Source organism: Enterobacter sp. AN-K1 (assembly GCF_020971765.1).
GTDB classification, from domain to species: domain Bacteria; phylum Pseudomonadota; class Gammaproteobacteria; order Enterobacterales; family Enterobacteriaceae; genus Enterobacter; species Enterobacter hormaechei_C.
Window position 1 is genome coordinate 4523444 of the sequence record NZ_CP087390.1, and the last position, 57108, is coordinate 4580551.

53 protein-coding genes (2 of these 53 only partly in view) are annotated in these 57108 nt (G+C 56.6%); 29 read left to right on the top strand and 24 right to left on the bottom strand.

What is annotated here, in order from left to right; all coding sequences use genetic code 11:
- From LOC22_RS21455 to LOC22_RS21475, 5 genes are all read right to left on the bottom strand, one after another.
- On the bottom strand, positions 1-1323 hold the 5' portion of the coding sequence (locus tag LOC22_RS21455; protein ID WP_017382323.1) for a sucrose-specific PTS transporter subunit IIBC. It extends 48 nt beyond the left edge of the window; the window shows 1323 of its 1371 coding nt (coding positions 1-1323); the start codon lies at positions 1321-1323; its stop codon lies beyond the left edge, outside the window.
- A 66-nt stretch (positions 1324-1389) separates the two neighbouring features.
- Complete coding sequence (locus LOC22_RS21460) at positions 1390-2907, bottom strand: carbohydrate porin (RefSeq protein ID WP_230239193.1); 1518 nt, start codon at positions 2905-2907, stop codon at positions 1390-1392.
- 171 nt (positions 2908-3078) lie between these two features.
- On the bottom strand, positions 3079-3975 hold the full coding sequence (locus tag LOC22_RS21465) for an aminoimidazole riboside kinase (RefSeq protein ID WP_126804940.1): 897 nt from the start codon (positions 3973-3975) through the stop codon (positions 3079-3081).
- A gap of 88 nt (positions 3976-4063) precedes the next feature.
- A complete protein-coding gene (locus tag LOC22_RS21470) occupies positions 4064-5275 on the bottom strand; it encodes a diguanylate phosphodiesterase (RefSeq protein WP_047062848.1) in 1212 nt (403 codons plus the stop codon).
- An 87-nt stretch (positions 5276-5362) separates the two neighbouring features.
- Positions 5363-6838, bottom strand: a complete 1476-nt coding sequence (locus LOC22_RS21475; protein WP_047056816.1) for an alpha/beta hydrolase — start codon at positions 6836-6838, stop codon at positions 5363-5365.
- Positions 6839-7105: 267 nt separating this feature from the next.
- Between LOC22_RS21475 and LOC22_RS21480 the strand changes: the two genes are divergently transcribed.
- From LOC22_RS21480 to LOC22_RS21510, 7 genes are read left to right on the top strand one after another with little or no spacing between them, the layout of a single operon-like run.
- Positions 7106-7960: a MurR/RpiR family transcriptional regulator gene (locus LOC22_RS21480; protein ID WP_047719541.1), complete on the top strand. Its 855-nt coding sequence runs from the start codon at positions 7106-7108 to the stop codon at positions 7958-7960.
- Positions 7961-7972: 12 nt separating this feature from the next.
- Positions 7973-8545, top strand: coding sequence for a D-alanyl-D-alanine dipeptidase (gene ddpX / locus LOC22_RS21485; protein WP_017382319.1), 573 nt, complete (start codon positions 7973-7975; stop codon positions 8543-8545).
- Between the two features lie 15 nt (positions 8546-8560).
- A complete protein-coding gene (locus LOC22_RS21490) occupies positions 8561-10093 on the top strand; it encodes an ABC transporter substrate-binding protein (protein WP_104879897.1) in 1533 nt (510 codons plus the stop codon).
- 23 nt (positions 10094-10116) lie between these two features.
- The gene (locus tag LOC22_RS21495) at positions 10117-11139 is read left to right on the top strand and encodes an ABC transporter permease (protein WP_047726573.1); all 1023 of its coding nucleotides are present in this window, start codon (positions 10117-10119) and stop codon (positions 11137-11139) included.
- Positions 11136-12032: a D,D-dipeptide ABC transporter permease gene (gene ddpC / locus LOC22_RS21500; RefSeq protein WP_230239194.1), complete on the top strand. Its 897-nt coding sequence runs from the start codon at positions 11136-11138 to the stop codon at positions 12030-12032. The genes LOC22_RS21495 and ddpC overlap by 4 nt, the downstream gene beginning before the upstream one ends.
- The gene (locus tag LOC22_RS21505) at positions 12029-13015 is read left to right on the top strand and encodes an ABC transporter ATP-binding protein (protein WP_230239195.1); all 987 of its coding nucleotides are present in this window, start codon (positions 12029-12031) and stop codon (positions 13013-13015) included. The genes ddpC and LOC22_RS21505 overlap by 4 nt, the downstream gene beginning before the upstream one ends.
- Positions 13008-13934: an ABC transporter ATP-binding protein gene (locus LOC22_RS21510; RefSeq protein ID WP_045345153.1), complete on the top strand. Its 927-nt coding sequence runs from the start codon at positions 13008-13010 to the stop codon at positions 13932-13934. The genes LOC22_RS21505 and LOC22_RS21510 overlap by 8 nt, the downstream gene beginning before the upstream one ends.
- On the opposite strand, the gene LOC22_RS21515 is transcribed toward LOC22_RS21510, so the two are convergent.
- Positions 13931-14680 carry an SDR family oxidoreductase gene (locus LOC22_RS21515; RefSeq protein ID WP_003857073.1) on the bottom strand — a complete coding sequence of 250 codons (750 nt, stop codon included), beginning with the start codon at positions 14678-14680 and terminating at the stop codon, positions 13931-13933. The genes LOC22_RS21510 and LOC22_RS21515 overlap by 4 nt on opposite strands.
- 137 nt (positions 14681-14817) lie before the next feature.
- On the opposite strand from LOC22_RS21515, the gene LOC22_RS21520 reads away from it, so the two are divergent.
- Positions 14818-15723, top strand: coding sequence for a LysR family transcriptional regulator (locus LOC22_RS21520; protein ID WP_017382315.1), 906 nt, complete (start codon positions 14818-14820; stop codon positions 15721-15723).
- 23 nt (positions 15724-15746) lie between these two features.
- On the opposite strand, the gene LOC22_RS21525 is transcribed toward LOC22_RS21520, so the two are convergent.
- Together LOC22_RS21525 and LOC22_RS21530 are read right to left on the bottom strand one after the other, a co-directional pair.
- A complete protein-coding gene (locus LOC22_RS21525) occupies positions 15747-16175 on the bottom strand; it encodes an OsmC family protein (protein ID WP_003857069.1) in 429 nt (142 codons plus the stop codon).
- Between the two features lie 69 nt (positions 16176-16244).
- Complete coding sequence (locus LOC22_RS21530) at positions 16245-17132, bottom strand: LysR family transcriptional regulator (protein WP_023303768.1); 888 nt, start codon at positions 17130-17132, stop codon at positions 16245-16247.
- 111 nt (positions 17133-17243) lie between these two features.
- Between LOC22_RS21530 and LOC22_RS21535 the strand changes: the two genes are divergently transcribed.
- The 7 genes from LOC22_RS21535 (at position 17244) to adhP (ending at position 24437) form a co-directional block, all read left to right on the top strand.
- Entirely contained in the window at positions 17244-18095 is an 852-nt protein-coding gene (locus LOC22_RS21535) for a Vmh family MBL fold metallo-hydrolase (protein ID WP_058700716.1), read from the top strand.
- Between the two features lie 51 nt (positions 18096-18146).
- Positions 18147-18668 carry a VOC family protein gene (locus LOC22_RS21540; protein WP_017693390.1) on the top strand — a complete coding sequence of 174 codons (522 nt, stop codon included), beginning with the start codon at positions 18147-18149 and terminating at the stop codon, positions 18666-18668.
- A gap of 141 nt (positions 18669-18809) precedes the next feature.
- Entirely contained in the window at positions 18810-19025 is a 216-nt protein-coding gene (gene bdm, locus LOC22_RS21545; protein ID WP_015570485.1) for a biofilm-dependent modulation protein, read from the top strand.
- A 95-nt stretch (positions 19026-19120) separates the two neighbouring features.
- Entirely contained in the window at positions 19121-19258 is a 138-nt protein-coding gene (sra, locus tag LOC22_RS21550) for a stationary-phase-induced ribosome-associated protein (protein ID WP_000841561.1), read from the top strand.
- 176 nt (positions 19259-19434) lie between these two features.
- A complete protein-coding gene (locus LOC22_RS21555; protein WP_006810704.1) occupies positions 19435-21132 on the top strand; it encodes an NAD-dependent malic enzyme in 1698 nt (565 codons plus the stop codon).
- 388 nt (positions 21133-21520) lie between these two features.
- Positions 21521-23230, top strand: coding sequence for an ABC-F family ATP-binding cassette domain-containing protein (locus LOC22_RS21560; RefSeq protein WP_154123009.1), 1710 nt, complete (start codon positions 21521-21523; stop codon positions 23228-23230).
- Between the two features lie 196 nt (positions 23231-23426).
- A complete protein-coding gene (gene adhP, locus LOC22_RS21565) occupies positions 23427-24437 on the top strand; it encodes an alcohol dehydrogenase AdhP (RefSeq protein ID WP_006810706.1) in 1011 nt (336 codons plus the stop codon).
- A gap of 39 nt (positions 24438-24476) precedes the next feature.
- Here the strand turns inward: adhP and LOC22_RS21570 are convergent, their stop codons facing one another.
- Positions 24477-24986, bottom strand: a complete 510-nt coding sequence (locus tag LOC22_RS21570) for an RrF2 family transcriptional regulator (RefSeq protein ID WP_017382310.1) — start codon at positions 24984-24986, stop codon at positions 24477-24479.
- Between the two features lie 130 nt (positions 24987-25116).
- On the opposite strand from LOC22_RS21570, the gene LOC22_RS21575 reads away from it, so the two are divergent.
- Positions 25117-26319 carry an NAD(P)/FAD-dependent oxidoreductase gene (locus tag LOC22_RS21575; RefSeq protein ID WP_230239196.1) on the top strand — a complete coding sequence of 401 codons (1203 nt, stop codon included), beginning with the start codon at positions 25117-25119 and terminating at the stop codon, positions 26317-26319.
- A gap of 39 nt (positions 26320-26358) precedes the next feature.
- On the opposite strand, the gene araJ is transcribed toward LOC22_RS21575, so the two are convergent.
- Positions 26359-27534, bottom strand: a complete 1176-nt coding sequence (araJ, locus tag LOC22_RS21580; protein ID WP_017693387.1) for an MFS transporter AraJ — start codon at positions 27532-27534, stop codon at positions 26359-26361.
- A gap of 161 nt (positions 27535-27695) precedes the next feature.
- Here araJ and ppk2 point away from each other — a divergent pair, with 161 nt between their 5' ends.
- The 3 genes from ppk2 to LOC22_RS21595 all read left to right on the top strand — a co-directional run bounded on the left by ppk2 (position 27696) and on the right by LOC22_RS21595 (position 29127).
- Positions 27696-28514 carry a polyphosphate kinase 2 gene (ppk2, locus tag LOC22_RS21585; protein ID WP_033487797.1) on the top strand — a complete coding sequence of 273 codons (819 nt, stop codon included), beginning with the start codon at positions 27696-27698 and terminating at the stop codon, positions 28512-28514.
- A 101-nt stretch (positions 28515-28615) separates the two neighbouring features.
- Entirely contained in the window at positions 28616-28804 is a 189-nt protein-coding gene (locus LOC22_RS21590; protein WP_017382306.1) for a hypothetical protein, read from the top strand.
- Between the two features lie 65 nt (positions 28805-28869).
- A complete protein-coding gene (locus LOC22_RS21595; RefSeq protein WP_229233219.1) occupies positions 28870-29127 on the top strand; it encodes a CcdB family protein in 258 nt (85 codons plus the stop codon).
- Between the two features lie 51 nt (positions 29128-29178).
- Here LOC22_RS21595 and fdnI read toward each other — a convergent pair whose 3' ends face one another.
- From fdnI to fdnG, 3 genes are read right to left on the bottom strand one after another with little or no spacing between them, the layout of a single operon-like run.
- Positions 29179-29835, bottom strand: a complete 657-nt coding sequence (gene fdnI, locus LOC22_RS21600; protein ID WP_015570477.1) for a formate dehydrogenase-N subunit gamma — start codon at positions 29833-29835, stop codon at positions 29179-29181.
- Positions 29828-30712 (bottom strand): formate dehydrogenase subunit beta, encoded by an 885-nt coding sequence (gene fdxH / locus LOC22_RS21605; RefSeq protein WP_015570476.1) that lies wholly within the window; start codon positions 30710-30712, stop codon positions 29828-29830. Before fdxH ends, fdnI begins: the two co-directional genes overlap by 8 nt.
- An 11-nt stretch (positions 30713-30723) precedes the next feature.
- Positions 30724-33771 (bottom strand): formate dehydrogenase-N subunit alpha, encoded by a 3048-nt coding sequence (gene fdnG, locus LOC22_RS21610; protein ID WP_100244796.1) that lies wholly within the window; start codon positions 33769-33771, stop codon positions 30724-30726.
- A gap of 220 nt (positions 33772-33991) precedes the next feature.
- On the opposite strand from fdnG, the gene yddG reads away from it, so the two are divergent.
- Entirely contained in the window at positions 33992-34870 is an 879-nt protein-coding gene (gene yddG / locus LOC22_RS21615) for an aromatic amino acid DMT transporter YddG (RefSeq protein ID WP_032102980.1), read from the top strand.
- 626 nt (positions 34871-35496) lie between these two features.
- Positions 35497-36570 carry a porin OmpC gene (ompC, locus tag LOC22_RS21620; protein WP_017382300.1) on the top strand — a complete coding sequence of 358 codons (1074 nt, stop codon included), beginning with the start codon at positions 35497-35499 and terminating at the stop codon, positions 36568-36570.
- A 45-nt stretch (positions 36571-36615) separates the two neighbouring features.
- On the opposite strand, the gene LOC22_RS21625 is transcribed toward ompC, so the two are convergent.
- Positions 36616-38106, bottom strand: coding sequence for an MFS transporter (locus tag LOC22_RS21625; RefSeq protein WP_032648391.1), 1491 nt, complete (start codon positions 38104-38106; stop codon positions 36616-36618).
- A gap of 116 nt (positions 38107-38222) precedes the next feature.
- On the opposite strand from LOC22_RS21625, the gene LOC22_RS21630 reads away from it, so the two are divergent.
- From LOC22_RS21630 to narI, 6 genes are all read left to right on the top strand, one after another.
- The gene (locus LOC22_RS21630; RefSeq protein WP_015570471.1) at positions 38223-38798 is read left to right on the top strand and encodes a TetR family transcriptional regulator; all 576 of its coding nucleotides are present in this window, start codon (positions 38223-38225) and stop codon (positions 38796-38798) included.
- Positions 38799-39008: 210 nt separating this feature from the next.
- Positions 39009-40394 (top strand): NarK family nitrate/nitrite MFS transporter, encoded by a 1386-nt coding sequence (locus LOC22_RS21635; RefSeq protein ID WP_032620334.1) that lies wholly within the window; start codon positions 39009-39011, stop codon positions 40392-40394.
- Between the two features lie 67 nt (positions 40395-40461).
- Complete coding sequence (locus tag LOC22_RS21640; protein WP_230239197.1) at positions 40462-44202, top strand: nitrate reductase subunit alpha; 3741 nt, start codon at positions 40462-40464, stop codon at positions 44200-44202.
- Positions 44199-45743 carry a nitrate reductase subunit beta gene (gene narH, locus LOC22_RS21645; protein WP_032648393.1) on the top strand — a complete coding sequence of 515 codons (1545 nt, stop codon included), beginning with the start codon at positions 44199-44201 and terminating at the stop codon, positions 45741-45743. The genes LOC22_RS21640 and narH overlap by 4 nt, the downstream gene beginning before the upstream one ends.
- The gene (gene narW / locus LOC22_RS21650) at positions 45743-46438 is read left to right on the top strand and encodes a nitrate reductase molybdenum cofactor assembly chaperone (RefSeq protein ID WP_032102973.1); all 696 of its coding nucleotides are present in this window, start codon (positions 45743-45745) and stop codon (positions 46436-46438) included. Before narH ends, narW begins: the two co-directional genes overlap by 1 nt.
- Complete coding sequence (gene narI, locus LOC22_RS21655) at positions 46435-47115, top strand: respiratory nitrate reductase subunit gamma (protein ID WP_015570467.1); 681 nt, start codon at positions 46435-46437, stop codon at positions 47113-47115. Before narW ends, narI begins: the two co-directional genes overlap by 4 nt.
- Before the next feature lie 80 nt (positions 47116-47195).
- Here the strand turns inward: narI and nhoA are convergent, their stop codons facing one another.
- Positions 47196-48041 carry an N-hydroxyarylamine O-acetyltransferase gene (gene nhoA / locus LOC22_RS21660; RefSeq protein ID WP_017382294.1) on the bottom strand — a complete coding sequence of 282 codons (846 nt, stop codon included), beginning with the start codon at positions 48039-48041 and terminating at the stop codon, positions 47196-47198.
- 105 nt (positions 48042-48146) lie between these two features.
- Between nhoA and LOC22_RS21665 the strand changes: the two genes are divergently transcribed.
- Entirely contained in the window at positions 48147-48719 is a 573-nt protein-coding gene (locus tag LOC22_RS21665; RefSeq protein ID WP_230239198.1) for a flavin reductase family protein, read from the top strand.
- 48 nt (positions 48720-48767) lie between these two features.
- Here LOC22_RS21665 and fusA read toward each other — a convergent pair whose 3' ends face one another.
- The gene (gene fusA, locus LOC22_RS21670; protein ID WP_023296668.1) at positions 48768-50867 is read right to left on the bottom strand and encodes an elongation factor G; all 2100 of its coding nucleotides are present in this window, start codon (positions 50865-50867) and stop codon (positions 48768-48770) included.
- Between the two features lie 161 nt (positions 50868-51028).
- Between fusA and LOC22_RS21675 the strand changes: the two genes are divergently transcribed.
- Positions 51029-51328 (top strand): ArsR/SmtB family transcription factor, encoded by a 300-nt coding sequence (locus tag LOC22_RS21675; RefSeq protein ID WP_047051070.1) that lies wholly within the window; start codon positions 51029-51031, stop codon positions 51326-51328.
- Here LOC22_RS21675 and LOC22_RS21680 read toward each other — a convergent pair.
- The 8 genes from LOC22_RS21680 to LOC22_RS21715 form a co-directional block, all read right to left on the bottom strand.
- Positions 51321-51962 carry a DNA-binding protein gene (locus tag LOC22_RS21680; protein WP_230239199.1) on the bottom strand — a complete coding sequence of 214 codons (642 nt, stop codon included), beginning with the start codon at positions 51960-51962 and terminating at the stop codon, positions 51321-51323. The genes LOC22_RS21675 and LOC22_RS21680 overlap by 8 nt on opposite strands.
- A gap of 91 nt (positions 51963-52053) precedes the next feature.
- Entirely contained in the window at positions 52054-53055 is a 1002-nt protein-coding gene (locus tag LOC22_RS21685) for a Kdo(2)-lipid IV(A) acyltransferase (protein WP_032653673.1), read from the bottom strand.
- Between the two features lie 186 nt (positions 53056-53241).
- Positions 53242-53472, bottom strand: a complete 231-nt coding sequence (pptA, locus tag LOC22_RS21690) for a tautomerase PptA (protein ID WP_003857012.1) — start codon at positions 53470-53472, stop codon at positions 53242-53244.
- A 37-nt stretch (positions 53473-53509) separates the two neighbouring features.
- Positions 53510-54127, bottom strand: a complete 618-nt coding sequence (locus tag LOC22_RS21695) for a glutathione S-transferase family protein (protein WP_006810732.1) — start codon at positions 54125-54127, stop codon at positions 53510-53512.
- Between the two features lie 41 nt (positions 54128-54168).
- Entirely contained in the window at positions 54169-55056 is an 888-nt protein-coding gene (locus LOC22_RS21700) for a transporter substrate-binding domain-containing protein (protein ID WP_017382289.1), read from the bottom strand.
- Between the two features lie 9 nt (positions 55057-55065).
- A complete protein-coding gene (locus tag LOC22_RS21705; protein ID WP_017693375.1) occupies positions 55066-55839 on the bottom strand; it encodes an amino acid ABC transporter ATP-binding protein in 774 nt (257 codons plus the stop codon).
- Positions 55823-56749, bottom strand: a complete 927-nt coding sequence (locus tag LOC22_RS21710; protein WP_032648401.1) for an amino acid ABC transporter permease — start codon at positions 56747-56749, stop codon at positions 55823-55825. Before LOC22_RS21710 ends, LOC22_RS21705 begins: the two co-directional genes overlap by 17 nt.
- A 9-nt stretch (positions 56750-56758) precedes the next feature.
- Positions 56759-57108: the 3' portion of a GNAT family N-acetyltransferase gene (locus tag LOC22_RS21715; protein ID WP_015570459.1), read on the bottom strand. The gene runs 160 nt beyond the window's last position; only the last 350 of its 510 coding nucleotides appear in the window; its start codon lies beyond the right edge, outside the window; it ends in the stop codon at positions 56759-56761.

The following is a 57108-nucleotide window of genomic DNA, read 5'->3' on the forward strand; positions in this document are numbered from 1 at the left end:
CACGCCAAAGGCAATCACCATGCCGATAATATAGTTGAGCAGCGAGCTGGCCTGGACAATCGCCATGCCGGGAAGCGCCGTCAGGCCAACGGCGGTCATGTAGACATGCACCGACACCACCCAGGCACCGCCCGCCGCACCACCGATCAGCGCCGCGATAAACGGCTTCACAAAACGCAGGTTGATGCCAAAAATTGCCGCTTCGGTGATGCCCAGCATCGCGGAAAACGCCGACGGTAAGGTAATGGCTTTGATTTTGGCATCGCGGGTTTTGAACCACACCGCCAGACACGCCCCGCCCTGCGCCACGTTCGCCATCGCCCAGATCGGCAGCAGGAAGTTAACGCCAATCGACGGATTACCCAGCAGCCCGGCCTCAATGGCGTGGAAGCTGTGGTGAATGCCGGTAATGACAATCACCGAATAGAGCCCACCAAACAGCAGCCCGGCCAGCCAGCCCGCGTGGGCAATCAGAGTGCTAAGAATGAAGGAGATTCCGTCGCCCAGCGCGCGTCCCGCCGGGCCAATAATCAACAGCGCAATGAAGCCGGAGATAATGACGGTCAGGAACGGCGTCAGGATCAGATCTAACGCATCCGGGATGGCCCGGCGCAGCTGTTTTTCCACAATGCTCATAAACCACACCGCCAGCAGCACCGGGAAGACGGTTCCCTGATAGCCAATCATGGCGATTTCAAGACCGAAGAAGTTCATGGTGTGGAAGCCGGACGCTACGCCCCAGGCGTTGGTCAGCGCCGGATGAGTCAGGATGCCGCCGAGCGTTGCCCCCAGATACGGGTTGCCGCCAAACTCCCGCGCGGCGGTGAAGCCAATCAGGATCGGCAGAATAATAAACGCCGCCGAGCTGCACATATCCAGCATGATATAGAGCGCGTTATCCGGATTAACCCAGCCGTAGGTTTTAACCATCCCCAGCAGGCCCATCAGCAGACCCGAGGCCACGATCGCCGGGATAATCGGCACGAAGATGTTGGAGAGCAGACGCGCGATACGCTGGAACGGGTTCAGCTTGCGGGCCGCAATATCCGCCGCTTCCGATTTACTGGACTCGCTAATCTCTGCCGCCTGAATAAACGCGGCGTAAACCTTATTCACCACCCCGGTGCCGAAGATTACCTGCATCTGCCCGGCGTTTCGAAAACAGCCTTTCACGCCTTCAACCTTGCCGATAGCCTGTTGGTCGGCAAGCGCATCATCGACCAGCACCAGACGAAGGCGCGTGGCGCAATGTGCCGCGCTGGCAATGTTCTCTTTGCCACCGAGCAGCGGAATAAGCTCGCGCGCAATATGATTAAAATCCATAGATACCTCTTCCTGACCTCTTTTTATGGTGTTCGAAACGCCCCCGCGATGCGGGAGCGTGAAGGGTTAAAACCAGGTTTCCATCTGCACCCCAAAGTTCCATTCCCCGCCCGCGTTGAAGCCGCTGCTGCCAAAGGCGTCATCGCTGGCGTAGTTATCCAGCTTGCTGCTCCAGTCCATCCAGGTGGCGAACAGGCGCAGCTCCGGACGGCTGAAGAAATCGCCAATTTTGCCCGCCTTTAACGTCGGGGCGAAGGTCAGCTTGTAGAAGCTACCGTTAACCGCATTGCGATCCTTGTAGCCTTCCGGGCTTAAATCCATGTACTGATAGCTGCCTTCGAACGCGAGGGCGAAATTCTGGGTCACCTCTTTGATCAGACGCGTATTGAGCGTGACCCACTCATAGCTGTCGCCCTTCACGTAGCGGTCCTTACTGCTTTGCGCCAGCACGGCGGGCGCAATGTGCCAGCCACCGCCCAGCGGCGTGACACCGTAACTTGCAAAACGCCAGGTATCGGCTTCTGACAGCAGCGCGCCGTCTGAACCAATGCTTTTCACCTCGGCGCCCAGACCGTGGCCGTAAAGCAGCGCCGTTTTGGCGGAACCTTCCCGCAGGCCGTAGAAGCTCTCGTTATGCAGACCAACCAGCGCATGTACCCCGTTATTGGCCGCGTCGGTTTTAATCGGATCGCCGTTGCTGTCCTTACGGTCGTCATTATCTTTTGCCCGTAAGCCGCTGACCATCATCTGCACCGGCCCGGCGAAGTGATTCATGCTGAGGATGTAGTTCTGAACGTTGTTGTCGATCTCCTCTTCGCTGCCGAAGTTACGGCCATAAAGGGAGAAGTTACTGCGCAGCGTATCGTTCCACTTCACGTCGTAGACGCCGCCGCCGGTCCCGGCGAGAAACACCACGTCGGAATCCAGCCAGTGAATGTCGAAGTTGTCGCGGTCAAAACGCTTACCCGCCCAGAAGGTACTGCCCTTCAGCGCACCGGTAAAGTCTGGCAAATTGCCCAGCTCGGCAAAGGCCTGACGAATGTTCAGGTCGCTGCTGTCTGCCGACCAGTCGTTATAGGTTTTCTGGCCGTCGGCCAGCATCGCCTTAAAGCGCGTCGTCGCACCATTCTCCAGCGTCTGTTTGTGCTCAACATTCAGCTCAACGTAGGTATCCGCTTCGTTCCCCAGACGCCCGATGGCGCCGCCCGTTTCCCCGGCGGGCGTCAGATAAGGGCCGCTTTTGCTGCTGGAGGCCGCGTCGTTCATCAGCAGGCCGGAACGGGCGTAACCGTGAAATTCAAAACCGCCTGTCCGGTCGGCTTTTTCTTCCAGCACCGTGGTACGTTGCGCCACCGCCTGTGTGGAGGTTTGCGCTTCCTGCTGCGCAGCCACCAGCTGCTGTGTTTTCTGTTCCGCTGCCGTGGCGCGCTTTTCAGCAACCTGCGCGCGGGTTTCCGCCTCCTGCAAACGCTGCTCCAGCGCCGCCAGGCGCGCTTCGATAGGTGTCATATTCGTCTGGGCAAAAACAGAGGTACTCCCGGCCAGCATGCCTATCATCACGGCAAGTCTGCGTTTTTTATACATTTTGTCGCATCCCTAATAACTATCGGTGAAAGTGCTAAATTGCTAAACCGGTTTAGGCTGATGATACTAAACCGTTGAATTTTGGATCGGCAACGTTTTTTGCTAAACCGTTTTAGTAAGTGTGATCGAGGCGACAATTCAGGCCGCCGACCGGTGGCCTGGAGAGGTGAATTACAGTTCGTGATGATAAGGCAGCGCGGTCATTGCCCCTTTTGCGGTTGTCGCCAGCGCCCCACAGCGCTGCGCCAGCGTGATGACCTCTGAAAGACGGGCCTGGCCATCACGAGCCAGACCGAACAGCAGCCCGGCGACGAAAGCATCCCCCGCGCCGGTGGTATCAATGCATTCCACGGGTGATGCAGGATAGTGCGTCAACGCGCCTTTCTGCCAGGCGGTTACGCCCTCTTTTCCCTGCGTCACCAGCACCAGCCTGGCCGGACAGGTGCGCATCAGCGCCGCCAGCCCCTCATGGACCTGCGCATTTCCGGTTAAGAACGCCAGCTCTTCCACCGAGATTTTCACCACATCTGCACAGGCTAATGCCCGCTCAAGACACTGACGCAGCTCGACTTCATCGTGCCAGAGATCGGCGCGGATATTGGGGTCAAAGCTGACGAATCCCCTCGCCTGTTTGATCGCGGACATCGCCTGAAACGTCGCGGAACGGCTGGGTTCGGCGCTGAGCGCGATAGAGCAGACGTGCAGCCACTCCCCGGCGCGGAATGGCGGGAGATCGGCAGAGTCGAGGAACAGATCAGCGCTCGGGCGAACCATAAAGGTAAAGGAACGTTCACCGTCGTCATCGAGATCCACCACCACTGTGGAGGTGCGATGCTGCGGGTCGAGCCGCAGCCATTCTGTATTAACCTGCTCATCCGCAAGCGTTTTTTGCATAAAGCGCCCGAAGGGGTCGTCGCCCACCCGGCCTATAAAGGCGCTTCTGCCGCCCAGACGCGCAATCCCTACCGCGACATTGGCCGGTGCGCCGCCCGGACATTGCAGCAGTTTGCCCTCTCCGTCGGGCAACAGATCCACCACGGCATCGCCAAGTACCCAGATCGTCTCCATATCACCTTCTTAGCTAAATCATGTTAAACCGGTTTAGCTATTTAAGCACAGGCAGGGTGTCGGGGAAATATGGCGAGGGAAAATTTGCTTAACCCACCCGATGGGGCCAGTGGATATCACCTACGCCATTGAGCTGCGGGCGGGCGAACAAAAAGCCCTGGAAGCGGCGAATACCGGCGGATTCAAGCCAGCACCACTCTTCTATCTTCTCAATGCCTTCTGCGACCAGCGTAATCTCCAGATCGGTGCAGCAGCTGATTATCGACTTCACAATCGCCTGCTTGGGCCCGCTCAGGTGGATATCGCTGACGATCTCTCTGTCGATTTTGAGCTTATCCGGCTGGAACCGCGTGAGCAGTGAAAGACCAGCATAGCCGGAACCAAAATCATCTATCGCCAGCCCAACCCCTTCCGCGCGCAGCTGTTTAATGGCGCTGTTAAACTGGTTGAAGCCAGAGATCATCTCGCTCTCAGTGACTTCAATGATCACCTGCTCTGGCTGTAGATTGTGCTTTTTGATCTGCGTTACCAGGAACTCTACCGCGCCCGGCACGTTAACCAGCGACATTGGCAGCAGGTTCACCGCCAGTTTGTGGCTGCCGATGCCGAGCTTTTGCGCCAGCGCAAAGGTCCAGGCTTTGGTTTGCAGGTCGACTTCGTAAATCTGTTCACGCTCGAGACTACGGAAGAAATGCTCCGGACTGCCGCCGTCGTTTCCGCGTATAAGCGCTTCGAGAGAACTGATTTTGCCTTCGGACGGCTCGACAATGGGTTGCAGCGCAAACTGGCAGGGCTGTCCCGCCAGCAGACCTAACCCTTTACCAAACGGCGCGCGCTCTCGCGAAAGCGTCCATTTATCAGGCTCATAGTCCGAAGCGGGTGGGATAGCGGTTTTGCCGGTGATAAAGGTCTGAATAAATTTGAAGACCCGATCCTCAGAAGTCAGATAGCTTTCCAGCTTGCTGTAATGCAGAACCGACGCCAGAACCGCTTTCGGGGTCTGAACATCCAGGTCAAACAGCAGCATTCCCACGTCTTCGAAACGTCTGCGCGGGCCGTAATCGCGCATCAGCTCCACCACGCCGGTATGCCGGTCATCCGCACGGATGGTGTTAAAAAGCGCGACGACGCTCTGTTCCGTGCCTTCGAGAATTTGCAGAACGTCACGTCCACGGGAGAGAAGAATGCCTGAGATGCCCTGCTCCGTATTACGGATCCTGGCCTGTTCAACCAGCGCGCTTAACGCTGCGGAGGTGCAGGTTAAGCTCAGCTGGCTTCGATAAATAAGAGTTGTCAGCACAGAAACGGGGTCCGGTATGGGGTATACGCCTGAACGGTACTGTTTAACACAGTTCCCCGGTGTGACCTAATCTATTCCACGTCGGGCTTAATTCTCCCCGATACGGCTGTCGATCCGCGTCTGCATATAATCGTAGAACGGATTCGACGTCACGCGCATCAGCGCATCTTTGCCAACGCTCAGAACCGATGTTTCTCCCCACAGGGCTATCGTCCCCAGGCTGATACCGTAGTGGTTTTTCACCTCAGGATGGCGGCCATACAGATCGTCATCAGGCGGGAACGGAATAGCAACATGCGACAGGGAATAAACCTCCTGCGGATACGCGACAGACAGCGGCATCACCGTTTCCCGGGTGCTACCCGCTGGCGTTGTCTTTGCCACCATATCAAACCTGTCGGGGCTGGCATTGGTCACAATTGTGACACTGTAACGCCTTTTTGCCCCGGGCAGCAGGTCAGCCACCGCCGTCCAGGACGATGGCCTGAACAGTGGACGGAAACTCCCGGCCTGGTTGATATCAAAAACTACCAGTTCGCTGCCGTTTGCCGGAAGCTGGTCAAACAGCCCGCTGACCACGGCGCGGGTACTGACCGTTGAATCCATGACCGACTGAAACGCCAGCACCGGCGGAAGCTGCGCCAGTTTGTGATCATGAACATCGCGGTTTATCTGCTCATGCAGCGCCTGGGTAAGCAGCCAGGACTGACGTGCTGCATTCACCGGGAACGAATTGTATTTATAAGGATTATATTCCGGCGAAATATTGAGCCACGCGGCTTTGGCAAACGCCGGTAACATGGCCGGTAGCCCGGCGAACCCGGCAAAGCGCGCAAACGCCGTGACGCCAATCATCGGTGAGAGCAAAACGATCTGCTGAGGTTTACGCAGTTCAGGCGCATCAAGAGCGTCGAGGGCGTATTTCATCGCCAGCGCCCCGCCGTTGGAGTAGCCCACCAGATGCAGGGGGAGATCGTTCCCCGTCAGGCGTGTCGCTTCACGAACCGCAAGGCGCGATGCGGCCAGCCAAGCCTCCCAGTCAACGTCTGTCAGCGCGCCCGGCGCCGTGCCGTGTCCGGGCAAACGAGGCACTACGGCCACAAAGCCGTGCTGTTGATAATTCACAGCCAGATGCCTGACGCTGTAGGGCGAATCCGTCAGACCGTGTAGCAATACCACCGCCCCGCGCGGCTTTCCGGCAGGCATCAGCACGAACGACCGGTTTGCATCCGGGGAAAAGTGTCCTGGCCACACCAGGCTCTGGCGGTAATAACGGTTCAGCGGCGTGCGCTCTGCGGGTGTGACATTCGCCGTCACCTCAGCGTCGAGAGCGGTGAAGATGGCGTTTTCCCGCGCGACATACGCTGCGAAGGTCGCGTTATCCATCTCCTGCACGGACATTTCGTCAGCCCGCCAGGTGTGCCAGTGATGCAGGGCCGGCCCCTGCTGCGAAAGATAAACCCGCACCGCCAGCAGCACGAGCACAATGATCCCGATGACCATCGCTATTTTTTTTGCGAGAGCCATCAGGCGCACGCTGACCCGCCAGGGCAAATTCGCCATGTTAGGCTCCCTCCCTTATCCACAGAGCGTTCATCTTACCAAAAAATGTGAAGAGGCTGACGTATTCACCAAATAGATACCGCTCAGGCCGGACACTGCACCAAAAGTGAACTACGCTGCACAAATGTTGAGCATCTGTTAAACAAATATTGCATTAACTTTGCTGCACAGCGCGTTTTCGCCGCAATGTGAACATGGCACGCGTCCTGCATTGTTAATCCGGTAACAGAAACCCGGCCTTTGACAGCCAGTTAACAGCGAGGCGGTATGACGACCAAACCTGAGGTGTTGAGCCGTATCGAAGCGACCTTTAGCCAGCTCACCCCGAGCGAAAAACGGGTGGCAAGCTGGATGCTGGCGCACGTCGGGCAGATCCCCTTTGAAACGGCAGAGAGCGTGGCGCTGGCCACGGCAACCAGCGGGATCACCGTCGGACGCTTTCTGCGCAAGCTGGGCTATCGCAACCTGGACGACGCCAAAAAAAGCCTGCGCAATCCCCACCAGCCCTGGGGCATTAACGAGCGTCTCGACTCCTGGAAGCAGCAACAGCCGCTGTCGGATCGCCTTCAGCACTCCCTGTCGCTGGAGGTGGACGCCATTGCCCATGTTTACCAGCTGGCGCAAAGCGAAACGTTCAGGCAGGTGGTCCAGCAACTTACCCATGCCGACGCCGTTTTCGTGCTGGGGATCCAGTCCACGCGCGGGATCGCCAATGCATTCTTCAGCCATCTGGAGTATCTGCGCCCGCGGGTGAGCTATTCCGAAGGGCTCTCCGGTAGCTGGGTGGAGTCGCTTAACTCCGGCTTTGCGAACCCGTATATCGTGCTGACGGATACCCGCGCCTACTCCGCCATTGCCCGTCAGTACTGCCGCGTGGCGAGCGAAAAAGGCCTGGCGATGGCGCTGATCACCGATATCTGGTGCCCGTGGGCGCGGGATTACCCGATTGATTTGCTCCAGGTGAAGACCGATACCGGCCATTTCTGGGATTCGCTGGCGCCGGTGAGCTGTCTCTTCAACCTGCTGCTGTCGGGCGTTGTCGAGGCGCTGGGCGATGCGCTGCCGGAACGTCTGGCAATCAACCGACAACTACAGCAAGAGTTTGGTCAATTTGAACGCTAAAGGAGCGGAGCTATGCCTGAAGAGAGTCAACTGATTGATGTGGCGAAAACCTTTCCCACGCTGCATATCGATCTGAAATACGCGACCGCCGATAACATCACTGGCCGCCCGATCTACCAGCACGCCGCGTGCCTGTTGCATACGGATGCCGCCACCGCGCTGGCGAAAGCGATCAGCATCGCCGCGCTGGCCGGTCTGAAGCTGGTGGTTTACGACGCCTACCGCCCCCAGCAGGCGCAGTCGCAACTCTGGGATGCCTGCCCCAATCCGGAATACGTGGTGGATGTCGCAATTGGCTCTAACCACAGCCGGGGCACCGCCATTGACGTCACGCTGATGGATGAACACGACAACGTGCTGGATATGGGCGCCGGGTTTGACGAAATGCACGACCGTTCTCATGCCTGGCACCCTTCCGTTCCGCCCGAGGCGCAGCGAAATCGTCTGCTCCTGAACGCCGTGATGTACGGCGGCGGTTTTGTGGGCATCAGCAGCGAGTGGTGGCATTTCGAACTGCCGAACGCCGCCAGCTACCCGCTGTTAGATGACCAGTTCGCCTGTTATCCGACCACACACTCACTCTAATTCTGGAGCCCGGCCATGAAAACTACGCTGCTTACAACCCTGATTGCCGCTACGCTCGCCCTGAGCGCCCCTCTCGCGCTGGCGGCGGTGCCAAAAGATATGCTGGTGATTGGGAAAGCTGCCGATCCGCAAACGCTGGATCCGGCGGTCACTATCGATAACAACGACTGGACGGTGACCTACCCCTCGTACCAGCGTCTGGTGAAATACAAGCCTGGCACCACGGAGGTGGAAGGCGATCTGTCGACGGGCTGGAAGGCGTCTGACGACCAGAAAGAGTGGACGTTCACCCTGGCAGATAATGCAAAATTCTCCGACGGCACGCCGGTGACCGCCGAAGCGGTCAAGCTGTCGTTTGAACGTCTGCTGAAAATTAATCAGGGACCTTCCGAAGCGTTCCCGAAAGATTTGAAAGTGGACGCGGTGGATGAGCATACGGTGAAATTCACCCTCAGCCAGCCGTTCGCCCCGTTCCTCTACACGCTGGCCAATGACGGCGCGTCGATCGTCAACCCGGCGGTGCTGAAAGCCAATGCCGCCGACGATGCGCGCGGTTTCCTGGCGCAAAACACCGCGGGTTCCGGACCGTTTATGCTGAAAAGCTGGCGGAAAGGTCAGCAGCTGGTGATGGTGCCCAACCCACACTGGCCGGGTGAAAAGCCGCACTTCAAGCGCGTCTCGGTGAAGATTATCGGTGAAAGCGCCTCGCGTCGCCTGCAACTTTCCCGTGGCGATCTGGATATCGCCGACGCCCTGCCGGTGGATCAGCTTGCTGCCCTGAAGCAGGAAGGCAAAGTGGCCGTGGCGGAATACCCGTCCCTGCGGGTGACCTACCTCTATCTGAACAACAGTAAGCCTCCGATGAATCAGGTGGATTTGCGCCGTGCGGTCTCCTGGGCCACCGATTATCAGGGGATGGTGAAAGGCATTCTCAGCGGGAACGGCAAGCAGATGCGCGGCCCGATCCCGGAGGGCATGTGGGGCTTCGATGCGAACGCCATGCAGTACAGCTTTGACGAGGCTAAGGCCAAAGCGGCGCTGGAGAAAGTCAACGATAAACCGGCCAGCCTGACGTTCCTCTACTCCGATAACGACCCGAACTGGGAGCCTATCGCCCTCTCCACGCAGGCGAGCCTGGGCAAGCTGGGGATTAACGTCAAGCTTGAGAAACTGGCGAACGCCACCATGCGCGACCGCGTCGGCAAAGGTGATTATGACATTGCGATTGGTAACTGGAGCCCGGACTTCGCTGACCCGTACATGTTCATGAACTACTGGTTCGAATCGGACAAAAAAGGGCTGCCGGGTAACCGCTCATTCTATGAGAACAAAGAGGTCGATGCATTGTTGCAGGCGGCACTGAAAACCACCGATCAGGCGGAACGCACCAAAAATTACCAGCAGGCGCAGAAAGTGGTGATTGACGAGGCGGCTTACGTTTATCTGTTCCAGAAGAACTATCAGCTGGCGATGAACAAAGAGGTCAAAGGCTTCACCTTTAATCCGATGCTTGAGCAGGTCTTTAACATCGCCACCATGAGTAAGTAACGGCCCACGCCGGGGGGAAGTGTATGACGTTCTGGAGCATCGTGCGCCAGCGCTGCTGGGGGTTAATCCTGGTGGTGGCCGGTGTCTGTATTATTACTTTTATTATTTCACACCTGATCCCCGGCGATCCGGCCCGCCTGCTGGCCGGTGACCGCGCCAGCGATGAAATCGTGCAGGGCATCCGCCAGCAGCTGGGGCTGGATCAACCGCTCTATATTCAGTTTGGCCGCTATGTAGAGGCGCTGGCGCACGGCGATCTGGGCACCTCCATTCGCACCGGTCGCCCCGTTGCGGAAGATTTGAAATCCTTTTTCCCCGCCACGCTGGAGCTGGCCTTCTGCTCTTTGCTGCTGGCGCTGGTGATTGGCGTACCGCTGGGCATTTTATCGGCGGTGTACCGTAACCGCTGGCTGGATCACCTGGTGCGACTGATGGCGATGACGGGCATCTCGACGCCTGCCTTCTGGCTGGGACTGGGGGTAATCGTTCTGTTCTACGGGCAACTGCAAATTCTGCCTGGCGGCGGCAGGCTGGACGACTGGCTCGATCCGCCTGCCCACGTTACCGGCTTTTATCTGCTGGACGCCCTGCTGGAAGGCAACGGCGAGGTGTTTTTCAACGCCCTACAGCACCTGATTCTACCCTCCCTGACCCTGGCCTTTGTGCATCTGGGTATTGTGGCGCGTCAGGTGCGTTCCGCGATGCTGGAGCAGCTGAGCGAGGATTATATTCGTACCGCCCGCGCGAGCGGGTTGCCGGGCTGGTACATCGTGCTGCGCTACGCCTTACCCAACGCCATGATCCCCTCCATTACCGTGCTCGGGCTGGCGCTGGGCGATCTGCTGTATGGGGCAGTCCTTACCGAAACCGTGTTTGCCTGGCCGGGAATGGGAGCCTGGGTGGTGACCTCCATTCAGGCGCTGGACTTCCCTGCCGTCATGGGCTTCGCGGTCGTGGTATCGCTGGCCTATGTCTTCGTCAATCTGGTGGTGGATCTGCTGTATCTGTGGATCGACCCGCGAATCGGGCGCGGAGGTGCCGAATGATGTTAACTCAGGAAACGCCCGTCCCTGTCAGCACCGCCAAACAGCGCATCAACTGGGCAAAGCTGTTCTGGATGCTACGCAAAAGCCCGCTCACGCTGATCGGCGGGGTCATTATGATCGTGATGCTGCTGATGATGGTGGTCTCGCCGTGGATAGTCCCGCACGATCCGAACGCGCTGGATCTGACCGCGCGATTGCAGGCGCCTTCAGCCCAGCACTGGTTTGGCACCGATGAGGTAGGCCGGGATCTGTTCAGTCGCGTGCTGGTAGGCAGCCAGCAGTCCATCACGGCGGGGCTGGCGGTGGTGGTGATTGCGGGCGGCATCGGTTCTCTGCTCGGCTGTTTGTCCGGCGTACTCGGCGGGCGCGGCGACGCCATCATTATGCGTATCATGGACATTATGCTCTCCATCCCCTCGCTGGTGCTGACGATGGCGCTAGCCGCCGCGCTCGGCCCAAGCCTGTTTAACGCAATGCTGGCGATTGCGATTGTACGCATTCCGTTTTACGTGCGGCTGGCACGCGGGCAAACGCTGGTGGTGCGCCAGTTTACCTACGTACAGGCCGCCCGCACCTTTGGCGCATCGCGCTGGCACCTGATCAGCTGGCATATCCTGCGTAACGCCCTGCCGCCGCTGATCGTTCAGGCATCGCTGGATATCGGCAGCGCCATTCTGATGGCCGCCACGCTGGGCTTTATTGGATTAGGCGCGCAGCAACCCACCGCCGAATGGGGCGCGATGGTGGCCGTGGGGCGTAACTACGTGCTTGACCAGTGGTGGTACTGCGCGTTTCCGGGGGCGGCAATTCTGATCACGGCAATTGGGTTTAATCTGTTTGGCGATGGTCTTCGCGACCTGCTGGATCCCAAATCAGGAGGGAAGCAGTCATGAGTGATTCCGTATTATCAATTGAAGATTTGCACCTGAGCTTCCCCATTTTTCGCGGTGACGTCCACGCGCTAAATCACGTTTCGCTGGAGATTGGCCGGGGTGAAATTGTCGGCGTGGTGGGCGAATCTGGCTCGGGAAAATCGGTCACTGCAATGCTGGCGATGCGCCTGCTGTCGGAAGGCAGTTACCATGTTCACCATGGCCGGGTCACGCTGCTCGGGGAAGATGTCCTGAATGCGTCGGAAAAACAGCTTCGTCAGTGGCGCGGCGCCAGGGTGGCGATGATTTTTCAGGAGCCGATGACGGCGCTCAACCCCACGCGCCGGATTGGCAGGCAAATGGTGGAGGTGATCCGCCAGCATCAGTCGCTTTCCCGCCGCGACGCGCAGCAGAAGGCGATCGCCCTACTGGGCGAGATGCAAATCCCGGATGCGGCACAGGTGCTGGATCGCTATCCGTTTGAGCTTTCCGGCGGCATGCGCCAGCGGGTGATGATCGCCCTTGCCTTCTCCTGCGAGCCGGAGCTGATCATTGCCGATGAGCCGACCACCGCGCTGGACGTGACCGTTCAGCGTCAGGTGCTGCGTCTGCTGAAACACAAAGCGCGCGCCAGCGGGACGTCGGTGCTGTTTATCAGTCACGATATGGCGGTGGTATCGCAGCTTTGTGACCGGATGTACGTTATGTACGCGGGCAGCGTGATCGAAAGCGGCAGCACGCAGACTTTGATCCACCATCCTGTACACCCCTATTCGATTGGCCTGCTGCGGTGTGCCCCGGAAAATGGTGAACCGCGCGAGATCCTTCCGGCCATTCCCGGCACGGTGCCTAACCTCAGCCACCTCCCGCGCGGATGTGCTTTTCGCGAGCGCTGTTTTGCTGCCGGAGCGAAATGCAGCGAAACGCCGCGCTTAATTTCCACGGGCGCAGAAGGCCAGCAGGCTGCCTGCTGGTACCCACAACAGGAGACACGCCATGTCTGAGGTACTGCTGGAACTGGATAGCGTGCATGTGAATTTTCCTGCGCGCAAAAACTGGCTGGGGCGCGTGACGGAGCAGGTACACGCCCTCAACGGCATGGATCTCCGGATCCATCGCGGCGAAACGCTGGGCGTTGTAGGGGAATCCGGCTGTGGAAAGAGCACGCTGGCGCAGCTGCTGATGGGCATGCTCAAACCGAGTACCGGTGCCTGTCAGCGCGCGAATGCGGCAGGCGGTATGCAGATGGTATTTCAGGACCCGCTCTCGTCCCTCGACCCGCGTTTACCCGTCTGGCGCATCATTACCGAGCCGGTGTGGATACAGCAACGCCGCAGCGAACGGGAGCGTCGTCAGCTGGCTGAGACGCTGGCGCAGCAGGTGGGCATTCGGGCGGAATATCTTGACCGCCTGCCGCATGCGTTTTCGGGTGGACAGCGCCAGCGCATCGCTATTGCCCGGGCGCTCTCTTCGGATCCGGACATCATCGTGCTGGATGAACCCACCAGCGCGCTGGATATTTCCGTCCAGGCGCAGATCCTCAATTTGCTGGTTGCCCTGCAACAGCAGCGAAATCTGACCTACGTGCTGATCTCGCACAACGTCTCGGTGGTCCGGCACATGAGCGACCGGGTGGCGGTAATGTATCTGGGGCAGATCGTGGAGCTGGGTCCGGCGGACCAGGTGCTGGGCAAGCCACGGCATCCGTATACGCAGCTGCTGCTTGACTCCGTTCCCCGTACCGGAGAACCGCTGGACGAAGATCTGGCATTACGCAAAACCGATCTCCCCGGTAATCGCCGCCTGCCCGATGGCTGCTACTTCCGCGACCGCTGCCCGCTGGCAGTTGAAGGATGCGAACGGCCGCAGCCGCTTCAGCCCGCAGCCGGAGACCGAAGCGTACGCTGCTGGCGTAACCGCTAGATTTGCGCCATCCCGCCATCGACAAACAGCTCCGTGGCGTTTATAAAGCTGGCGGCATCGGACGCCAGAAACGCCACGGCTTTTCCGACTTCGCCCGGCGCGCCCAGGCGACCCAGCGGCACCTGGGCCGCCAGCGCATCGTATAATCCCTGACGCTGTTCTTCGGGAACCAGATCGCCAAGACCGGGCGTTTTCACGGGGCCAGGGCTGACGACGTTGACGCGTATCCCGCGGCCCTGTAAGTCCAGCGCCCAGGAGCGGGCAAAGTTACGCACGGCGGCTTTACTGGCGCTGTAGACGCTAAAATTCGCCGTCCCCTTAATTGAAACCGTCGATCCGGTGAGGATAATGGATGAACCAGAGGAGAGCAGCGGCAGCGCTTTCTGGACGGTAAACAGCACGCCGCGCACGTTGGTGGCAAAAATCCGGTCAAACTGCTCCTCGGTGATGGCGCCCAGCGGCAGCATGTCGCCGCCCCCGGCGTTGGCGAACAGAATATCGAGCCGTCCTTCTTCTTTAGCAATCTGCGCGTAAACCGCATCCAGATCGGCCATTCTGGAGACGTCCGCGCGGATAGCTACCGCCGCGGCGCCAATGTCTGCCCGCGCAGCATCCAGTTCGGCCTGACGACGTCCGGTGATATAGACCTTCGCTCCCTGCGCCGCCAGCTCCTGTGCCGTTGCGAGACCAATACCGGTGCTGCCGCCGGTCACCAGAGCGATTTTTCCTGCAAGCGTTGTATTCATACTCATAACCTTCTGTTGTGATGTAAAAGAGGAGCGTTTGCCCGCGTCAGGCAGACTTTAGATCTTGCGGGATTCGTGATAAACGGGCAAAAATGAAAATGAATTTTCACAGCAGGAAATAATCAGAGGAGATCTGTGTGGATCAGCTAATGGCAATGCGCGCCTTTACGCGGGTGGTTGAATCCGGAAGCTTTACCCGAGCGGCAGACTCCCTGAACATGCCGATAGCTACGCTGAGTAAGCTGGTAAAATCACTTGAAGCGCACCTGGAAACACGGCTGCTGCATCGTACTACGCGCCGGGTGGTCACGACGGCAGAAGGCATGGAATACTACGAGAAAGCGCTGCGGGTATTAATCGATATAGAGGACATTGATACCGCCTTTCGCGCATCGTGCTGCACGCCTAAAGGCCATTTGCGTATCGACGTGGGGGGGTCAACCGCCCGGGACGTGTTGATCCCCCTGCTGCCGGATTTTTTTCAGCGCTACCCGGACCTGCGCATCAACCTGGGGGTAGCCGACCGTCCGGTAGACTTAATCAGTGGAAACGTAGACTGCGTGATCCGCGGCGGCCCGCTGGATGACTCTTCGCTTATCGCCCGGCATATCGGTGACGCCCGGATGCTAGCCTGCGCGACGCCGGGCTATCTTAAGACTCACGGCATCCCTGCCTATCCGCAGGAGCTGCGCAACGGCCATAAGCTGATTAGCTACCTTTCCCCCGTTACCGGACGCGCATTCCCGTTTCGGTTCCTCGATCGGGGTGAACCGCTGGAGATCAGCGTTCCGCACCATCTTGGAGTCAATGAAAGCAACGCACACCTGGCCGCGGCGCTGGCGGGTTTAGGGATTATTCAGACGTTTGGCTATGCTGCGAGAGCGCATCTGGAAACGGGCGCGCTGGTAGAGATCCTGAGCGACTGGCGTCCTAAGGCGTATCCTTTTCACGTGGTCTATCCACAGAGTCGGCATTTAACACATCGCCTGAGAGTGTTTATTGCGTGGCTTGCCGAGGTCTTCCCTGCGGCGGTGAAAGGTTAGCCGGGCATTTGCCCGGCCAGATATCAGTTCAGTTTGTAATCCAGCGTGATTTCGGCTTTCAACAGCTGCGACACCGGACAACCCGCCTTCGCTTTCTGAATAATGCCGTCGAACTGCTGCGGATCGATACCCGGTACCGTCACCTTGCTTTGCAGCGCCACTTTGCTGATGGCAAAACCACTGTCGGTTTTATCCAGCGAGACATCCGCCGTGGTATCGATGGAATCGGCGGTATAACCCGCTTCGCCCAACATTAGCGACAGGGCCATAGAGAAACAGGCCGCGTGCGCTGCGCCAATCAGCTCTTCCGGGTTGGTCCCTTTTTCGCCCTCGAAGCGGGTGTTAAAGCCGTAAGGTTGCTGGTTAAGGACGCCACTCTCTGTTGAGACCGTCCCTTTGCCGCGTTTGATGTCGCCAGACCAGTGTGCTGAACCGTGCTTATGAATCGTCATTCTTGCTCTCCTTTTGGCTTACAAAGGGATAAGTATAGGACGCATAATCCATTTTGCAGGGAAGACAGACTAGTCCGAGCGCGTGGCAAGGTGGTTTGCCAGCGCGTCGAGGAACACACGCTGCGCCGCAGGCTGATAGTCTCGCGACTGATAAATACCAAAAATACCGATTGGTTTTGGCGTAAAGGCGCTGAGCACCGGCACCAGGCTGCCCTGCCTTAGCGCCGCGTCGGCCTCGCGCTCGGGCAGCATGGCAATACCACAGTGGTTTATCGCCGCCTCCATCAGCAGTGACGAGATGCTGGCGCTGAGATTGCCGCTGACCGCCGTCGTGATCGGCTCCCCTTCGGGCGTCAAAAAACGCCACGACTGACCGGCAAAAAAGCTGTAATGCAGGCAGTTGTGCCGTGCTAAGTCCTCCAGCTGCTCTGGAACGCCCCGGCTGGCAAGGTAGTGCGGCGAAGCGCAAAGTACGGACCGACACTCTCCCAGTCGGCGGGCGATCATGCCCGGTTCGGGGTTATCGGTGATGCGGATCGCCACGTCAATTCGCTCGCCCACCAGGCTTACCGGATGGTTATTAACATCCAGCTCAATGCGCAGCTGAGGGTAACGCTGCAACAGATCGGGCAGCACCGGAGCGATAATCTGCATCGCGGTGAAATGCGCGCAGGCGACGCGAAGCGTACCTGAGGGTAAATCCTTCACTGACTGATCTTCAATTTCCTGAGAAATTTGCGAGAGCGTACGCGTCTTTTGCAGGACCTTCTCTCCCGCCGCCGTCAGCGTCAGCTTGCGGGTGGAGCGGTTCACCAGCCGCGCCCCGGCCCACTTCTCCATCTGCTCCAGATAACGGCTCACCATCGGACGGGAGATCCCCAGCGCCCGCGCCGCCGCGCTTAAACTCCCCAGCTCACAGATGCGGTTGTACACCTGGGCGGCAATAACGCGATCCATTCTGACCTCCATTTGCTCGATTTATGAAACTAAGCATCTCCTGTTTCAGGAATTCTGGCAAATGAAGAGATCCGTACAATAGAGACTTTCCTGAAGAACAGAGAGATGACCATGACCATCGCCCGCCTTGCTTTGCTGACAACCCTTTTCACTCCGGCCGTCTTTGCCGCGCCGTTGACCGTTGATACGTACAACCCGCAGGAAAAAGGCATTTTTGCCGTTTCTTCCACCCTGGTGTCTGGCCCAAAAGAGGCGGTACTGTTTGACGCCCAGTTCAGCGTGAAAGATGGCGAAGCGCTGGTAGAAAAAATTCGCCACAGCGGTAAAACGCTGAATAAAATCGTGATCACCTCCGGCGATCCGGATTTCTATTTCGGCCTGCAACCGCTGGTGAAAGCCTTCCCTAATGCCAAAGTTGTCGCCACGCAACAGGTGGTGGACCATATCAAGGCCACAAAAGACGCGAAGCTCGCCTTCTGGGGGCCACAGATGAAAGACGGCGCGCCGACGCAGCTCTACGTGCCGCAAGTGCTTGCCTCAACCACCTTTATGATTGACGGTGAAAGAGTGAATATTGAAGAGCCTGAGAGCTATGCGGCGTATGTCTGGATCCCATCCGCAAAAACCATCCTCGGCGGCACGGGCGTCTCATGGGGCATTCACGTCTGGACGGCAGATACCCAAACGCCGGAAAGCCGCAAACAGTGGCAGCATACGCTGGATAGCATGGCAGCCCTTAAGCCCGAACACGTTATTCCGGGCCACTACCTGGGGACACCGCCAGCAGGTACCGGCGCTATCGACTTTACCCGTCGCTATCTACAGCAGTTTGAACAGGCCCTCACGGCAGATAAAGCGTCAACCGGCGTCATCAACACAATGAAAAAACAGTGGCCGAATCTGGCGGAAGCCAGTTCGCTGGAACTGAGTGCCAAAGTGAATACCGGCGAAATGAAGTGGTAATAGCCTGATTATCTCCTGCTATATTTAAATTTTTTATAGCAGGAGTTAACTATGCCATCGTCAGTAAGGGGCATCGACCATATTGGTATTACGGTGCCCGACATTGAAAAAGCCACCCTATTTTTTGAACGCGCTTTCGACGCTCAGGTTTTATATCATTCTGTCGATGCGCAAACCGATAATATTGATCAGCCCGCCCAGCAGCACACCTTAAAATTATTTCCCGGCACAAAAATTCACGCCATTCGCATGCTCGTCATGCCCCACGGACCCGGCATAGAACTTTTCGAAATGCATGGCCCTGAACAGGGAATGCCCGCCCGCGCCAGCGACTTTGGCCTCCAGCATTTTGCTGTTTATGTTGATGATTTTGATAAGGCGATAGCCGCTTTCACCGCTGCTGGCGGGGAGATGTTTACCGCGCCAAAGCCGCTCACGTTTCCGGATGAGCAAGGTGAAGGTAATGCTTTCTGCTATGGGCAAACCCCCTGGGGCAGCATTGTAGAATTGATTTCCTGGCCAACGCCCATGCCTTATGAAAAAACGACAAATTTACGCCGCTGGAAACCCTGAATTTTATTTCTGTGCTACGGGAGATGATATTTTTATTTCCAGGACGAATCTGAACCACAACGGCGAAAATATTTGCCAATCTGAATGCGAATTACGATTTTGCACGCCGTAACATTAAACAGACAACGACACGGAGGCAGCATGTTTACTTATTACCCGGCACATACCACAGCAGCACAACCCGAACTCGTTAACGCGATTGCGCAGGGTCTTCAGGCGGAGCACGGTGTTGTTACCGAAGATGACATTTTGATGGAACTGACCAGGTGGGTGGAAGCCACAGACAATGACATCCTCAGTGACATCTACCAGCAAACCATCAACTATGTCGTTAGCGGGCAAAATGCACCTTTGTAAAAACCTGCTAAGCTGGATCTGCAACCTAAGGGGTTACATTTCGTTTGCGTGAGCAAACTTGTCCTTAAAACTATCAACGGGATTGAGGAGTTAATATGAAATCGAACCGTCAGGCACGCCACATTCTGGGACTGAACTACAAGCTCTCTAACCAGCGCAAAGTGGTTATTGAAGAGGGGAGCGAAACGCAAGTGACCCACGCCACCGGCAGGAAACGTCAGGCAGGCAAGTAAGTTCCAGTACGAAATCCACAACACCATCGGTTACCCCGGTGGTGTTTTTGTTTATGTGTTGCGGTAATTAATATTTAGCTCCTTTATAATACCGCCCGACCGCACCCCGTAGCACAGGCCAGAAAGATGACAAACAGCAGTGTCAGGGACGGATCTTCTTAAAAAGAGTGAGTGACATGGACAACAAACTGAAAAAACATCGTTCCCTTTATATTCCTTACGCCGGTCCGGTTTTACTGGAGTTTCCCCTTCTGAACAAAGGCAGCGCCTTTAGCATGGAAGAGCGCAGCAGCTTTAACCTGCTGGGTCTGCTGCCTGAAGTGGTTGAAACCATTGAAGAACAGGCGGAACGCGCCTGGATCCAGTATCAGGGCTTTAAAACCGAAATCGATAAGCACATCTACCTGCGTAATATCCAGGACACCAACGAAACCCTCTTCTACCGCCTGGTGCAGAACCATCTCGAAGAGATGATGCCCGTCATTTACACCCCAACCGTCGGCGCGGCGTGTGAACGCTTCTCAGAGATCTACCGTCGTTCCCGCGGCGTGTTCATCTCCTATCAGAACCGTCACAACATGGACGACATTCTGCAAAACGTGCCTAATCACAACATCAAGGTGATCGTGGTAACCGATGGCGAACGTATTCTGGGCCTTGGCGACCAGGGCATTGGCGGGATGGGGATCCCCATCGGTAAGCTCTCGCTGTATACCGCCTGCGGCGGGATCAGTCCGGCCTACACCCTGCCGGTGGTGCTGGACGTAGGGACCAACAACCAACAGCTGTTGAACGATCCGCTGTACATGGGCTGGCGTCACCCGCGCATTACCGACGACGAGTACTATCAGTTTGTTGATGATTTCATCCAGGCCGTGAAGCACCGCTGGCCGGACGTGCTGTTGCAGTTCGAAGACTTCGCACAGAAAAACGCCATGCCGCTGCTGAACCGCTACCGCGATGAGATCTGCTCGTTCAACGATGACATTCAGGGCACTGCGGCAGTGACCGTGGGGACGCTGATTGCCGCGAGCCGTGCGGCAGGCAGCCAGCTCAGCTATCAGAAAATTGTCTTCCTGGGTGCAGGCTCCGCGGGCTGCGGCATCGCCGAGCAAATTATTGCCCAGACCCAGCGCGAAGGCTTAAGCGAAGAGCTGGCTCGCTCCCGCGTCTTTATGGTGGACCGTTTTGGCCTGCTGACCGACGGTATGCCAAACCTGCTCCCGTTCCAGACCAAACTGGTGCAGAAGCGTGAAAACCTGAAAAACTGGGATACGGATAACGAAGTGCTCTCGCTTCTTGACGTGGTGCGCAACGTGAAGCCGGACATTCTGATCGGCGTATCCGGGCAGACCGGCCTCTTCACGGAAGAGATTATTCGCGAGATGCACAAGCACTGCGAACGCCCTATCGTGATGCCGCTGTCTAACCCGACTTCACGCGTGGAGGCAACGCCGCAGGATATCATCGCCTGGACAGAAGGTAAGGCACTGGTCGCGACCGGCAGCCCGTTTGATCCGGTGCTGTGGAAGGACAAACTCTATCCCATCGCACAGTGCAATAACTCCTATATCTTCCCGGGTATTGGTCTGGGGGTTATCGCCTCCGGCGCGTCACGCATCACCGACGAAATGCTGATGTCCGCGAGCGAAACGCTGGCAGGTCACTCACCGCTGGTGAATAACGGTGAAGGCCTGGTACTGCCGGAGCTGAAAGACATTCATAAAGTGTCCCGCGCAATTGCCTTCGCGGTAGGCAAAATGGCGCAGCAGCAAGGCGTCGCGGTGAAAACCTCTGCCGATGCGTTGCAGCAGGCGATTGACGATAATTTCTGGATGCCGGAATACCGTAGCTATCGTCGTACTTCTATTTAAGCATTGCCCCTCACCCAGCCCTCTCCCCAAAGGGGAGAGGGTGAAAACCGCACCGGACAGTCCCCTCGCCCCTTTGGGGAGGAGGGTTAGGGTGAGGGGAATATACGGCACCTCCCACTAGCCAAACCCATTTTCCCCCGCTACACTCCCTTCATCCATTAACCTACTGAATATATAAGGAGGCCAATTATGCTGTACTGTGAAATTTTCAATGTTTCACATACATTTGGTGATCGCACCAGCTCAAGCGTTATCGGTATCGTGCTGCGATAACTTCCGCTTGAGCGAAGACACCAACCCCTGAAATCCCTTCTCTCGGGCTTACTGAGTTATCGTCAGCGATGTTTGACGAGGCATAAACATGCCTGTAACTCCTGGGTAAGCAACAATGAGCACTTTACTCACTGCACATTCTTTACGCGTTGATACGGCGTTCGGCACGCTCTTCGACTCTCTCTCCTTTACGTTGAAAAAAGGCGATCGCATCGGCCTGCTGGGTGATAACGGCTGCGGAAAAAGTACGCTGCTGAAAATCCTCGACGGAACGCAGTCCCCTGCTGCCGGAACCGTTTCACTGGCGGGGCATTGCCTGCTGGCGCGCGTGGAACAACATCTGCCGGAGACTCTTGATCCCCTGACCATGCTGGATGCGGTGCTGGCGCAGCTGCCGATCGGTGAGCGCGACAGTTTGCGCTGGAAAGCCGAGTCGCTGCTGGCCGGAATGGGCTTCACGACGCAGGAAACGGCGTTAACCTCCGCCACGCTGAGCGGCGGCCAGCATACGCGGTTGCTGCTGGCACGAGCGTTGATAAGCGATCCGGATCTGCTGCTTCTGGACGAACCGAGCAACCACCTTGACCTGCCGACCCTGCTGTGGCTGGAGCAGTTTCTACAAAACTGGTCCGGCAGCTTTGTGCTGGTCTCACACGACAGGCAACTGCTGGACGCGGTAACCAACGGCAGCTGGATCCTGCGCGATAAAACGCTGCACGCCTTTGCCCTTCCCTGCACTGCCGCCCGTCTGGCGCTCGACGCAAAAGACGAAAGCGATGCGTTGCGCCATAAGGCAGAGCAAAAAGAGATCGACCGCGTCACGGCCAGCGCACGGCGTCTCGCGACCTGGGGCAAGGTCTATGACAACGAAGATCTCTCCCGTAAGGCTAAGCAGATGGAAAAACAGGTCGAACGCCTGAAAGAGACCCAGACGGAACTGACGGCGGGAAGCCCGTGGACCTTAACCCTGCGCGGGGACGCGCTTCGCGCCGACCGCCTGCTGGAAATGACTCACCTCGGCGTCCCCCCGGCGCCGGGTCTGCCAGACCTGTTTACTCTCAACAGCGCGCGGCTAAAGAGCGGCGATCGCGTGGCGATTGTGGGTCGTAACGGCTGCGGAAAATCGTCGCTGCTGAAGCTTATCTGGCGACATTTTCGCGACGAGATCGCGGACGAGCGGCTTAAGCGTCATCCGCGCGTCTCACCCGGCTACTACGACCAGACGCTGCACCAGTTGCCAGATGATGCGGCGCTGCTTGATGCTCTGGAGCCTTTCGCGCCAGATCCGCAGACCCGTAAAATGGCGCTCATCAGTGCCGGGTTCCCGTGGGCGCGTCACGGGCAAAAAGTCAGTACGCTGAGCGGCGGGGAACGTTCGCGCCTGCTGTTCATCGGCCTGACGCTTGCCCGTTATAGCCTGCTGATGCTGGATGAACCGACCAACCACCTGGACATGGAAGGCAAAGAGGCGCTGGCGGAAACGCTGCAACAGTTTGAAGGCGGAGTGCTGCTGGTGAGCCACGATCGTCAGTTAATTAGCCAGAGCTGTAACCGCTTCTGGCTGATTGAGGACGGCAGGCTGAGCGAATGGCACGATGCGGAGGCGGTGTTTGAGCGCCTGCGTGAGGACACCGCTCCGGTTGTACCTGAGGCATCGAATAACGCATTGAAGGCACCCTCTTCAGCGTCTGACGATCTGCTCGAACGCCTGGTTGCCCTGGAAACACTGCTGGAAGAAGATTTGGCGCGCAAGCCAAAACATCAAAAACCGCAGTTACAGGCGCAATGGCGAAAAGAGATTGAGGTAATAGAAGCGCAACTGTAAATCTGAGCCCGGCGGTGGCGTCGCCGGGCCAGTGTTTTTCACCCCAATTTATGAGGGGTACAGCCTTTTCTTAATCCGAAAATGCATCAAATAATGACATTATGTTGCGGTTACCTTGCATTACATCGCCAAAGTATTAATCCTTAATGGGTAATCAGACCTGCTATGCAGATACTCATCATGAAAGGAGAAACACATGAAGGCTGCTGTTGTCACTCAGGATCATCAGGTTAATGTCACAGAAAAAACCTTACGCGCGCTCAAACATGGTGAAGCGCTGCTGAAGATGGAGTGCTGTGGCGTTTGCCATACCGATCTCCATGTTAAGAATGGCGATTTTGGCGACAAAACCGGGGTGATCCTCGGCCACGAAGGGATTGGTATCGTCAAAGAGATTGGTCCTGGCGTCACGTCGCTAAAAGTAGGCGATCGTGCAAGCGTGGCGTGGTTCTTCGAGGGCTGTGGCCACTGTGAATATTGTAATACCGGCAACGAAACGCTGTGCCGTGACGTGAAAAACGCGGGTTACTCCGTTGACGGCGGCATGGCGGAAGAATGCATCGTCACCGCGGATTACGCGGTTAAAGTTCCGGACGGACTGGACTCTGCGGCGGCCAGCAGCATCACCTGCGCCGGGGTCACCACTTACAAAGCGGTAAAAGTCTCTGACATCAAACCCGGCCAGTGGATTGCGATCTATGGCCTGGGCGGTCTGGGCAACCTCGCGCTGCAATACGCCAAAAATGTCTTCAATGCGAAGGTTATCGCCATTGACGTGAATGACGAGCAGTTGAAGCTCGCTGCCAGCATGGGCGCAGACTTAACCGTGAACTCCCGCAGTGAAGATGCGGCAAAAGTGATTCAGGAGAAAACCGGCGGTGCACATGCGGCGGTGGTGACGGCGGTAGCGAAAGCGGCCTTCAACTCTGCCGTTGACGCAGTTCGCGCCGGTGGCCGCGTGGTGGCTGTTGGCCTGCCGCCGGAAGCGATGAGCCTGGATATTCCACGTCTGGTCCTGGATGGGATTCAGGTAGTGGGTTCCCTGGTGGGTACCCGTCAGGATCTGCTCGAAGCCTTCCAGTTTGCGGCTGAAGGTAAGGTGAAACCGAAAGTTACAATGCGCCCACTGGAAGATATCAACGCCATCTTCAAAGAGATGGAACAGGGCCAGATCCGTGGCCGTATGGTGATTGATTTACGTTCTTAACCGCGGTGGCCGGGTAGCGGCTCTGCCCTGCCCGGCTTTTCACGTGGACGAACGGCGATCGGAAATCCATTCCTGAACCTCGATCTGGAACGTGTCCGGCGCTTTTCGATACATCTTCCGCGCCAGATCCAGGATGGTATGGCGTCCTAACTCCTCTTCCATCCGCTGCTGCGCGCTGTCCATGACCGAGCGCACCCCACACGGGCCGTTACAGACCCAGGCAGGTGGCGTTTCATCAAACACCGCCAGGCGCTGACGCACTTCCCGACACTCAAACATATTCTTCTCGCCGTCAATGGCATGCGCCACGTCCAGCACGCTGATCAGCTCTGCCGGACGCGCCAGCCGGAAGCCTCCCCCTTTGCCTTCGGTGCTGATGACCAGCCCCGCGCGTGATAAACGGGTGAAGATTTTTCCAAGATAGTCGTACGGCACGCCCTGCAAGGCCGCCATCTCCCGGACGCTCATCTCACGTTCATTGCCTTTTGCATCCACCATACACATCAGGCTATGAATGCCATATTCCACACCAGAACTGTAAAACGCCATGGCTCACTCCGGGTCATTGTTCGCTGCATTATAACGATTTTTAACTCAGAAAGAAGTTGTCGCAGTTAACTCCGACAAGTATAGTGGCAGTTATGTCAGACATACAGCCTGACGCACTAAAGGATCGAGTATGAAAAAGCAGATTTTAATTGTGGGTAGTGGGTTTTCCGGTATGTGGGCTGCGGTCAGCGCCGCGCGCCTTTCTGCTCTGGCGGGTAACAATAGCCTCAGCATTGCCGTGCTGGCCCCTGTTGCGGAGCTGCGCGTTCGCCCACGCTTTTATGAAGAGAACGTGTCGACGATGGTCGCGCCGCTGACCGAACTGTTTGCTGAGCTGGGTATCGCCTTTATTGCGGGCGAAGCACAACGTATTGATACCTCGTCTAAAACCGTTTTGTATCGCGATTCAAACGGCGCGATTGCTGACGTCGCCTGGGAACGTCTGATCCTCGCAACCGGTAGCCAGACTAAACGTCCTCCTGTTGCCGGTCTGGCTGAATACGCCTTTGATATCGACCAACTCGACTCCGCCAGATTATTCGAGCAGCATCTTGATTCGCTGGTTTCGCGCCCCTCCACCCCGGAGCGTAATACCGTGGTCGTGTGTGGCGGCGGCTTTACCGGCATCGAACTGGCAACGGAACTTCCTGCCCGACTCCGTACTCGCTTCGGCGCTGATACAAAGACTAAAGTAATCGTAGTTGAAAGAGGAGCAACCATCGGCGGGCGTTATAGCGAGGCGCTGCGTAACACAATTGAAGAAGCAACCAACGCGCTGGGCGTTGAATGGCGTTTAAACAGTGAAATTGAAGCCATCGATGCCAGCGGCGTAACGCTGAAAAACGGAGAGCGCATTGCCAGCGCCACTGTAGTGTGGACGGCAGGGGTAGAAGCTAACCCCCTCAGCCTGCAAATTGACGGGGAACGCGATACTCAGGGACGGCTGATCGTCAACGACACGTTGCAGGTTCCTGCGCATCCTGAGGTTTACGCGACGGGTGATATGGCGCACGCCAAAACGGACGATGCGGGCAACACGGCGCTGATGACCTGCCAGCACGCGATCCAGCTTGGGAAATTCGCCGGACACAACGCGGCGGCCAGCCTGTTAAATCTGGAGCCGTATCCTTACCGTCAGGTGAACTACGTCACCTGTCTGGATTTGGGTGGCTGGGGCGCGGTATACACCGAGGGCTGGGAACAGCGCGTTAAATCCGTGCGCGAGGAAGGCAAAAAGATCAAAGTCGCCATCACCAACGAACTGATTTACCCGCCAGCAGCAGACAAAGCGGTCGCTTTTGCCGCCGCTGACCCGCTGGCGAAATTCGTTTAGTCCCCTTCTGCGCCCGCGACCAGCGGGCAAAGTGTGCAATCAGGCCAGCGCACCTGCGTTGGCCTGACGCTTTTTGGCACATAAATAACCATACATCAGCAGAGAGGTCATCGCAGAGAAGGATAAAATCGCGGCCGGCAGCGTGACATAGCTCCAGCTAAAGCCGAGCGTAATCATCAATCCACCGAAATACGCGCCAATTGCGCTGCCGAGGTTAAACGCCATTTGCCCGCCTGCGGCCCCCAGCATCTCGCCGCCTTTCGCATTTTGCAGCAGCAGAATTTGCAGCGGCGCAGAGAGCGCAAACAGCCCGGCGCAGCAGACAAATCCCATTACCAGTGAAGCTGTTTTAAGCTCGCCAAAGGCAAACAACGCCAGCAGCGAAGCCACAATCACCAGGTCGGTGGTGGCAGCAATGCGCAGCGGGCTAAAGCGTGACGACAGCTTGCCGCTGAAGACATTTCCCAGCACCATGCCCAGCCCCATCAGCATCATGATCGCGGTCATGACGCCCTCAGAAAAGCCTGACACGTTGACCATAAACGGCTTCACGAAGCTAAACCAGGCAAACACCCCGGCATTGCCAAACATCGTAGCGGCAAAAATCAGCCACGGTTCCGGTTTCTTCAGGAAGTGGAATTGTTCTGCCAGCCGGGTGGTTGTCGTGTCGTGAATATCAGGCACCCACAGCAGAACAGACAGGATCACCAGCGCGTCAAAGACCGCAATCAAAAAGAAGGTGTAACGCCAGTTAAATTCATGTCCCAGCCACGTCCCGAGCGGCACGCCAAGCAGGTTGGCAACGGTCATCCCGGCAATCATCCCGGCCACAGCGACCGTCACTTTACCCGGCGGCGCGATTTTTGACAGGATTATCGCCCCCACTCCGAAAATCGCGCCATGCGGGAAACCAGAGATTAAGCGCCCCGCCGCCAGCCCCACGTAGGAGTCAGAGAAGGTAAAGAGCGCGTTACCGACGACGCACATCGCCACCAGAAACAGCAGCGTTGTTTTCAGCGAAAATTTGCTGGAGAACAGCGCCACAATCGGCGCGCCGATCACCACGCCAAAAGCGTAAAACGAAATCATATTTCCGGCGGAGGGAATCGAAATGCCCGTATCATGAGCCAGCTCGGTCAGCACGCCCATAATGCCAAACTCAGCCATCCCCAGGCCAAAGGTACCCAGTGCTAACGAAAAAATTGTCTTTTTCATACCGCGACCACTGTTAAAAAATATGCAGCGTGCATTATTGATTAAACTTGTATGGTGAACCAGTTCAAATCAGATTTCTGACACATTAATCCATTCATTCAGGCCTATTACACTCTTAGTACGGCCTCGATCCCGCGACCGGATACAAAGGGAGACCCACCATGGTCAGTAAGAAGAAAACCCATGTTGTTGATGATGTCGTTAAAAACGCGCCGCTCAAAACTAAAGCGTACGAGCAAGAGCTTCGCCGCCTCCATGTTGAACTGGTTAAGCTCCAGCAATGGGTAGTCGCCAAAGGGTTAAAGGTCTGTATTGTTTTTGAAGGGCGAGACGGCGCCGGTAAAGGCGGCGTCATCAAAGCCATCACCGAACGCGTCAGCCCTCGGGTGTTTCGCGTTGTTGCGTTACCGGCTCCCACCGATAAAGAGAAAAGTCAGCTCTATTTTCAGCGTTACGTTCCCCATCTGCCCTCTGCCGGGGAAATCGTTATTTTTGACCGCAGCTGGTACAACCGTGCGGGCGTGGAAAGAGTCATGGGTTTCTGTACCGAGGAGCAGGCCGAAAAATTTCTTGATGGAACGCCGGTGATGGAAAAAGCGATGGTCGATGCCGGGATCATTTTGTTGAAATACTGGCTTGAAGTAACGCCAAAAGAGCAGGAGCGACGCCTTCGCGATCGCATTAATGATGGTCGCAAGATCTGGAAGCTGTCTCCAATGGATATTAAATCTTTCAATCTGTGGGATGAGTATACCCTCGCCCGCGACGCGATGTTTAAAGCGACCGACACCGCCTGGGCGCCGTGGTTTGTGGCGCGCTCAGAAGATAAAAAACGGGTGCGGCTGAATATTATTTCGCATCTGCTTTCCCAGATCCCCTATAAAGAAATTCACGTAGACAAAGTGGATTTACCGAAACGCAAGATCGGCAAAGTGAAGCCTACAAAATATCCCTTCCGCTATATTGCAGAGCGGTTTTGATATTACTGGAAGACGGCTCGCATAATGTAGATTACCAGGGGAAACAGTATTGTTTTTTGTTGGCTGCGGTTGATAATGACCGCACCAACAAAGGAGAAAACATGAAACCGAACCGCACAGAAAGATGTGTTACAACAAAGCCTTTTACGGGGAAAAAGCCTCGCCCACTCTCTACAACAGCAGAGCACAAGCGACAGCATCAACAGGATCAGGGATTTATTAAAGCGATGAATGAATTAACGGCCAAAGCAGGGCTATTATCGGATGACCCTTATTTTGGAGGGCTTTGATGTGTTTTCAGTTTGACGTTTATCGCAACCCATCAGACAGAACGCGTGAATACCAGCCCTATTTTATGATTATTCAGCACGATTTTTATGACGACTTATCAACGAGACTTATTGTACCGTTAAGCTATCACAATCATTTAAGAGGACATTCAAACGCTGCAACGCCACTGGTGAACATTGAATTCCAGACATATTTTCTTAATACAGCCAACATCACACACGTGGAGACAAAGAAACTTAATAATAAGAATTATGTATGTAATCTGCGCAGTGCAAGAAGTAGTGTTCTTGCAGGAATTGATGCGTTAATTACCAATACGTAGCTCAGAGCCGCGCAAGTGCAGCGCCGCCGGACAATGCCGACGGCGCGAGGTTTACTTCAACCCTTCCGAACTCTCTTTTTGCGCTTCAAGACGCTCGACGTCCCGATACCAGCGCGGATGGTGTTTTTGCGCCCAGCGGCGGCTCACCTTCCCTTCAATCATGCCTTTAATCGATCCTTTCACCCAGAAGGCCATATACATATGGATCAGGATGGCGTGGATCAGAATAATGGCCGAGGTCGCGTGGATCAGCAGTGCGTAGCGCACCACCTGGATCGGGAAATATTGGGCAAAATACGGACGCCAGATAATCACTCCGGTCACCAGCAGCACGAAAATCATGCTCATGATGGTCCAGAACATCATCTTCTGCCCGGCGTTGTATTTGCCCACCTTCGCGACTTTATGCTCGTTGCCTTTCAGAACCTCAACAATCCCTTTAATCCAGGGAATATCCTGCTTGTCAGGGATGTTGTGATGAACGAAACGCACGAACATAAACATCAGCACCACGAAAATCAGCACGCCGAAGAACGGGTGCAGAATGCGCCCCATCTGCGGTGTCCCGAAGGTTTCCGTGAGCCACTGTAGCGTCGGGAAGAAGAACGATATGCCGGATACCGCCACCAGGAAGAAGCAGATGACCACCGTCCAGTGACAGGCGCGATCGACAAATTTTGTGCGCACTATCATTTTCGACTTACTCATGATGCTCCTCCTCGTCGTCATCCACCTCTTTATTCGGCCCGATACCGATGTAGTGATAAATCAGCCCGGCAAAGGTGGCGATAAAGCCCGCTGCTGAGAGCGGCTTAAGCGCCCCTTTCCACAGGTTGATTGAGGTATCGATCGCCGGATCTTTCGGCAGATTGTGATACAGCTCCGGCTGGTCATTGTGGTGCAGAACATACATGACGTGCGTACCGCCGACACCCTGCGGGTTATAAATCCCGGCCTTGTCATAGCCGCGCGCTTTGAGCTTATCCACCCGCTGCTGTGCCACGTCCAGCATCTCTTTTTTGGTACCGAAGTGGATCGCCCCGGTAGGACAGGTCTTCACGCAGGCAGGCTCCTGGCCGACGCTGACGCGATCGACGCACAGCGTGCATTTATAGACCCGGTTATCCTCTTTATTGAGGCGCGGGATATTAAACGGACAACCTGCAATACAGTAACCGCAGCCGATGCAGTTATCCTGCTGGAAGTCGACGATCCCGTTGGCGTACTGAATGATTGCCCCGGCAGACGGGCATGCCTTCAGGCAGCCCGGATCTTCACAGTGCATACAGCCGTCTTTACGGATCAGCCACTCCAGCTTGCCATTCTGGTCGGTTTCGCTAAAGCGCATCACCGTCCAGGACTTGGCGCTCAGATCAGCAGGATTGTCATAGACACCAACGCAGTGCCCCACCTCGTCGCGAATATCGTTCCACTCCGAGCAGGCCACCTGGCAGGCCTTACAGCCCACGCAGGAGGAGACATCGATCAACTTGGCGACTTCTGCCTTGTAATCCCGCGCACGAGGCGCGGGCGTTATCGGGTTGGTCGCGGAGCGTTTAATAATGTCTTGTGTTTCCATCGCCATTTAATCGCTCCTTACGCTTTCTCGATGTTGACCAGAAACGCTTTATACTCCGGCGTTTGCGAGTTGGAATCGCCGACGTTTGGCGTCAGGGTATTGGCGATGTAGCCTTTCTGCGCTACCCCTTCAAAGCCCCAGTGCAGTGGTATACCGACGGTTTCCACCTGCTGGCCATGCACGTTCAGCGTTTGCAGACGACGGGTGACCACCGCCACCGCGCGAATAAAGCCGCGCTTGCTGCTGACCTTCACGCGATCGCCGTTGGCAATGCCTTTCGCCTTCGCCAGCGTTTCGCTTATCTCCACAAACTGTTCCGGCTGCGCGATGGCGTTAAGCCGCGCGTGCTTGGTCCAGGTATGGAAATGCTCGGTCAGGCGGTAGGTGGTGCCGACATAAGGGAACTTGTCCTTTTTACCTAAACGCAGCACGTCGTCTTCATAGATGCGTACCACCGGACTGGAGACCACATTCGGGTGCAGTGGGTTAGTGCCGAGCGGCGTTTCCATCGGCTCGTAGTGTTCCGGGAACGGCCCTTCCGCCAGTTTGTCGATAGCAAACAGACGTCCCAGCCCTTCCGGCTGCATGATAAACGGCCCGGTGTTGCTGCCCGGCGCGGCGGTGTTGAAGTCCGGGATATCGTTCCCCGTCCACTTCGTGCCGTTCCACTCGATCAGCATGCGTTTCGGATCCCACGGCTTACCGTTCACGTCTGCGGAGGCACGGTTGTACAGTACGCGGCGGTTCAACGGCCACGCCCATGCCCAGCCCAGGGTATTGCCCAGGCCTGACGGATCGGCGTTATCGCGATTGGCCATCTGGTTACCCTGCTCCGTCCAGCTGCCGGTGTAGATCCAGCAGGAAGAGGCCGTGGTACCGTCGTCACGCAACAGCGCGAAGCTATTGAGCAGCTGTCCTTTCTTCGCCACCAGATTGCCGTTGGCATCGTACAGGTCGGCCAGCGCCACGCCGTTGTTCTCTTTTGCCACCTCTTCGGACTCAGGATGATCCGGCTGCTTGTAGTTCCAGCTCATCTTCAGCAGCGGCTCAGCGCCTTTGCCGCCTTCTGCGCGGTACATCTCGCGCAGACGATGGTAAATCCCGGCCAGAATTTCGCCGTCATTACGCGCTTCGCCCGGCGCATCCTGACCTTTCCAGTGCCACTGTAGCCAGCGGCCAGAGTTGGCAATTGAACCGTCCTCTTCCGCAAAGCAGGTCGACGGCAGGCGGAACACCTCGGTCTGAATCGCTGCCGGATCGACATCGTTTGATTCACCGTGGTTCTGCCAGAACGTAGACGTTTCGGTGACCAGCGGATCGATAACCACCATGTACTTCAGCTTGCTCAGGCTGCGAACGACTTTGTTTTTATCCGGGAATGACGCTACCGGGTTAAAGCCCTGGCAGATGTAACCCGTGACGTCGCCCTTATCCATCATGTTGAAATACTTGATGACATCGTAAGCCTGGTCCCATTTCGGCAACCACTCAAAGCCCCAGTCATTCTCTTTCTGCGCCGCGTCGCCGTAGAACGATTTCATCAGACTGACGGCAAACTTCGGATAGTTACTCCAGTAGTTCACCTGGTCCGGACGCGTCGCTTTTGGCGTGTTGGCGTCAAGCCAGCTTTGCCAGTCGGTCTGCTTCTCGGACGGCAGGGTCAGGTAACCCGGCAGGCTGGTCGACAGCAGGCCGAGGTCGGTTAAGCCCTGAATGTTAGAGTGCCCGCGCAGGGCGTTCACGCCGCCACCGGCCATCCCCATGTTGCCGAGCAGCAGCTGGATCATCGCCATGGTACGGATGTTCTGCGCGCCCACGGTATGCTGCGTCCAGCCCAGCGCGTACAGGAATGTAGTGGTTCTGTCGGCGGCACTGGTGGAAGCCAGCACTTCACATACTTTCAGGAAGTCCGCTTTCGGCGTACCGCAGATGTTTTCCACCACGTCCGGCGTATAGCGGGAAACGTGCTGTTTCAGCAAGTTCCACACGCAGCGCGGATCGCTCAGGGTCTCATCGCGTTTCGCGTAGCCGTTTTCGTCGAACTGATAGTTCCAGGACGATTTATCGTACTGACGTTTCCCGGCGTCATAGCCGCTGAAGAGGCCATCTTCGAAGGCGAAATCTTCCCGTACCAGCAGGCCGGCATTGGTGTAATGCTTAACGTATTCCACGTTAATTTTGTTATTTTCGATCAGGTACAACAGCACGCCGGAAAGGAACGTAATATCCGTACCGGAGCGGATCGGCGCATAGATATCAGCCACCGATGCCGTACGCGTAAAGCGCGGATCGACGACGATCAGCGTCGCATCGTTGTTGTTTTTCGCTTCCATCGCCCAGCGGAATCCCACCGGATGGGCTTCAGCGGCGTTACCGCCCATTACCACCACGACGTTAGCGTTTTTGATATCAACCCAGTGGTTGGTCATCGCACCGCGACCAAATGTTGGAGCAAGACTTGCTACCGTTGGTCCGTGTCAGACGCGCGCCTGGTTATCAACCGCCAGCATGCCGAGGGAGCGCACAAATTTTTGCGTCAGCATGCCGGTCTCATTACTTGCCGCAGAGGCACACAGCATCCCGGTGGAGGTCCAGCGGTTTACCGTGATGCCCTGCTCGTTCTTCTCAATAAAGTTGGCGTCGCGATCCGCTTTCATCAGTTTTGCAATTCGGGAGAAGGCTTCGTCCCAGGAGATACGCTGCCATTTGTCAGAGCCCGGCGCACGATATTCCGGGTAGCGCAGACGGTTTTCACTGTGGACGTAGTCCAGCAGCCCCGCCCCTTTCGGGCAAAGCGCCCCGCGGCTCACCGGATGGTCCGGGTCCCCTTCAATATGATAAATCGCTTCTTTGGCGTTCTTTGCGCCATCACCCAGGCTATACATTAATAGCCCACAACCCACGGAGCAGTATGTGCAGGTGTTACGGATCTCTTTCGCGCGCAGCAGTTTATAGTTGCGTGCCTGAGCCAGCGCCATTTTGGGAGCGAATCCCAGCATTGCGGCTGTTGTTCCGGCCATACCGCCCGCGCAGATTTTAAAAAATTGTCTGCGGCTGACGTCCATTGCTGTCCTCGTTATCTGATAAGACTTCGCGCCGCAAACTAACAGCAAAGCCCCTGTTTTTTTTGCGTCAAATCAAGGTCGTCAGACTTCGCCCCCTTAATAGTCACTGCCGGTATGATTTGCTAATCCTTTCGGGTTAACAGGCTCTTTGAAAATTCGCCAGGTGTAGCAAATAGATGCTATAAGTTTTCCCTTTGATTTTTAGAAGACTGGCAGGGTAATGGACAGAAAAAGAGCAACGCTGACAGGCCTGGCGGCCATATTGTTGTGGAGCACCATGGTGGGTCTCATCCGCAGCGTCAGTGAAGGACTGGGCCCGGTGGGCGGCGCGGCGATGATTTACACCGTCAGCGGGCTGTTGTGTCTGGTGACGGTGGGTTTTCCCGATCTTCGGCGTTTTTCCACGCGCTATCTCATTGCGGGCAGCATCCTGTTTGTCAGCTATGAGATGTGCCTGGCCCTGTCGCTGGGGTATGCCGCGACGCGCTCACAGGCGATTGAAGTCGGTATGGTCAATTATCTGTGGCCAAGCCTGACGATTGCGTTCGCGATTTTGTTCAACGGGCAAAAAACCACCCTGTGGGTGATCCCTGGGCTTCTCATCTCGCTGTTGGGTGTGTGCTGGGTTTTAGGTGGCGAAAACGGTCTGCAACTGAATGACATCATGCAGAACGTCGTTTCCAGTCCGCTAAGTTATGGGCTGGCGTTTGCTGGCGCTTTTATCTGGGCCGCCTACTGCACCGTCACCAGCAAGTATGCCAAAGGGCAAAATGGCATTACCCTTTTCGTCCTGCTGACCGCTCTGAGTCTATGGGTCAAATATGCCGTCAGCGATCAGCCCGAAATGGTGTTCAGCGTCCCGGTTGTGGTGAAGCTATTGATGTGTGGGGTTGCGCTTGGCTTTGGCTACGCCGCCTGGAATATCGGTATTCTTCACGGTAACGTCACGGTGCTTGCGGCTGTCTCTTATTTCACGCCAGTTCTTTCCGCCGCACTGGCGGCTATTCTGTTGAGTTCTCCGCTTTCACTCTCATTCTGGCAAGGGGCATTGATGGTGTGCGCCGGATCGTTACTGTGCTGGTATGCCACCCGCAAATAGCATTTTTATTTTTGCCGGGTACCGAATATGCCCGGCAAAATATTAACAATATTTTAATATGTGATCACACCCTCGAATATAATTCGTAACATTAGAGAGTAATTAAATTTCTGTATAGAGTGCTGTCAGAAAGCCAGAGTTGTTGTGGAAATTGACATAAACTGACAACGCAGGTAATTAATTCAGCGCCAATATTCCCGCGCTATATAGCACAAAGTGCAATAGTTTATTTCTGAATATTTCTCTTAAAAAACAGGTTCTGGTTTCCCGAGAAATCTATAATCAACTGTTTTAAAAAAGTTTATCCTGCCACATGCTTTGACATTCCCTGCCAAACCCTTTTAATCCCACCAAAAAACTAAAACGTCCGACAACTATTCACAGCCATATGATCTTGATTAGTTAATAATCACTTGATGTCTATATATTAACCTGATTGGCCGATTTAAGGGCAATTTATCCGATCAGGATCACACTAATTGAAATTATCTTTAATATTTTGAAACTTATTATTGAAAGCAGTCTACGGAATTTTAAAAATAGTCTGCCATTGACGATAAGCCTCGTTTAAAAATCGCTCAGGTGGCTTAGGAAATACCTAAATAAAATTATAAGGATTATTTAAGATGAAACTTAAATTAGTTGCAGTGGCAGTGACTTCCATGTTGGCAGCTGGCGTTGTTAACGCGGCTGAAGTTTTTAACAAAGACGGTAACAAACTGGATCTGTACGGCAAAGTTACTGGTCTGCACTATTTTTCTGATGATGCTGGTAGCGACGGCGACAAAACGTATGTTCGTCTGGGCTTCAAAGGTGAAACTCAGATCAACGATCAGCTGACCGGATACGGCCAGTGGGAATATGAGTTCAAGGGCAATCGCTCTGAAGCTCAAGGTTCCGACGGCAACAAAACCCGTCTGGCGTACGCTGGTCTGAAATTCGATGAATTCGGTTCCTTCGACTACGGTCGTAACTACGGTGTGGCTTATGACATCGGCGCGTGGACTGACGTTCTGCCAGAGTTCGGTGGCGATACCTGGACGCAGACTGACGGCTTCATGACCGGCCGTACCACTGGCGTTGCAACCTACCGTAACACCGACTTCTTTGGTCTGGTTGACGGCCTGAACGTGGCTGCTCAGTACCAGGGTAAAAACGACCGTGACGATATCACCGAATCCAACGGTGACGGCTGGGGTCTCTCTTCTACCTATGAATTCGACGGCTTCGGTGTGGGTGCGACCTACGCGAAATCTGACCGTACCGACCGTCAGGTTCGTGCTGCAAGCAACCTGAACGCCGGTGGCGAAAACGCAGAAGTCTGGGCTGCTGGCCTGAAGTACGATGCGAACAACATCTACCTGGCAACCACCTACTCTGAAACCCGCAACATGACGGCGTTCGGTAACGGTCACGTTGCCAACAAAGCGCAGAACTTCGAAGTTGTGGCTCAGTACCAGTTCGACTTCGGTCTGCGTCCGTCCATCGCTTACCTGAAATCCAAAGGTAAAGACATCGGTTCTTATGGCGACCAGGACCTGGTTGAATACGTTGACGTTGGCGCGAGCTACTACTTCAACAAAAACATGTCCACCTATGTTGATTACAAAATCAACCTCGTGGATGACAGCCAGTTCACCAAAGATGCCAAAGTGGCTACCGACAACATCGTAGCTGTAGGTCTGACCTACCAGTTCTAAGATCTGTTAGTTCAAAAGGCCAGCCCTCGCGGCTGGCCTTTTTTATTACTGCTGCCCTCCGACCTTCGCCAGACTAAACCAGATCCCGACCGCCAGAATCAGCAGCATGCCTCCCGCACTGCCCAGGGCCACGCTGTGCGAGGTGATGAACGCGGTTTTTGCCGCCGTCATCACCGGCTCGGCCAGCGACGGCGTCAGCTCCTGCGCCACCTTCATCGCTTCACCGATGGACGACGAGGCTTTATCGGTCAGCGACGCGCTCAGCCCCTGCGGCAGTACAATAGACGCCGAAAAGCTGCGGGTTAACAGCAGACCGAAAATGGCGATACCCAGACCAGCACCCAGCTCGTAGGACATGGTTTCGATCGCGCCTGCGGCGGCCGCTTTCTCTTTCGGCGCGGCAGCCATGATCGCTGACGTCGATGCCAGCAGTGCGCTGGCGGCACTGAAGCCCAGCAGCACCATCAGGCTCCACGCCTGCCACTGTTGGGTGCTGAAATCGAGCGTCGACAGGCCGATAAAACTGACCGCGCTAAGCCCCATGCCTCCGGCCGCGACAATGCGCAGCCCCAGACGCCCAACCAGCACACCCGCGATCGGCCCGCTAAATCCGCTCGCCACCATCACCGGCAGCATAAATATCCCTGCTTCAAACGGCGTAAAACCATGCACGAACTGCAACTCCTGCGCCATCAGCAGTTCAAAGCCCACCAGCGCAATCATGGCGGTCATCGCCATGACCACGCCGCTTAAAATAATGCGATGGCAAAACAGGCGCATGTCGATCATCGGCACGCGCGCGCGTAGCTGGATACGGACGAAGATAAACAGCATTACCGCTCCGGTAAGCAGCGTACAGGCCACCATCCACGGCGACAGCACCCCTTTCAGGGCGGTTTTGGCGCTATAGACCAGCAGTAAAATCGCCACAATCAGCATAATGGCATGGCTGATATTGAGCGGCTGCTCGGGCCGCCCCTGCTGAGCAGGCACCAGGCGCGCAGCAAGCGAAACCACGATCAGCACGATCGGCACGTTAATCAGGAACACCGACCCCCAGTAAAAGTGCTCCAGCAGCATGCCGCCAATCAGCGGGCCAAACGCCGCGCCGCCCGACCCAACGGCAGCCCAGACGCCGAGGGCGATATTACGGTGCCGCACGTCAATAAACAGGGTGCGGATCCCTGCAAGCGTAGCCGGAATGATCATCGCCGCGCCAATCGCCAGCGACGCGCGGGCGGCAATCAGCCAGCCCGCGGACGGCGCAAAAGCCGCCGCTAACGATGACAGGCCAAACAGCACGCTGCCGATCATCAGCAGGCGCTTAAAACCTATGCGATCGCCCAGCGCGCCCATCGGCAGCACCATTCCCGCCATCACCAGCGAGTAAATATCAATAATCCACAGCAATTCGTTGCCGCTGGCACCCAGCGTCATGCTCAATGTTGGCGCCGCCACGTGCAGCACCGTCGCGTCAATCGCCACCGGGATATACACCAGCACGATAATCACTAACGCTAACCACTGACGAAACATAAATTTCCTTTTCAGTTAAAAACTGGACACATGTCCAGAATGCGATCCTACGTAAAGTTGAACACTTGTCCAGCTCTTTGTTACACTCGTTTCGTTGCCATTGAGAGTGAGAAATTATGCGTTATCTGAGCAAGGACGAGCGGCGGGAAGAGATCCTCCAGGCCGCGATGCGCGTGGCGCTGACCGAAGGATTCGCTGCGATGACCGTGCGCCGCATCGCCACCGAAGCGGGCGTCGCCACCGGGCAGGTGCATCACCACTTTGCGTCGGCGGGCGAGCTTAAGTCGCTGGCGTTTGTCCGGCTAATCCGCGATTTGCTGGATGCTGAAATCGTTGGCGAAAACGCCGGCTGGCGTGAGCGCCTGCATGCCATGCTCGGCAGCGATGACGGCGGGTTTGAGCCCTACATTCGACTGTGGCGGGAGGCACAAATTCTCGCCAGCCGGGATAGCGATATCAAAGGCGCCTACGTTTTGACCATGGAGATGTGGCACCAGGAAACGGTCGCGATTATCCGCGCCGGGGCGGAGGCCAACGCCTTTACGCTTGCTGACCAGCCGGAAAATATCGCCTGGCGTTTAATTGGTCTGGTATGTGGCCTGGATGGCATATACGTATTAAATATGCCTGAAATGGACGACGCGGCATTTAATAAGCATCTGGATAAGCTTATTTCCCTCGAATTGTTTTAATACTCCCATCGGGGTATTAATTTCCGCAAATAGTTACAATTAGTAACACATAAAGCGAACCCTGATTCCCATTCCAAACTCAGGGATTCGCTTTTTTATCTATCCTTTCAGATGTATCCCATAACATCCAAAAATTTCTACAAACTGCCGAAAGGTATCTTTCTGTTTTCACTTCTTTTTTCTCTCCATTTGGGTAAGCAAGAGGGTGATATGTCACATCAAAGCGAGAAGAGTAATCAGCATCTGTTGAGTAACTGGAAACCGGAAAACGCGCAATTTTGGGAGAATAAAGGGAAACATATCGCACGTAGAAACCTGTGGATTTCCGTGGCGTGTTTGCTTCTCGCGTTTTGTGTATGGATGTTGTTTAGCGCTATTGCGGTAAATCTTAATAAGGTCGGATTTAATTTCAGCACCGATCAGCTTTTTATGCTAACGGCATTACCTTCTCTTTCCGGCGCGATATTGCGTGTCCCCTACTCTTTTATGGTGCCGATATTTGGCGGACGTTACTGGACCGTGTTAAGTACCGTTATCCTGGTCGTACCCTGTGTCTGGCTTGGGATCGCCATCCAGAATACCGCTACGCCTTACTGGGTCTTTATCATCATCGCACTGCTGTGCGGTTTTGCCGGGGCCAACTTCGCTTCCAGCATGGGAAACATCAGTTTCTTCTTCCCGAAAGCCAGACAGGGCAGCGCGCTGGGCATTAACGGCGGGCTGGGTAACCTGGGCGTGAGCGTGATGCAGCTGGTTGCGCCGCTGGTGATTTTTCTGCCGATGTTTACCTTCCTCGGCGTTCACGGCGTCCCCCAGGAGGATGGCTCGACGATGTGGCTGGCGAACGCGGCGTGGATCTGGGCGCCGCTGCTGATTCTTGCTACCCTTGCGGCGTTTTTTGGCATGAACGACATCGCCAGCTCGAAAGCGTCCATTGCCAGCCAGCTTCCGGTGCTTAAGCGCTTTCATCTCTGGCTGCTGAGCCTGCTTTATCTGGCCACCTTCGGCTCGTTTATCGGTTTCTCGGCAGGCTTTGCTATGCTGTCGAAAACCCAGTTTCCGGACGTAAATATCCTCCACCTCGCCTTCTTTGGCCCGCTGATCGGCGCCCTGGCGCGTTCGGCTGGCGGGATGATTTCAGACAGGCTGGGCGGCGTACGGGTGACGCTGATCAACTTCGTCTTTATGGCCATCTTTAGCGCCCTGATTTTCCTGACGCTGCCCGGCTCTGGTTCAGGCAGTTTTATCGCCTTCTATCTGGTCTTTATGGGCCTGTTCCTCACCGCCGGGCTGGGCAGCGGCTCGACCTTCCAGATGATCGCGATTATCTTTCGCAAAATCACCCTCGACCGCGTGAAAAAACAGGGTGGGAGCGACGAACAGGCACAGCATGAAGCGGTGACCGAAACGGCTGCCGCGCTGGGCTTTATCTCTGCCATCGGTGCGGTAGGCGGGTTCTTTATTCCCAAAGCCTTTGGCACATCCCTGGCGATGACTGGTTCCCCGGTGGGCGCCATGAAAGTCTTCCTCGTGTTTTACATCGTCTGCGTGCTCGTCACCTGGCTGGTGTACGGCCGCAAATCCTCACAAAAATAATAACTACCTCTTCGCCGGAGCGTGATGTCTCACCCTCCGGCCATGCTATCGAAGCAGGAGAAATGTCATGAGCAAACTGTTGGACCGCTTCCGTTACTTCAAAACAAAAGGCGACAGTTTCGCCGATGGGCACGGGCAGGTGTACCACACCAACCGCGACTGGGAGGACAGCTACCGTCAGCGCTGGCAGTTCGACAAGATTGTGCGATCCACCCACGGCGTTAACTGCACCGGCTCCTGTAGCTGGAAGATTTATGTCAAAAATGGCCTGGTGACCTGGGAAACCCAGCAGACCGACTACCCGCGCACCCGCCCTGACCTGCCTAACCACGAACCTCGCGGCTGCCCACGTGGCGCAAGCTACTCCTGGTATCTCTACAGCGCCAACCGTCTCAAGTACCCGCTGGTACGCCGCAGGCTGATCGAACTCTGGCGCGAGGCGCTGGCGCAGCATACCGATCCGGTGCTGGCCTGGGATGCCATCCAGAACGATCCGCAGAAAGCGCAGAGCTACAGGAAAGCGCGCGGAAAAGGCGGTTTTATCCGCTCAAACTGGAAAGAGCTTAACCAGCTGATTGCTGCCGCCAACGTCTGGACCATCAAAAACTACGGCCCGGATCGGGTAGCCGGTTTTTCCCCCATCCCGGCCATGTCGATGGTCTCTTATGCCGCCGGTACGCGCTATCTCTCCCTGCTCGGCGGCACCTGCCTGAGCTTCTATGACTGGTACTGCGATCTGCCACCGGCGTCGCCGATGACCTGGGGCGAACAGACCGACGTGCCGGAATCCGCGGACTGGTACAACTCCAGCTATATCATTGCCTGGGGGTCGAACGTGCCGCAGACGCGCACCCCGGACGCCCACTTCTTTACCGAAGTGCGTTACAAGGGCACCAAGACCGTCGCCATTACGCCGGACTTCTCGGAGGTGGCGAAGCTCAGCGACCAGTGGCTGGCCCCCAAACAGGGTACCGACAGCGCCCTTGCCATGGCGATGGGCCATGTGATCCTTAAAGAGTTCCACCTCGATAACCCGAGCGAGTACTTCCTCAACTATTGCCGCCGCTACACCGACATGCCGATGCTGGTCCTGCTGGATGAACAGGCTGACGGTCGCGTGGTGCCGGGCCGCATGCTGCGCGCGTCGGATCTGGCCGACGGGCTGGGTGAAACCAATAATCCGGAGTGGAAAACCATCGCCTTTGACGTGGCCGGAAATCTGGTGGCGCCGAATGGTTCCATCGGCTTCCGCTGGGGTGAAAAAGGCAAATGGAACCTGGAGTCGCTGGCTGCGGGACAGGAAACCGAGCTGACGCTTTCCCTGCTCATCACCCACGACAGCGTGGCAGACGTGGCCTTCCCTTACTTCGGGGGCAACGAGAACCCGCATTTCCGCAGTGTGAAGCAGGAGCCGGTGCTGACGCGCCGCGTACCGAGTAAAACCCTAACGCTGGCCGACGGCAGCCAGAGACGCGTGGTTAGCGTGTACGATCTGGTGCTGGCAAACTACGGCCTCGATCGCGGTCTGGAAGACAGTAACGCGGCGACAAACTACGCCGAGATAAAAGCCTACACCCCGGCCTGGGGCGAACAAATTACCGGCGTCCCCGCTTATCTGATAGAAAAAATCGCCCGTGAATTTGCCGACACGGCGCACAAAACTCACGGTCGTTCGATGATCATCCTCGGGGCCGGTGTGAACCACTGGTACCACATGGACATGAACTACCGCGGGATGATCAACATGCTGGTCTTCTGCGGCTGCGTCGGGCAGAGCGGCGGCGGCTGGTCGCACTATGTCGGCCAGGAAAAGCTGCGCCCGCAAACCGGCTGGCTGCCGCTGGCCTTCGCGCTGGACTGGAACCGTCCGCCGCGCCAGATGAACAGCACATCGTACTTCTACAACCACGCCAGCCAGTGGCGCTATGAGAAGCTCACCGCACAGGAACTGCTTTCTCCCCTTGCAGACGCATCGAAGTTTACCGGTCACCTGATTGATTTCAATGTCCGCGCCGAGCGCATGGGCTGGCTGCCGTCGGCTCCACAGCTTAATCTCAACCCGCTGCACGTTAAGGCCCGGGCGGACGCCGCCGGTATGTCGCCGCAGGACTATACCGTGCAGGCGTTAAAATCGGGCGATATCCGCTTCGCCTGCGAACAGCCGGATAACGGTAAGAACCACCCGCGCAACCTGTTTGTCTGGCGTTCTAACCTGCTTGGCTCGTCCGGGAAAGGCCATGAATACATGCTGAAATACCTGCTTGGCACCGAGAGCGGTATCCAGGGTGAGGATTTAGGCTCAACGGACGACGTGAAACCTGAAGAGGTGGAATGGCAAACCGCCGCCATTGAGGGCAAGCTGGATCTGCTGGTGACGCTCGACTTCCGCATGTCCAGCACCTGCCTGTTCTCGGATATCGTCCTCCCGACCGCCACCTGGTATGAAAAAGACGATATGAATACCTCGGACATGCATCCGTTTATTCACCCGCTTTCCGCAGCCGTTGACCCGGCGTGGGAGTCCCGCAGCGACTGGGAGATTTACAAGGGCATCGCCAAAGTCTTCTCTGAAGTGTGCGTCGGACATCTCGGCACCGAAACTGACGTGGTGCTACAGCCGCTTCAGCATGACTCCCCGGGGGAGCTGTCGCAGCCTTTTGATATTCTGGACTGGCGCAAAGGCGAGTGCGATCTGATCCCCGGCAAAACGGCACCGAACATCGCCGTGGTCGAGCGTAACTACCCGGAAACCTACGAGCGCTTTACGGCCCTTGGGCCGCTGCTGGACAAGCTCGGTAACGGCGGAAAAGGCATATCGTGGAACACCCAGAACGAGGTCGATTTCCTCGGCAAGCTCAACTACGTCAAGCTCGACGGCCCGGCGAAAGGTCGCCCGCGCATCGAGACCGCCATTGACGCTTCAGAGGTGATCCTCGCCCTTGCGCCGGAAACTAACGGTCAGGTCGCGGTCAAAGCCTGGGAAGCCCTCGGCGAACTGACCGGACGCGATCACACTCATCTGGCGCTGAACAAAGAAGATGAGAAAATCCGCTTCCGCGATATTCAGGCGCAGCCGCGCAAAATCATCTCCAGCCCGACGTGGTCCGGCCTTGAGAGCGAGCACGTCTCCTATAACGCAGGCTATACCAACGTTCACGAGCTGATCCCGTGGCGCACGATTTCGGGCCGCCAGCAGCTGTATCAGGATCATACCTGGATGCGCGCCTTCGGGGAGAGTCTGGTGGCCTATCGTCCACCGATTGACACCCGCAGCGTTACCCATATGCGCGAAATCCCGCCGAACGGATTCCCGGAAAAAGCGCTTAACTTCCTGACGCCGCACCAGAAATGGGGCATTCACTCCACCTACAGCGAAAACCTGCTGATGCAAACCCTGTCGCGCGGGGGGCCAATCGTCTGGATCAGCGAAACCGACGCGCGCGAGCTGGGCATTGAGGACAACGACTGGATCGAAGCCTTTAACGCCAACGGCGCCCTCACCGCCCGCGCGGTGGTCAGCCAGCGCGTGCCGCCGGGCATGACCATGATGTACCACGCTCAGGAGCGCATCCTCAACATTCCGGGGTCAGAAGTAACCGGACGGCGCGGCGGGATCCACAACTCGGTCACCCGCGTCTGCCCGAAACCGACCCACATGATCGGTGGCTACGCGCAGCTGGCGTACAGCTTCAACTATTACGGCACCGTCGGCTCGAACCGCGACGAGTTCATCATGATCCGTAAAATGAAAAACATTAACTGGCTGGACGGCGAAGGTCGGGATCAGGTACAGGAGGCGAAAAAATGAAAATACGCTCACAGGTTGGCATGGTTCTGAATCTCGATAAATGCATTGGCTGCCACACCTGCTCGGTCACCTGTAAGAACGTCTGGACCGGGCGCGAAGGGATGGAATACGCGTGGTTCAACAACGTCGAAACCAAACCGGGTATCGGCTATCCGAAAAACTGGGAAGATCAGGATGAGTGGCAAGGCGGCTGGATCCGCGGTATTCACGGCAAGCTGACCCCGCGCCTCGGCGGCAAAATGGGTGTGCTGTCGAAGATTTTCGCTAACCCCGTGTTGCCGCAGATTGACGATTACTATGAACCCTTCACCTTCGATTACCAGGATCTGCACCGCGCGCCAGAGGGCGATCACCTTCCTACCGCCCGCCCGCGCTCGCTGATTGACGGCAAGCGAATGGATAAAATCAAATGGGGGCCCAACTGGGAAGAGCTGCTGGGCGGCGAGTTCGAAAAACGTGCCCGCGACCGCAACTTCCAGAAGATCCAGAAGGAGATGTACGGTCAGTTTGAAAACACCTTCATGATGTACCTGCCGCGCCTGTGCGAGCACTGTCTGAACCCCAGTTGCGTCGCCACCTGCCCGAGCGGCGCGATTTACAAGCGTGAAGAGGACGGCATTGTGCTGATCGACCAGGACAAATGCCGCGGCTGGCGTCTGTGCATCAGCGGCTGCCCGTACAAGAAAATCTACTTCAACTGGAAGAGCGGCAAGTCAGAGAAGTGCATCTTCTGCTACCCGCGCATTGAGTCCGGTCAGCCGACCGTCTGTTCGGAAACCTGCGTCGGGCGCATCCGCTACCTTGGCGTGCTGCTGTATGACGCGGACCGTATCGAGGAGGCCGCCAGCACCGAGCATGAGACCGACCTGTACGAGCGCCAGTGCGACGTGTTCCTTAACCCGAACGATCCGGCGGTGATTGAGGAAGCGCTGAAACAGGGTATTCCGCAGAACGTCATCGACGCGGCACAGCGTTCCCCGGTTTACAAAATGGCGATGGACTGGAAGCTTGCCCTGCCGCTGCATCCGGAATACCGCACCCTGCCGATGGTCTGGTATGTGCCGCCGCTGTCACCGATTCAGTCCTACGCGGACGCGGGTGGTTTGCCGCAGAGCGACGGCGTGCTGCCTGCGGTCGAAAGCCTGCGCATTCCGGTGCAGTACCTGGCAAACATGCTCAGCGCGGGCGATACCGGTCCGGTGCTGCGCGCCCTGAAGCGCATGATGGCGATGCGCCACTACAAGCGTTCCCAGACCGTGGAAGGCGTGACCGACACCCGCGCCATCGAAGAGGTCGGCCTGACGGAAGAACAGGTAGAAGAGATGTATCGCTACCTGGCGATTGCCAACTACGAAGACCGCTTCGTGATCCCGACCAGCCACCGCGAAATGGCGCGCGACGCCTTCCCGGAGAAAAACGGCTGCGGCTTCACCTTTGGCGACGGCTGCCACGGTTCCGACACCAAATTCAACCTCTTCAACAGCAGCCGCATCGACGCGATCAACATCACCGAAGTGCGCGAACACGGGGAGGGAGAATAATGCAGATCCTCAAAATCATCGCGCTGCTCATTGAGTATCCCGATGAGTTGCTGTGGGAAAACCGTGACGAAGCGCTTTCCCTGGTGGAACAGGACGCGCCCATGCTGCTGCCGTTTGCGCAGCAGCACCTGAGCGCCCCGCTGCTGGATAAGCAGGCCGAATGGTGCGAAGTGTTTGAACGGGGGCGCGCAACCTCGCTACTGCTGTTCGAACACGTTCACGCCGAGTCCCGCGATCGCGGTCAGGCGATGGTCGACCTGATGAGCCAGTATGAGAAAGCCGGGCTCCAGCTGGACTGCCGCGAGCTGCCGGACTATCTGCCGCTCTATCTGGAATATCTCAGTATCGTCAGCGATGACGAGGCGCGTGAAGGGCTGCAAAACGTCGCGCCGATCCTGGCGCTGATTGGCGGCCGGCTGAAACAGCGCGAGGTGGCGCATTACCAGCTGTTTGATGCCCTGCTGACGATGGCCGGTACACGGCTTTCCAGCGACAGCGTGGCGAAGCAGGTGTCTGGTGAAAAACGGGATGATACCCGTCAGGCGCTGGACGCCGTGTGGGAAGAGGAACAGGTGAAGTTTATCGAAGACAACGCCACATCGTGCGACAGCTCGCCGATGCAGCAATATCAACGACGCTTTAGCCAGGACGTCGCGCCGCAGTACGTGGACGTCAGCGCCGGAGGCCCAAAATGACACATTACCTGAACGTGTTTTTCTATGACATTTATCCGTACATCTGCGCCACCGTGTTTTTCCTTGGCAGCTGGTTGCGCTACGACTACGGGCAGTACACCTGGCGCGCCTCGTCGAGCCAGATGCTCAGCAAGCGCGGTATGAACTGGGGCTCTAACCTGTTTCATATTGGCATTCTGGGGATCTTCTTCGGGCACCTGTTCGGCATGTTAACCCCGCACTGGATGTACGCCTGGTTTTTACCCGTCGCGGTTAAACAGCAGTTAGCCATGATTGCGGGGGGGATTTGCGGGGTGCTGACGCTGATTGGCGGGTCGATGCTGCTGATCCGCCGCCTGTTCAACCAGCGGGTGCGTGCCACGTCCACCACGCCGGATATTATCATCATGAGTATCCTGCTGCTTCAGTGCATCCTTGGGCTGTCGACCATTCCTTTCTCCGCCCAGTATCCTGACGGAAGCGAGATGATGAAGCTGGTCGGCTGGGCGCAGGGGATCGTGACGTTTAAGGGAGGCTCGTCAGAAATGCTGAGCGGCGTCGCGCCGATCTTCCGCGTGCATCTGGTGCTGGGGATGACGATCTTCCTTATCTTCCCGTTCACCCGTCTGGTGCACGTGTGGAGCGCGCCGTTTGAGTATTTTACCCGTCGCTATCAGGTGGTGAGGTCGCGCCGTTGATTTTGTCGGGTGGCGGCTTCGCCTTACCCGACCTACGTTTCAAGCCGCTGTAGGCCCGGTAAGGCGTAGCCGCCACCGGGCTATTTACCTGCCTGTGGATGCGTATCAAACCCCGCCATCACGGCCGTCAGCTCGGCCAGGGTAAAGCCGTGCTTCGGGTCATCAACGCCCAGGCCAAACCGCGCCTGCATCAGCTTATACAGCGCCTCCGCATCCGGCAAATGGATCTGCTCCTCCACATGACCGTTCTGCCAGTGGGTAAAATTAAAGTTGGTCAGCGTCAGCTTGCCCCCGTCCGGCAGGTGGCGACACATCAGCAGGTGATGACGGAAATGGGACTGCGGCCAGTGCGCCGACCAGAAGTTTCCCATCACGTAATCGTTGAAGTACTGGGTCGCCAGGTCGAAGTGGTACATTGACTGCCAGTGCTCGTGATGGCGGAATTGCAGTACCCAGTCGTTACCCTCGCTCAGCAAACGATAACGCCCGTGCGGGGTTTCCTGTTCCTCGTTGGCGATCAAACGAATCGGCGCCGTCAGCGTTTGTCCGCCAAATCCCACATCGGCGATCCAGCGCTCGCCGTTCAGCTCAACCAGCAGCAACCGGTGCGTACGCGGCGGCATCTGCGACGGATTGGCCAGCACAACCCGCCCCAGCACGCTGCGCACCGTAAAACCGACTTCGCGCAACACCCGCTCAAACAGGCCGTTTTGCTCGAAGCAATACCCCCCCCGACGTGCGGTGACCAGTTTATCCACCAGACACCCGTCGTCCAGATGGATTTCACGCGGCAAAACGACATCAATATTTTCGAAAGGGATCGCGCAGTTATGGTGTAAATGCAGCCCCCGCAGGGTATCGATATCAACCTGTACGGGCTGCTGCCAGCCCGTGCGGGCGAAATAAGCACTCAGAAATGGGGACATGATTTGCTCCAGGATGTGATATCCCCTGTTTATAAACTATTTTCCCTTATGCATATGCGCAAAAGTGCTTTTTCGTCATACTCATCGTGTACATGAGGAGATCCTATGAACCACTTTCGCTCTGTTGAATTACGTCATGCCAGCCGTCTTCTTAATCACGGTCCAACCGTGCTCATCACCAGCCGGGATGAGACCATCGATCGTCGCAACGTCATGGCCGCCGCATGGTCTATGCCGGTGGAATTTGAGCCCCCGCGTATCGCGATTGTGGTAGACAAAAGCGCGTGGTCACGGGAGTTGATCGAACGCAGCGGGAAATTCGGCATTGTGATCCCCGGCGTGGCGGCAGCCAACTGGACCTGGGCGGTCGGCAGCGTCAGCGGGCGCGACGAGGATAAATTCAACTGCTACGGGATCCCGGTTATTTATGGCCCTGAGCTTGGCCTGCCGGTTATAGAAGAGAAATGTCTGGCGTGGATGGAGTGCCGGTTATTGCCTGTAACCTCTGCGGCAGAGAAATATGACACCCTGTTTGGCGAAGTGGTTTCCGCCGCGGCGGATGAACGCGCATTTGTCGCCGGACGCTGGCAGTTTGACGGGGATAAACTGAATACGCTGCATCATCTGGGAGCGGGCACGTTTGTCGCGAGCGGGAAAATGGTGAAGGCGCTGGATTAACACACCTCAAAAAAGAAAAGCCCTCTTCCTGAGGAAGAGGGCTTTTTATTACTTAACACGCTTCGCAATAATCTCATCCGCCACATTCCGCGGAGCTTCCGCAAAATGATGGAACTCCATCGTATACGTCGCGCGCCCCTGGGACATCGAGCGCAGCGTGGTGGCGTAGCCAAACATCTCAGCCAGCGGGACGTCAGCGCGAATAATCTGGCTGCCGTACTGTTCTGCCATTCCCTGCACCAGGCCGCGACGGGAGGAGAGATCGCCCATAATGTTCCCGGCGTACTCTTCCGGCGTTTCCACCTCAACGTGCATCACCGGCTCAAGAATAACCGGATCCGCCCGCCTAGCGCCCTCTTTGAAGCCGAGGATCGCCGCCATGCGGAAGGCCATCTCCGAGGAGTCAACGTCATGGTAGGAACCAAACGTCAGGGTCGCTTTCACATCCACCACCGGATAGCCCGCCAGCACTCCCGTATTCATGGCTTCTCGCAAGCCTTTTTCCACCGACGGGATGTACTCCCGCGGCACCACCCCGCCTTTGGTGGCATCTTCAAACACAAAACCACTCCCGGCGGCTAACGGCTCAAGGCTCAGAACCACATGACCGTACTGCCCTTTCCCGCCGGACTGTCGGACAAATTTACCTTCAATATCCTTCACCGCTTTACGCAGGGTTTCACGGTAGGTGACCTGCGGACGACCAATGTTCGCCTCAACGCCAAACTCACGCTTCATGCGGTCAACGATGATCTCCAGATGCAACTCGCCCATCCCGGAGATGATGGTCTGACCGGACTCTTCGTCCGTGTGCAGGCGGAACGACGGATCTTCCGCAGCCAGGCGCTGTAGGGCAATCCCCATTTTCTCCTGATCGGCCTTGGTTTTCGGCTCAATCGCCAGCGAAATAACCGGGTCCGGGAACTCCATCCGTTCAAGGGTGATCACCGCATTCGGGTCGGTCAGCGTGTCACCGGTGGTAACGTCTTTCAGCCCGACACAGGCTGCGATATCCCCTGCACGCAGCTCGTCCACCTCATGGCGATCGTTGGCATGCATCAGCACGATGCGCCCGATACGCTCTTTCTTGCCCTTCACCGGGTTGTACACCGCGTCGCCTTTGCGCAGTATGCCAGAATAGACGCGGATAAAGGTCAGCTGGCCGACGTACGGATCGCTCATCAGCTTGAAGGCCAGCGCCGAGAACGGTTCATCATCGCTTGGGTGGCGCTCGGCGTGCTGTCCGTCTTCGTCTACCCCATCAATAGCGGGCACGTCCAGTGGAGACGGCATCAATTCAATCACCGCGTCGAGCATGCGCTGCACACCCTTGTTCTTGAAAGCGCTGCCGCACAGCATGGGCTGTATTTCACCGGAGATGGTCCGGACGCGCAGCCCCTGGATGATTTCCGCTTCATCCAGTTCGCCCGTCTCAAGGTACTTATCCATAAGCTCATCGCTGGCTTCTGCCGCAGCCGAAACCATTTTTTCTCGCCACGCCTGGGCGGTACTCAGCAGATCGTCAGGGACTGGCGCATAGCTGAACGCCATGCCCTGCGTCGCATCATCCCAAAGAATAGTGCGCATCTTGATGAGATCCACCACGCCGGTGAAGTGTTCTTCTGCCCCCACGGGGATCACAATCGGGACCGGATTGGCTTTCAGCCGCTCCTGCATCATCCGCACCACGCGGAAGAAATCTGCGCCCGGGCGGTCCATTTTATTGACGAACGCCAGACGCGGAACATGATATTTATTCGCCTGACGCCAGACGGTCTCCGACTGCGGCTGCACACCACCGACGGAGTCATAGACCATTACCGCGCCGTCGAGCACACGCATGGAACGTTCCACCTCAATGGTGAAATCCACGTGCCCGGGGGTGTCGATAATATTGATGCGGTGCGGTTCAAAGCCTCTGTCCATACCGGGCCAGAAACAGCTCACCGCCGCCGACGTAATGGTGATCCCGCGCTCCTGCTCCTGCGCCATCCAGTCGGTGGTTGCCGCGCCATCGTGTACTTCACCCAGCTTGTGGCTCATCCCGGTGTAAAACAGGATGCGCTCAGTGGTGGTTGTTTTGCCCGCATCGATATGCGCGGAGATACCGATGTTGCGATAACGTTCGAGTGGAATGGGTCGGGGCATGTTATTTCCTTAAGTCTTCATGACTGGTTTGTGGCGACCGGGATGGTCGCGAGTTCGTTCGTTTGTTATAATAGTCCTATTGTACGAGTATTATCGAACTATTTTTTAACGGTTGACCTATTGTTGATATAGCTCAATCTCACGCGAGACGCAGGAAAACGATGATCCCAAACCACCCGGAACCTGAACAAATAGTGTTGGAAAATGTGTTGTTCGCCCTCGGCAATCCGCTGCGATTAGCGATTATTCGCAGGCTGGCCGACGGCAGCGAACTGAGCTGTAACGCGCTGCGCCCGGAAGAGGTGGTGAAATCCACTATGACTCACCACTGGCGCGTGCTGCGCAACAGCGGCGTGATCTGGCAGCGCCCGCAGGGGCGCGAGAATATGATCTCACTGAGAAGAGAAGATCTGGACGCCCGCTTTCCTGGGCTGCTGGCGATCCTGCTCCAGGCTAAGTAGCGGCAGCGACCTCTAGACGATAAACCGGAATGCGCCGTGTTGTTCCGGTAAGGGTGTCGAACACCTCCGTATCGGACGTCACTATCCTCATCCCGGTCTTCCTTAACCGCTGCACGTCGGCGGCTATGCGCTGGAGGCCAAACCAGAAAAGCCCGTCAAGCGCGGTGACCGTAAGCCCCTGCTCCAGCGCCAGCTGGAGGCGCTCGCGGGGGGCTTTCACCTGCTGAGCGATTTGCCGGTAAGGCACTTCCGATCCGCCGGACGCATCGATTCGCTGAATACGGGTCTTCAGGTGGTAGGTAAATTCATCGGGAATGCCGTTCAAATCCTGTTTAAGGCTGTAGACGCAGCCAAACCGCTTCCCGTTGAACAGGACATTTTTTTGACTGAGCTGAAACTCATTTCTGATGCTATCAATCAGCTGCGGTGCACGGGTAAGAAGTAACCGGAAGGGAAGCTCAAAGCTGGTCACATAATCCACGTTCAGCAGCGCGAGACGCAGCCGCTCTTCTGCCCCGGATTTCTGGTCATGACACTCGCGCATCACCTCCGCCCACTGGCGCGTCAGACGTTCCGGCTCGCCGGCTTCGGTGAGGAGGTATTTTTCCAGATGATAATCGACTCTTCCGGTCATGTTGGGCATCCCGTCAATATGGATGCGGTAATTCTATCCAGCGCGGCAGGATTTATAAAGGGCGGAGCGCACCGGCATCCGCCCTGCCGGGCTACTGCTGGATACTCGACCGGTCCGAAATATCGCTGGCAGAAAAGGTTCTTGCAGTAGACGCGACCTGTTTTTTGCGTTTATACCGGTCCGGCTGGCCTTCAGGGCGGGTTTTGAACCGGCGATGCAGCCACATATATTGCTCAGGCGCCATCATCACGGCGCGCTCAATCGCTCTGTTCATTTGCGTGGCCACCGACGCTTTGTCGCCTCCCTGCAAGGTATCGCTAATATCTTCCAGAATAATCAGCTCATACCCTGTGCCGTCTGCTTTTCTGCGCGGTACAAACGGGATCACGGCCGGTCTGGCACTTTTCACCAGCATGTAGCTCCCGGCAGTTGTCGCGGCGTCCGGGACGGCAAAAAACGGCACAAACACGCTATTCGTTTTGCCATAATCGTGGTCCGGGGCATACCACAGGATCTCGTTTTGCTTCAGCGCGCGGATCATGCCCTTCAGGTCATAGCGGTCAAGCATGGTTTTATTGGAACGCAGACGACCGCGCGTTTGCAGCCAGTCGAGCAACGCATTATTGTTGGGACGATACACACCAATACCCGCGTTGAGCATGCCAAAGATGCGTGCGCCTAATTCCAGCGTGAGAAAATGCATGCCAATGAGCACCACTCCCCTTCCTTGCGCCCGCGCCTGTTCCATATGTTCGTAGCCGGTTACGCTGAAGTGTTTCCGTACGCGCCAGTCTGGCCAGAACCACGCTATCCCCGTTTCGATGACGCCCATTCCAACCGATTCAAAATTACGCTCAAGTAAACGCTCGCACTCGTCCTCTTTCATATCAGGAAAGCAAAGCTCAAGATTTCGTCTGGCGATCTCCACGCGGCGTGGAAGCAGGCGCATAGCCAGACGCCCAAGCCCGTGACCTATTTTCAACAGCAGCGGGTACGGAAGCTGAACCGTGCACCAGAGCGCGGCAATGCCTGCCCAGCTGAGCCAGTAACGAGGATGAATAAAGGCGAGTGAAAACTGAGGTAATTTTGTCATGGAAAAATTATCCTTTTACTAATTTGTACTTAATCTGGTGCAGTTGCAGTGCTTACCTGCTGATTCAACGAATATTGTTCGGAAGGATGAATTGTAGCGGAATCGTTATGGTTTTTATTATCGATTTTTGCGAAAGGGAATAAAAGCGAGGAGCGCCGGGTGATATTGCACCACCCGGCAGGCAAGTTACATCGAATAACCGGGCTTCTTAATCAGTTCATCCAGTTTCGGGCCGATCTCGGTATCCCAGACCTGCGCCTTCCAGTCAGCTTCCTGAACCTCCTGAAGCGCCACGGAGATTGAGCGATCTTTGCTGTTCAGATGACGGGCGATCGCTTCGGCGATATCCGCCGCCAGGGCCGTTTTTTGTTCGTCAGTCAGATCGCGTGGAAAACATTTGATATCAACGTGTGGCATGGGCAGGGCTCCTTTTATAGGTGAGCGTTCCACGTTATCAGATTATATCGTTAGCTTTTAGCACCTTGTGCAGTTCCGGCAGCGCGCAGACGGCATCCGCGACGGCGGTAATATTAGGCGTGTTAGTGGCAAACCACTCATGACGTGGCCCCCAGGTACGCGCAACGGCAATATAGACGTCAAGCAGCGTCAGCTGTTTGCCAAACGCAAACGGCGAGGCGCTGAGCTGGCTGTCGAACCACAGATAGAGCGATTTTCGGTACTCAATGCAATTTTTCTTCAGCTGTTCCGGGGCATCAGGCACCCAGCGTTCCGGGTAATCTGCATACGTAAAGGTGGGATAGACGTTCGCCACAAACCAGATGAGCAGGCGCTGAAACTGCTGGCGCTCGGCCTGCCCTACGGGCGGCGCGAGGTCGGGACGTCTGTCGAGCACCATCAGGGCGATCGCTGCGGTTTCCGTCACGATCGCCCCATTTTCCAGCTCCAGCGTCGGCACCTGGCACAGCGGGTTCAGTTTTAACAGCAATTCGCGCTGCGGGCCGGGCTGGTCAAACCCGTCCACGTTGACGAACTGATACGGGATGTCTGCCAGAGTCAGCATCACTTCACTGATTGCCGATCCCCAGCCGGGTACGCCATAGAGTTTGATCATGTTGCCCCCTCAGGGATGAAAACCCTAAGTGTAGAGCACCATTAGTAGGTTATCCCGGGCGGGTTAACGTCAGAAGAAGTCACCGCTTCGCCCGCCTCCCCCCAGCGCGCCAGCACCTTTTGATACTCCCCGCGCTTAATCGCACCGTCCAGCGCAGCCTGCAACGCATACACCAGCCCATTACCTTTTTTGGTTGTGGTGGCGACATAGGCTTTCTTCGGCCCTAATCCCACGACGCGGGTTTTGCCGGTTAACGCGGCTTTGTAGGCCGAAACGGACTGCGGTCCAAAGAAAACATCCGCCCTGCCGGACTGAATATAAAGATTGCCTGAGGCGTCGTCGGTCAGATAAACCGGCAACGCAGGCTCGCGCCCGGCCTTTTTATTCTCTTCGTTCCAGCCCAGCAGAATACGTTCCTGATTGGTGCCTGACCCGACAATCACCTTTTTACCGGCCAGATCTTTCGCACGGGTGATCGACTGTACGTTGCTGGTGGATTTCACCGAGAAGGCGAGGGAATCGACGCGATAGGTCGCAAAATCGAACTTCGCCTTACGTTGCTCGGTGACGGCGATATTCACCAACGCCACGTCATAACGCCCGGAAGTGATCCCCAGCGGCCAGTCTTCCCACGCCGTTGGCACCAGCTTCAGCTTCAGCCCCAGACTGCCCGCCAGCAACCGGGCGATATCCGGGTCGCTGCCAATACGGGTGCGGTTATCACTGGCCAGCAGCGCCAGCGGCGGAGAATTCAGGGCTGAAATCGCCACCGTGAGGGTACCCGGCTCAACAAATTTATAGTTCGCCGGGATTTTCGCCACTGCCTGTTGATCAACCGTCACCGGCAGCGGCTGTTCGTTGGCCTTTAAATCAATGCTGGCGTAGCTCGCCGTCGTGAAGACCAGCCCCGCCAGGAGTCCATATTTCATCTGCGCTCATTACAGCACTTTTGAGAGGAACTGGCGCGTTCGCGGATGCGACGGTCGGTTTAACACGTCGTCGCTGCTGCCCTGCTCCACAATTTTACCGTCGACCATAAATACCACCTGGTCCGCCACTTCCCGGGCAAAGCCGATCTCATGGGTGACCACCACCAGCGTAGTGCCGGAACGGGCGAGCTTTTTAATCACGTCCAGCACTTCGCCAACCAGTTCCGGATCCAGCGCCGAGGTGGGTTCATCAAACAGCATCACGCGCGGGCGCAGCGCCAGCGCGCGGGCAATGGCGATACGCTGCTGTTGGCCGCCGGAGAGGTGACGCGACCAGGCATCGGCTTTATCGCGCAGACCTACCACATCCAGAAGGCTGTAGGCGTTTTCAACAGCCTCTTTTTTACTGAACTTTTTATGCGCGATGGGTGCTTCAATCAGGTTTTCCAGCACCGTGAGATGCGGAAAAAGATTGAAGTTCTGAAACACGTACCCAACGTTGACGCGCTGTTTGAGGATCTCTTTCTCTTTTAGCTCGTAGAGTTTGTCACCCTGACGGCGATAGCCGATGTAATCCCCGTCAATCTGAATAAAGCCTTCGTCTACGCGCTCCAGATGGTTAATGGTGCGCAGCAGCGTCGATTTTCCCGATCCAGAGGGGCCAAGGATCACCGTCACGGAGCCCGGCGGGATCTCAAGCGTGACGTTATCGAGCGCTTTATGTCGGCCAAAAAACTTACTGACGCCGGTAATGGAAATGTGTCCTTCAGGAGAGGCTTGCATGAACAGGCTCCTGTGCTGGCGAAGTGGTGACGGAACGCGCGCGACTGGTCGCCCGGTTCTGGTTTACGGCGGAGCGGCGCTCGCTGCGGGCGAGTCCACGCTCAATAACATGCTGGATGGCAGACAGTACGGTGGTGATCACCAGATACCAGACGGCCCCCACCATCAACAGCGGGATCACCTCCTGGGTGCGGTTGTAGATCATCTGGATCGTGTAGAACAGTTCCGGCATCGCCAGCACGTAAACCATCGCCGTCCCTTTGGCGAGACTGATGATTTCGTTAAACCCGGACGGCAGGATGGTGCGCAGCGCCTGCGGGAGAATTATGCGCACCGTGCGACGCCACGCCGGCAGACCCAGCGCAGCGGCCGCCTCATACTGACCGTGGTCGACCCCAAGGAAGCCCCCGCGAATGATCTCCGCAGTATAGGCGCTCTGCACCAGCGTCAGCCCCACGATGGCGGTAGAAAATTGCCCGAGAACGTTGATGGTTTCAAAGCTGCCCCAGGTAATGCCGGTAAAAGGCACGCCGAGAGAGAGCGTGTCGTAGAGATAGGAGAAGTTATAGAGGATAATCAGCACCACGATCAGCGGCAGGGAACGGAACAGCCAGATGTAACCCCACGCCAGGCTGCTCAACAGCCATGATGACGAGAGCCGCGCCAGCGCCAGCATGCCGCCAATAACCACGCTCAGTACGGTGCTTATTAACGTCAGCAGCAGCGTCTGGCCGACGCCTTCGAGGATCACCGGGTCGAAGAACCAGCGGGCAAATACCGCCCATTCCCAGCGCGGATTAAAGGCCACGGACTGGATCACGACCGCCAGTACAAACAGCGCCACCACGGCGCCAGCAGCGCGCAGCGGATAACGTGCCGGGACCACTTTTATGGTTTCAACGTTGCTCATCGTCGCTCCTTATGCGGTTTTGCTGAGCGCTTCGCGGATCAGCGTCTTGGTGAAACGCAGCCGACCGTCGAACGGCGGCTGGCTATACTCTTCCGGATCGCGGTTAAGATCGAACTGCGGCTGATACCCCTGACTGAGATAGAGCCGCACCGCCTCCGGCTGGCGAAACCCCGTGGTCAGGTAGATGCGGCTGTAGCCCGCCAGCACCGCCCGGCGCTCCAGCTCCTGTACCACGCGCGCGGCCAGCCCCTGCTGGCGCAGCGTTTTATTCGTCCAGATGCGTTTGATCTCTGCGGTGTGTTCGTCGAAGGGCTTGTACGCACCGGTGGCGATGATCTCGCCATCGCGCTCCAGGACGA

Excerpts from the sequence above, each read along its gene's own strand:
- LOC22_RS21460 (WP_230239193.1), bottom strand. The coding sequence starts at position 2,907 with ATGTATAAAAAACGCAGACTTGCCGTGATGATAGGCATGCTGGCCGGG.
- LOC22_RS21465 (WP_126804940.1), bottom strand. The coding sequence starts at position 3,975 with ATGGAGACGATCTGGGTACTTGGCGATGCCGTGGTGGATCTGTTGCCC.
- LOC22_RS21475 (WP_047056816.1), bottom strand. The coding sequence starts at position 6,838 with ATGGCGAATTTGCCCTGGCGGGTCAGCGTGCGCCTGATGGCTCTCGCA.
- LOC22_RS21480 (WP_047719541.1), top strand. The coding sequence starts at position 7,106 with ATGACGACCAAACCTGAGGTGTTGAGCCGTATCGAAGCGACCTTTAGC.
- ddpX (WP_017382319.1), top strand. The coding sequence starts at position 7,973 with ATGCCTGAAGAGAGTCAACTGATTGATGTGGCGAAAACCTTTCCCACG.
- LOC22_RS21490 (WP_104879897.1), top strand. The coding sequence starts at position 8,561 with ATGAAAACTACGCTGCTTACAACCCTGATTGCCGCTACGCTCGCCCTG.
- LOC22_RS21495 (WP_047726573.1), top strand. The coding sequence starts at position 10,117 with ATGACGTTCTGGAGCATCGTGCGCCAGCGCTGCTGGGGGTTAATCCTG.
- ddpC (WP_230239194.1), top strand. The coding sequence starts at position 11,136 with ATGATGTTAACTCAGGAAACGCCCGTCCCTGTCAGCACCGCCAAACAG.
- LOC22_RS21505 (WP_230239195.1), top strand. The coding sequence starts at position 12,029 with ATGAGTGATTCCGTATTATCAATTGAAGATTTGCACCTGAGCTTCCCC.
- LOC22_RS21510 (WP_045345153.1), top strand. The coding sequence starts at position 13,008 with ATGTCTGAGGTACTGCTGGAACTGGATAGCGTGCATGTGAATTTTCCT.
- LOC22_RS21515 (WP_003857073.1), bottom strand. The coding sequence starts at position 14,680 with ATGAATACAACGCTTGCAGGAAAAATCGCTCTGGTGACCGGCGGCAGC.
- LOC22_RS21525 (WP_003857069.1), bottom strand. The coding sequence starts at position 16,175 with ATGACGATTCATAAGCACGGTTCAGCACACTGGTCTGGCGACATCAAA.
- LOC22_RS21530 (WP_023303768.1), bottom strand. The coding sequence starts at position 17,132 with ATGGATCGCGTTATTGCCGCCCAGGTGTACAACCGCATCTGTGAGCTG.
- LOC22_RS21535 (WP_058700716.1), top strand. The coding sequence starts at position 17,244 with ATGACCATCGCCCGCCTTGCTTTGCTGACAACCCTTTTCACTCCGGCC.
- LOC22_RS21540 (WP_017693390.1), top strand. The coding sequence starts at position 18,147 with ATGCCATCGTCAGTAAGGGGCATCGACCATATTGGTATTACGGTGCCC.
- bdm (WP_015570485.1), top strand. The coding sequence starts at position 18,810 with ATGTTTACTTATTACCCGGCACATACCACAGCAGCACAACCCGAACTC.
- sra (WP_000841561.1), top strand. The coding sequence starts at position 19,121 with ATGAAATCGAACCGTCAGGCACGCCACATTCTGGGACTGAACTACAAG.
- LOC22_RS21555 (WP_006810704.1), top strand. The coding sequence starts at position 19,435 with ATGGACAACAAACTGAAAAAACATCGTTCCCTTTATATTCCTTACGCC.
- LOC22_RS21560 (WP_154123009.1), top strand. The coding sequence starts at position 21,521 with ATGAGCACTTTACTCACTGCACATTCTTTACGCGTTGATACGGCGTTC.
- adhP (WP_006810706.1), top strand. The coding sequence starts at position 23,427 with ATGAAGGCTGCTGTTGTCACTCAGGATCATCAGGTTAATGTCACAGAA.
- LOC22_RS21570 (WP_017382310.1), bottom strand. The coding sequence starts at position 24,986 with ATGGCGTTTTACAGTTCTGGTGTGGAATATGGCATTCATAGCCTGATG.
- LOC22_RS21575 (WP_230239196.1), top strand. The coding sequence starts at position 25,117 with ATGAAAAAGCAGATTTTAATTGTGGGTAGTGGGTTTTCCGGTATGTGG.
- araJ (WP_017693387.1), bottom strand. The coding sequence starts at position 27,534 with ATGAAAAAGACAATTTTTTCGTTAGCACTGGGTACCTTTGGCCTGGGG.
- ppk2 (WP_033487797.1), top strand. The coding sequence starts at position 27,696 with ATGGTCAGTAAGAAGAAAACCCATGTTGTTGATGATGTCGTTAAAAAC.
- LOC22_RS21590 (WP_017382306.1), top strand. The coding sequence starts at position 28,616 with ATGAAACCGAACCGCACAGAAAGATGTGTTACAACAAAGCCTTTTACG.
- LOC22_RS21595 (WP_229233219.1), top strand. The coding sequence starts at position 28,870 with ATGATTATTCAGCACGATTTTTATGACGACTTATCAACGAGACTTATT.
- fdnI (WP_015570477.1), bottom strand. The coding sequence starts at position 29,835 with ATGAGTAAGTCGAAAATGATAGTGCGCACAAAATTTGTCGATCGCGCC.
- fdxH (WP_015570476.1), bottom strand. The coding sequence starts at position 30,712 with ATGGCGATGGAAACACAAGACATTATTAAACGCTCCGCGACCAACCCG.
- yddG (WP_032102980.1), top strand. The coding sequence starts at position 33,992 with ATGGACAGAAAAAGAGCAACGCTGACAGGCCTGGCGGCCATATTGTTG.
- ompC (WP_017382300.1), top strand. The coding sequence starts at position 35,497 with ATGAAACTTAAATTAGTTGCAGTGGCAGTGACTTCCATGTTGGCAGCT.
- LOC22_RS21625 (WP_032648391.1), bottom strand. The coding sequence starts at position 38,106 with ATGTTTCGTCAGTGGTTAGCGTTAGTGATTATCGTGCTGGTGTATATC.
- LOC22_RS21630 (WP_015570471.1), top strand. The coding sequence starts at position 38,223 with ATGCGTTATCTGAGCAAGGACGAGCGGCGGGAAGAGATCCTCCAGGCC.
- LOC22_RS21635 (WP_032620334.1), top strand. The coding sequence starts at position 39,009 with ATGTCACATCAAAGCGAGAAGAGTAATCAGCATCTGTTGAGTAACTGG.
- LOC22_RS21640 (WP_230239197.1), top strand. The coding sequence starts at position 40,462 with ATGAGCAAACTGTTGGACCGCTTCCGTTACTTCAAAACAAAAGGCGAC.
- narH (WP_032648393.1), top strand. The coding sequence starts at position 44,199 with ATGAAAATACGCTCACAGGTTGGCATGGTTCTGAATCTCGATAAATGC.
- narW (WP_032102973.1), top strand. The coding sequence starts at position 45,743 with ATGCAGATCCTCAAAATCATCGCGCTGCTCATTGAGTATCCCGATGAG.
- narI (WP_015570467.1), top strand. The coding sequence starts at position 46,435 with ATGACACATTACCTGAACGTGTTTTTCTATGACATTTATCCGTACATC.
- nhoA (WP_017382294.1), bottom strand. The coding sequence starts at position 48,041 with ATGTCCCCATTTCTGAGTGCTTATTTCGCCCGCACGGGCTGGCAGCAG.
- LOC22_RS21665 (WP_230239198.1), top strand. The coding sequence starts at position 48,147 with ATGAACCACTTTCGCTCTGTTGAATTACGTCATGCCAGCCGTCTTCTT.
- fusA (WP_023296668.1), bottom strand. The coding sequence starts at position 50,867 with ATGCCCCGACCCATTCCACTCGAACGTTATCGCAACATCGGTATCTCC.
- LOC22_RS21675 (WP_047051070.1), top strand. The coding sequence starts at position 51,029 with ATGATCCCAAACCACCCGGAACCTGAACAAATAGTGTTGGAAAATGTG.
- LOC22_RS21680 (WP_230239199.1), bottom strand. The coding sequence starts at position 51,962 with ATGACCGGAAGAGTCGATTATCATCTGGAAAAATACCTCCTCACCGAA.
- LOC22_RS21685 (WP_032653673.1), bottom strand. The coding sequence starts at position 53,055 with ATGACAAAATTACCTCAGTTTTCACTCGCCTTTATTCATCCTCGTTAC.
- pptA (WP_003857012.1), bottom strand. The coding sequence starts at position 53,472 with ATGCCACACGTTGATATCAAATGTTTTCCACGCGATCTGACTGACGAA.
- LOC22_RS21695 (WP_006810732.1), bottom strand. The coding sequence starts at position 54,127 with ATGATCAAACTCTATGGCGTACCCGGCTGGGGATCGGCAATCAGTGAA.
- LOC22_RS21700 (WP_017382289.1), bottom strand. The coding sequence starts at position 55,056 with ATGAAATATGGACTCCTGGCGGGGCTGGTCTTCACGACGGCGAGCTAC.
- LOC22_RS21705 (WP_017693375.1), bottom strand. The coding sequence starts at position 55,839 with ATGCAAGCCTCTCCTGAAGGACACATTTCCATTACCGGCGTCAGTAAG.
- LOC22_RS21710 (WP_032648401.1), bottom strand. The coding sequence starts at position 56,749 with ATGAGCAACGTTGAAACCATAAAAGTGGTCCCGGCACGTTATCCGCTG.